We start from the raw sequence: 57,027 nt of genomic DNA, 5'->3' as shown, positions 1-57,027 counted from the left end.
TTCCGATCGTAAAGATTCTTTCCGTTCAGATCGAATACGGCGGATGGTCGCGTCGACCGCACCCGCCCACCAGACAACGCTTCCCGGTCGATTCGATATTGGCACGGGCTTTGCAGTACTGGAGCGTAACGAACCGGAGGAGGCGCCCGATGCCAGCGGTACGTACGTCGATCCCGAAAGTGATCGGGATACCCGAGCCGGGCGAGCGTCGCTCCAGCGACGCAGCGGCATGCGGTCCCGACGTGCTGTCGATGTCCGCATTGATGGGCCTCATGGAAGCCGCTTGCGTCGACGCGATGTGCCAGCGAATGCGGCGCGACGAATGGTCGATCGGCCGCATGACGCATGTCACGCATCTGGCGTCGACGCCATTGGATGTCCCGGTTGTCGTCACCGCGACGTTCCGGGCGTTCGATGGCGAACGGTACTGGTTCGATGTCGTGGCGACCGATGCGGCCAGTTCGGTGGCGAGCGCGAGTCACGCGCGCTCGATCGTGGAGCGTTCCGCACTCGCGTTTCAGTGCGCAAGCCGTCGCGGCCGTGTCGGCGATATGGGTTCGTCATGCTAAAGGAAACGGGAACATGAAAGTGGAGTCGTCAGTCAACGCAGGCAACGCGCTTTTCGACGAAGCATTCGAAACCCTGCCTCCCGGGCAGGTGCACCGGCATCAAGACGCGCTATGGCCGTCGCAGTGGGACTACATCCGTTCGATGTCGACGTTCTATCGCGGGAAGCTGTCGCGCTGGATCGACCGAGAAGTGACGCTGGATGCGCTACAGGAGCTGCCTTTTACCGAGAAGGACGAACTCCGGATCAGCCAGGAGGCGGCCTCTCCATTCGGCGATTACGTGGCGTGCGGCGAGGCGGGCGTGTCCCGGCTGCATCGCACCTCCGGGACGACCGGACGCCCGCTGATTCTTGCGAACAGCGCGGCCGATGCGTACCGGGTCGCACGGGGCGGCGCGCGGTCGATGTGGGCCGCTGGATTGCGGCCGACGGATCGCGTGGTGCACTGCCTGAACTACTGCATGTGGACCGGCGGCTTTACCGATCACACGATTCTGGAGGCGACCGGCGCGACGGTCGTACCGTTCGGCGTGGGCAATACGCGTCTGCTGATCGATTCGATCGTCAATCTCGGCATCAACGCGATTTCGTGCACGCCTTCGTATCCGGGGCTCATCGAACAGATCCTGCGCGAATCGACCGACCTTCGTCCTCGCGACCTGAAGCTGACGCTGGACCTGTTCGGCGGCGAGGCCGGGCTCGACAATCTGGATCTGCGCAGCGCGATGGAAGAGAAGTGGGGCTTCCGGATCCGTAACGCCAACTTCGGTTTGTCGGAAGTGCTGAGCATTCTCGGCGGGCAAACCGACTGGACCAACGACTTGCTGTATCACGCGAGCGACGTGGTCTTTGCCGAAATCGTCGATCCCGCCACGCTGCAACGCTTGCCGATCGAGACGGGGACCGTCGGCGAACTCGTCTGCACGCACTTGCAGAAGGAGTGCCAGCCGCTCGTTCGCTACCGCACGCGAGACGTCGTCACCGTGACCGGCGTCGATCGCGGGCCGGACGGCCGCACGGCATGGCGATTCCGCGTCACCGGCCGCACCGACGACATGTTCAACGTGCGCGGCATCAACGTGTTCCCGAGCGCGGTTCGCGTGGCCGTCGAATCGTTGCCGCAATGGGCGTCGGGAATCTTCCGGATCGTGCTGAAGGGGGACGGACCGTACGACCGGATCACGATGACGGTCGAAGCCGCGCAGGGGCTCACGGGTAAGCTCGGAGCGACCGCACGCGGCCGAGGCGGGGCCCCGGCATGGCTCCGCCTCGGCTCAATCGGCCGGCACTCGGCGGCATCATTCGATATCGTCGAGCTTTACCCCGGTGTTGTTCTTCCAGGTCACGACGGCACAACTCGCGATGATTGCCACCACGATCAGATAGACGTTGAATAGCTGTCCCTTTTGAATCGAATACAGCCACGCGTTCAGATAGGATGCCGTGCCACCGAAGAGCGCCACCGCGAGCGAAATGAAGAAGCCGAACAGACGAGTGCGGTAACGCGTCGGTACTTGTTCCGAAATGGCGGCAGGCTTGCTGCCGGTAATGAACGCAACGAGAACGAGCCCGATTGATTGCGTGGCCAGCAAAGTCCATGGCTCGCTGGAAATCAGGCTCCATAGCGGAAAGATGGTGATCGAGATGCCGAGCAACGAAATGAGCGTGGTCACCTTGCGCCCGGTGTAATCGGAAAGGCGCCCAATGAGCGGAAGCACGATCAGATAGATCACCTGCGCGATGCAGCTCATGGTGAACGCACGGTGCGGATCCATGTGCTTGACCGTGATTGCATAGATGGCGGCGGACGTTACCCACGTATAGTAGGTCAGCGTCGATCCGGCTTCGTACACGAACAGCTTGAGGCCTTCGCGGATGACCTTGGCCCGGGGCCACGGCGCATGACGTGTGTTGGCCGATGTATCGATGTCGATGCTTTCCACCATGTTGCGGCGCAGCCAGAGGGCGAATATCGCGAGGAAGCCGCCCGTCGCGAACGGCACTCGCCATCCCCACGCCTGCATGGCATCCGGTGAAAGGAACGCCGTCAACGACGCGAGAAAAAACGTGGCAATCAACGAGCCGGCGCCGACCGAAATGAATACGGCACTCGACCACAAGCCTCGCTGGGACGCGGGGGCGATCTCGGCAACATACGCATAGGACGCCGTCGTCTCGCCGCCGTGTGCCGCGCCCTGCACGAGTCGCGCGAGCAACAAGGCAGCCGAAGCCCAGCTGCCGATCGCGTCGTATGACGGGATGATGGCGATCAGGAGGCTGGCAAACGCCATGAGCAGCATCGTGCTCAAGAGTACCGAACGGCGCCCGACCCGGTTCGCTATCGCGCCGAACACCATGCCGCCCAACGGGCGAGCGAAGAAGCCCGCGGCGAACGCGGCCAGTGTACCGAGCAGCGACGATGTCTTGTCCGTGTTGTCGAACAGCGCGCCGGCGATATAGACGGATGCCACCGTATAGATCGTCCAGTCGAACCATTCAAGCAAATTGCCTAGACTAGATGCGATCAGCGATCGCCGATGAGAGGACGATCGTAACGCCGCGGGTCGCGACGTAGAAAGATGGGAAAGGTAAGTCATGACGTCTCCAGTTGTTTTTGATGCGGGGTTGGATGCGCGCCCGATTCGCGCAATGCCGAGGCTCAGGCGGTTGCGTGGTCGATTGCATCCATCGCCGCGACGAGGTCCTCGACGCGGAGCGGACGCTCGAAATTCGCCGAATGAGGCGCCTGTAACGTGAATCTGGCGACGGTCTCGTAGTGGTCCCGCGTAACGGCCCCGGGGCCCAGGTCGCTCAGCCGGACAGGCAGGCCGATGCGTTCATACAAGCCGGTCAGATCGCGCATGAAGTCCGGTGCTCGACCTTCGAGCTGTAGCTGTACGAGCAGCGCATATGCGACCTGCAACCCGTGTGGCGCTGCGGCCGCCGTTTCGATTCGGGAGAGGCCGCGCGTCATTGAATGTGCGATCGAGAGCCCCGCGCTCTCGAAGCCCAGGCCACTCATCAGAATGACCGCTTCGACGAGTCGGTCGAACCCATGGCCGGTGCGGCCGTGCGCGAGTTCGTCCAGCACCGTTTCGGCGTCGGAGCGGATCAGCGAGAAGCATTCACGCGCGAGAATGTACGCGGAGTACGACGACCTGGCGCCGAACATGTTTTTTCCGCCACTGCGCAAGCACTGCTCTGCCTCGAAGTATTTGCTGATCGCATCGCCAATTCCGGCCAGCAGAAAATGTGTCGGCGCCTTCGCGATCACCGCGGTATCGACCAGCACGTACGCGGCGCTGCGCGGCAGGTGCCTGACCGATGCGAGTTGATGGTTGTCGTCGTAAAGCACATAGTTCTTGGAAGTCGGCGAGTCGTTCGATGCCACGGTAGGCACCGTGATCAAAGCGCAACCAGCAGTGTCGACGAGGGCCTTTCCGGCGTCCAGCGTCTTGCCACCACCGATTGCGACCACGACGCCATAGTCGAACGATTGCGTGGCACGCTCCAGTTCGCGCACTTTGCGATCCGTGAGTTCACCGTCGAACGCCAGCCAGAGGACGTCGATTCCGTGTGCGTCACATGATGCCGCGATGCGCGCGCCGAACTGCCTTTTCACGAAAATGTCGCAAAGAACCAATGCACGCTCCGAGCAATCGCGGATGTATTGACCGATCTCGTCGAGGACGCCATCTCCCTGAATGTATCGCCCTGGAGATCCAAAAATGAGTGCAGTCATGATTTCGAGTAACAGAGAAGATGGATCGATGCGGGGTCTAAACCGGATGCAATCAAACTGACGCGCCGATGACCACCGATGTAATACGCATTCCAGAATGGCCGGGCGGCTCGGCCCCATGAAGCACGGCTTGGATGGCGTATTTGCCAACACGCCCGGCAGCATGGATGCATCAATCCGTGCGGCCTGCGGCCGGAAGCAAGAATTGGACAAACTGGTCAAGTTGCGATGTAACCATGTGCTCGCCGCGGTGAATGCGAGCGCCCCGCGCTTCGGCTTCCATCAGAAACCGCGTGACGGCAGGTTGCATGACGACCTCCGCGACGACCATGCCCGCCGTGAGCCGCGAGGTGTCGCACGGCAGGGCGTCGTCAGGCTTGAGCCCGAGTGACGTCGCGTTGATCACGATGTCGTGGCGGTCGGGTTCGCCGCTGTCTGCGGTTACCGCGCAGTCCGGCACCGCCTTTCCGACGAGTGCGGCCAGATCGTTCGCCTTTTCCCGATTCCGGTTCGCAATGGTCAACCGCGCAATCCCTTCGCGCGCCAATGCCAGCGCAAGGGCGGTTGCCGCCCCGCCGGCACCCAGTAGAAGCACGCGCTTGCCCGCAAGCGCAATACCCTCCCGCCGCATGCCGGTGACGAATCCGGAGCCGTCGTACATGCGTCCCGTGTAGCTGCCATCAGCGTTGCGGCGCAGCACATTGACGACGCTCAGCAGCGATGCGTCCCCCTCGAGCTCGTTGCACAGTTCGGCCGCAGCCTGCTTGTGCGGAATCGTGAGGACGATGCCGGCCAGATTGGCGATGTGCCGCAAACCGTCGCATGCCTGCACGAGATGTTCGGGACGCACGGCCCACGGGACCATGATGGCGTTGACGTTCCGGCTGGCGCAGAGCGTATTGAACAGCGTCGGCGTGCGGACATGAGTGGCAGGCCATGCCATCAGGACGATGAGCTGTGTTTCGCCATTGACGATCGGCGAGGAGGGTGGGGTGGTGAGCATACGCGTCTCCGTGTTCTTGATGATATATGATGCATCATTATTCGAGTGCCCCGCAACTGCTATTTGCCCGCTGATGGCTTCGTCGTTGCATTCGACAAATATATGATGCATCATGCATCAATGCGGCGGGCAAAAATGGCGTGCTTGCCTCGTTCTTTTCAGGTTCCAACAGGAGACTCTATGTCGACAGCATTGCAGGAGAGCGATCATGCGCTTTCCACGGAGACGCTCGCGCGGTTGCGCGTAAAGGCCCAATTCGTCCGCCTCGAGACGATCCGTCTGATCGAAATCGCGAAGACGGGTCATTACACATCGGTGTTTTCAGCAGCCGAAATCTTTGCGGCGTTGTACTACGACGTCATGTCGGTGCGAGCCGGTGAGCCGCGCTGGAAGGACCGCGACAGGTTCACCATGGGCAAGGGACACGCTGCCGTCGGCCTCTTTCCCATTCTCGCCGAGTACGGGTTCATCGAGCGCGAGACCCTCGATGGCTACACGCGGCTCGGCAACCCGCTTGGCGACCACCCGGACATGACGAAGGTCCCCGGTGTCGATTTCAGCTCGGGGTCGATCGGCCATGCGCTGTCGAATGGGGCCGGCATGGCGAAGGCGGCGCAGCTGGCAGGCAGTCCCTTCAAGGTTTTCACGTTACTGGGTGATGGCGAAATGCAGGAAGGGCAGGTATGGGAAGCCGCGTTGTTCGCGGCGCACCACCGCCTTTCGAACCTCATCGCGATTGTCGATCGCAATGGTTATCAACTCGACGGCAAGGTCGACGACGTCATCGGCATCGAATCACTCGCAGATAAATGGCGCGCGTTCGGCTGGGAGACGCATGAAGTCGACGGCCACGACTTGGCGGCCCTCGTGCCGTTGTTGCGTCGGGTCAAGGCGGACACGGCACGCAGCAAGCCGGCCTGCATCATTGCGAAGACGATCAAGGGCAAGGGCGTGTCGTACATGGAAACCGAGCCGGGCTGGCATCTCGGCTATCTGGCACCCGACGACGCGCAACGTGCGATCGAAGAAATCAAGAGCAAGGTGATCTAAGCATGTCTACTCCGCAAAATCCCGATTCGTGGCAATACCGGGCGCTCAACGCGCGCAATCCTGGGCTCGAATATTTGTCCGATGCGCTGATCGACCTCGTGCGCGAAGGCCATCCCGTCGTCGCCGGCTCCGCCGATCTCCAGTATTCGAATGGCTTGAACAAGTTTGCCAGCGAGTTTCCGGAGCGCTACGTGCAATTCGGCATCTCCGAGCAGAACATGGTTTCCGCGGCCGCCGGCATGGCGACCACCGGCCTGATGCCCTTCGTCGCGACTTTCGCATCGTTTCTCGGCCTGTTGTGCTGCGAGCAGATCCGCATGGATGTCGCGTACTGCAAGCTACCGGTGCGGCTGGTCGGTCACCATACCGGCATCTCGCTCGGCTTCTACGGTACCTCGCATCATGCGACGGAAGACATCTCGACGATGCGCGCGATCGCTAACCTGACCGTCATCTCGCCGGCTGACGGTGCGCAACTGGCCGCGGCGATTCGCGCGTCAGCCACGTGGCCGGACCCGATCTACTTCCGCATCGGACGCGGGCGCGATCCGAAAGTCTACGAAGACGGTGTCGAGTTCACGATCGGCAAGGCGATCGTTCACTCGGTCGGGCACGACGTCACGATCATCGGCTGCGGCTTGCCCGTCGCAGGTGCGCTCGAGGCCGCGACCAAGCTCGGAGCGGAAGGCATTTCTGCCGGTGTGATCGACATGCCGACCATCAAGCCGCTCGACCGCGACGCCATTATCGCGGCGGCCAGGCAGTCGAGCGTGCTCGTCACGGTGGAGGAGCACAACGTGATTGGCGGCCTCGGTGCGGCAGTGGCGGAGGTCCTGGCCGACGAGGGGCTCGGCGTGCGGCTCGTGCGGCATGGCATCTACGACGAGTACAGCCTGATCGCGCCGCCGACGCATCTGTATGCGCACTACGAACTCGACGGTCCTGGCATCGCGCGCGTCGCACGCGCCGCGCTTGCGAAGGCAACCTGATCGATCGGCCGCCCGCTAAATGAACATCCATATCGCGGGCGGTGCAGGCGTGTCGATGTTAATGGTTCGCGAAGGGTGCATCGGGTCTCGTTCGTCCATCCGTCCCGGATATCGAGACCCGGGCGCCACCATTTCGCGCCGGTTTTGACAAAAGTGGGAATAGCGATGTTGAATGACGAAAGCTGGCGTGGCGCCGAGCTGCGCGATACGGACCTTCTGAAAGATGTATGCCTGATCGGCGGTGAATGGACTGCGGCAGACGACGGGGCTACGATCGACGTATTCAACCCTGCGACTGGCGCAGTGCTCGGTAGCGTACCTCGGGCGGGTGCCGCCGAAACGCGACGCGCGATCGACGCGGCGTCCCGGGCCCTGCCGCTCTGGCGGGCCAAAACCGCGAAGGAGCGCGCGGCGCTGCTGCGACGGTGGCACGATCTGATGCTCGCGCATCGCGAAGATCTGGCGAAAATCATGACGCTCGAGCAAGGAAAGCCGCTGAACGAGAGCCGCGGCGAAATCAACTATGCCGCGTCGTTCGTCGAGTGGTTCGCCGAGGAGGGCAAGCGCGCGTACGGCGACACGATTCCGTCGACTGCGGCCGACAAGCGGATCGTCGTGCTGAAGCAGCCCATCGGAGTATGCGCGGCCATCACGCCATGGAATTTCCCGGCGGCGATGCTCACGCGCAAGCTTGCGCCAGCGTTGGCAGCCGGTTGTACGATGGTGCTCAAACCGGCGAGTCAAACTCCGTTCAGCGCATTGGCACTCTGTGTGCTGGCCGTTCGTGCAGGCATTCCCGACGGCGTGATTTCGTGCGTGACGGGCAACGCGAGCCAGATTGGCGCCGAGCTCACGTCGAATCCGGCCGTGCGCAAGCTTTCATTCACCGGCTCGACCGAAATCGGCAAACAACTGCTTGCCCAATGTGCGGCGACGGTCAAGAAGACGTCAATGGAACTGGGCGGCAACGCACCGTTCATCGTATTCGACGATGCCGATGTCGACGCTGCCGTGCGCGGCGCGATCGCGTCAAAATATCGCAACGCCGGGCAGACCTGCGTATGTGCGAACCGCCTGCTCGTGCAGGATGGAATCTACGATCACTTCGTCACGCGACTCGAGAAGGCAGTCGCCGAGCTCGTGGTTGGAAACGGTCTTGATGAACGCGTCACAATCGGCCCGCTGATTGACGGCAGCGCCGTTTCGAAAGTCGAAGAGCATGTGCAGGATGCGCTCGCGAAGGGCGCGCGCATCGTGACGGGCGGCCAGCGCGCAGCACTCGGCGGAAACTTCTTCGAACCGACTATCCTGGCCGATGCGACACGAGACATGCGAATCTTCGACGAAGAGACGTTCGGACCCGTTGCGCCGGTTTTCCGGTTCAACACGGAATCCGAAGCTGTCGCACTGGCGAACGATACACCGTTTGGCCTGGCTTCGTATTTCTACGGGCGCGATATCGCGCGCGTCTGGCGGGTCGCGGAGGCGCTCGAATACGGCATGGTCGGCATCAACGACGGGATCGTATCGACGGAAGTCGCGCCGTTTGGCGGCGTGAAGGAAAGCGGCCTCGGCAGGGAAGGATCCCGCCATGGTCTCGACGACTATCTAGAAATAAAGTACTTGTGCTTCGGCGGCATCGTCTGAACGCCGTCCGATCGAGGTCCGATTGAAAGATGAAATGGCCGGCACCCGCGGCCATTTCATCAAATCGACTTCGAACCGGGTCCCAAATCGGCTTAAAAGCCTGATACATAACCACCATCGACGGGCAGCGTCACGCCAGTCACGAATGCGGCCGCAGGGGAGGCAAGAAACACCGCGGCACCCGCCAGGTCGTCTGCCTCGCCCCAGCGTCCGAGCGCAGACCGCGCCACGATCTTGTTCGACAACGCTTCCGACTCCCAGAATATCCGGGTCATCTCGGTTCGGTGATAACCCGGCGCGATGGCGTTGACGCGCACGCCGCTGCGCCCATATTCGTGTGCCAGCGAGCGAGTCAGGCCGACGACTCCGGTTTTGCTTGCGCAGTAGGCCGGTACGTCGGCGTCGGCGAGGTAGCTCAGCATCGAGGCAATGTTGACGATCGAGCCCCGGTACTGTTCGAGCAGCGGGCGCGCGGCTTGCGAAACGCGCATCACGCTACGCAGGTTGACATCGAGCACATCGGTGAAGACGTCGTCCGTGTATTCGTCGCGCGGACGAGCCACGCCGGCCGCATTGATCAGCACATCGACGCGCGCGAGGCTGCCGAAGAATGCATTTATTTCTCGTTGGTCGCGCACGTTCAGCGCGGCGAAACGCAGCCCCGACAGGGATGCGTCGTCGCGAAGCGCGTCGAGCTTCTTCATCGACGATCCCGTGGCGGTGGTATGCGCGCCGAGTCGGTGAAACGTGCGCGCGATGGCCAGCCCGATGCCACTTGTGCCGCCGGAAACGACCACGTGTTTTCCCGCGAAAAGATCGGCGCAAAATGTGCCATTGTCAAAGCTCATGAAGTGAAACTCCTTTAACGCGGCGCGGCGGAAACAATGAGTGTATGCGCGCCGTTGCATTGGAAAGGGGCAGTTGAAACGACTCAGTCGCTCTTGCCTTGCCCGCGGATTTCCGGAATCGACCGGACGGGCGGGATCGTGTACTTGTAGAACAGGTTGGCCGGGTTCGGGTCGATCTTCTGATCAACGTTGCCTTGCGTGATGATTGCGGGCGGGAAGCCGGAACCTAGCGGCAGGTTGTTGGCATCGACGCGCCGCGTGAATGCGTTGTGGATGAATTCAATGGCCGCGACGCCCGTCTGCTCGCCGGAATTCTCGCCGGACACGAGGATGTTGCCCTTCTTGATCTGATCGAGTTCGCCGCGATAGCCGCCGGCTGCATCGGCAATGCGGATCTTCCCCTGCTTGCCCATGTTGCGTACGGCACGTAATGCGCCGAGCCCCATGAAGTCATTTTCCGAGAGGATGAAATTCAGTTTGCTCCCGTGCGCGGACAAAATGTCTTCGGTTGCCGCGAGACTGCCTTCCTCGGTCCACTTGCCAACGCCAAGCGCGAGCACATTGAACTTGATGTCCGGTGCGCTCAACTTCCCGGTCTTCTTCAGCGTCTGGAACAGTTCGAAGCCGCGCAGCATGGCGTCATCGCGGCTCGCCCCGGGGGCCTGGTCGCGCATGCGCTGATAGACGATGCCCGTGATCAGACCGTTGATTCGGCTTTCCGACGTCGAGTTTCCGAGCACGCCGATGATGACGGCTGCGTCGATCGGCGTGTCCTTGCCGGCTGTTTTCGCCACATATTGGCCGACCTCGAAGCCGCTTGCATACGGATTGCCGAGCAGCGTGGTAAGGACGCGGGCGCTTGCGTCCGGCGTCGTGCCGACGGTGACGACTGGAATGCCGGCATCGACGGCGCGATTGACGCACGCGGATACGCCCAGTGTATCGGTCGGATCGACCACGATGACATCCAGCTTGCGCGTGACGAAATTGTCGATCTGCGCACATTGGCGTTGGAGATCACCGTCGGCGACCTGCACGTCGATCGAATAGCCGTACTTTGCGGCGCTCGCCCGCGCGCCCTTGATAAGCTCCACGAACCATGGATTACCGAGCGTGATCTCTGTCCAGCCGATTCTGATCTCCTTTGGATTGGCAGGCTGTTTCGGCCACGCCTTGCGAATCGCAGTCCGATCCGGCAGCGAGGGATCGACTACGCCCGACAGGGCGGTGTTGGGTAGCAGCGTGTAGATCCTGGCCTTGGCCTCGCTATGGATCGGGGCGGTGATGCCGAACGCCAGCATGCCGGCTGCGGCGAGTGCCTTGCGAGCAACGCGCATTTGAGTCTCCTGAACGATATTGTTTGACGAAGTAAGGCGTGGAGCGGAAGGCCGCGCGGCGGCCTCTTGCACGGACGCGCTGTTCAGCGTTGGCCGATGCGCTGAACCAGAACGGCGAGAATGATGATGGCGCCCTTGATGATCTGCTGCGGATACACCGGTACGCTCAGCAGATTCATCACGTTGCCGATGAGCCCCAGCACGAGCACCCCAATCACGGTGTTGAGAACTGAGCCCCTTCCGCCGGAGAGTAGTGCACCACCGATCACGCACGTGGCGATCCCGTCGAGCTCCAGGCCGACGCCAGTGATCGGTGTGCCGACACCCGTTCGGGCCGTGTAAATGATGCCGGCGACGGCGCTCAGTGCGCCGGAAATCACGTAGACGCAGAACTTGTAGCGGCGCTCGGAAATACCTGCAAGCCGCACCGCCATTTCGTTGCTGCCGGTGGCGACGACCATGCGTCCGAATGTGGTGTAGTTCATCAAGAAGTAGAACAGGAGCGCGACGCCCGCGGCGAGTACGACGGGCCAAGGTACGTTGAGCCACGGTACGCTGCCGCTGCCGAATTCGTTGAGCAACTCCGCTGCGGGCAGATCGAGTGGCAGCATCGTCGGCTGGCCGTTCGACATCATGTACGTGACGCCGCGCGCGATGGTCATCATGGCGAGCGTGACGATGAATGGCGCGAGGCCGAAGGCGGTCACCAATATTCCGTTGAATGCGCCGAAAAGCGCGCCAAGCGTGACGGACAGCACGACTGCGAGGAGGAGCCCCGGCGTGGCGCCGAACGGCATCACCGGCACCAGCATGGCTGCCAGCAGGCCGCCCGCGGCCGCGATCGACCCCACCGACAGGTCGATGCCGCCGGTATTGATCACGAGCAGCATGCCCAGGCTGACGAGCAACAGCGGTGTCAACTGCCGCAGCAGGTTATAGAGGTTTTCCTCGCTCAGAAACGCCGGTGACATGATGCTCGATACGGCGAATAGCACGATGAGCATGATCAGCGCGTTGTAGCGCGCCACGCTGCGAAGCAGCGGTACGTCGGCGCGCTGCGTTTGCATGATTCCTTCCATTACTTCACTCCCATGGCCAGCGATATCAGCGACTTTTCATTGATGGCGGGGCCGCTGAGTTCGCCCGCGATACGGCCTGCGCGCATGACGACCACACGGTCGCACAAGCCGATGATCTCCGGCATGTCGGAGGAAACCACGATGATGGCGGCGCCGGTGCGCGCGAGTTCGTTGATTACCTGATAGATCTCGATCTTGGCGCCGATATCGACGCCCCGGGTCGGCTCGTCAAGAATCAATACGCGGCATCCGTTCGAGAGCCACTTCATCAGCGCGACTTTCTGCTGGTTGCCGCCGGAGAGCGTCGACACGTCGACCTCGGTGTCGCGCGCCTTCACCCGGAGCTGCTTGATCAATTCGCGTGTGCGCACGCGCTCGGCACGATGATCGAGAATGCAGCGCAGGCGCGCGAGCCCGTTGCGCGGCGTCATCATCGCGTTGACGCGGATTGGCATGTCGAGCAGCACGCCTTGCTGCTTGCGATCCTCGGGCAGCATGCCGATGCCGCTTTCGATGCCGTGACGGGGACGTTTGAGTTTTGGAATTGGCCGGCCATCGACGAGGATTTGGCCGCTGCTCTTGCGGTCTGCGCCGAAGATCGCGCGCATCGTTTCCGTGCGCCCGGCGCCGACGAGACCGCTGAATCCCAACACTTCGCCCGCGCGCACATGGAACGACACATCGCGCACGTTTTCGCCCGCGCACAGCTCGCGGACTTCGAGCCGTTTGTCGCCGATGCACGTGTCGCGTCTGGGGAACAGATCCTGGAGCTCGCGGCCCACCATCAGTTGAACGAGACGGCTCTCGTCGATGTCGGCAATGCGCACCGTGCTGACGAAGGTGCCGTCCTTGAGCACGGTGGCGCTGTCGCACAGTCCGAAGATTTCTTCGAGTCGATGCGAGATGTAAATGATGCAGACGCCGTCGCGCTTCAACCGTTCCAGCAGGGCGAACAGACGCTCGGTTTCGCGCGCGGTCAGCACCGCGGTCGGCTCGTCGAATACGAGAACGCGCGACGTCCGGGAAAGCGCCTTGCAGATCTCGACGATCTGCTGTTCGGCGACCGACAACGTCGATACGGGGCGCGATACGTCCAGTTCGCCGAAGCCGAGCGCGGCAAGCTGTTCGCGGGCGCGCGCATAAAGTTTCGACCAACGAATGATCGACGTTCCCGCGCCGATGTCGTGCAGGAAGATGTTCTCCGCGATGGAAAGATGCTTTGCGAGCGAAAACTCCTGGTGAATGACCGAGATCCCGTGTGCCCGCGCAGTGTGGGGACTGTCGATCGCAAGCTGGCGACCATCCAGAAGGATCTCGCCTTCGTCGGGCGTGTGGGCGCCCGCCAGTATTTTCATGAGCGTCGATTTACCCGCGCCGTTTTCGCCCATCAGCGCGTGCACCTGGCCGCCGTATGCATCGAGGCTGACGTTACGCAGCGCGTGTACGCCGCCGAAGTGCTTGCTGATGTTGCGCATGACCAGATGGTTGCTCATCGTCTCCTCTGTGATCGTGTTTTGCATTCTGCGAACTTCATCGCGGGTGCCTGAGCGAACCTGCGGTGCCATGTGGCTGATGCGACATGCATGATGCATCATATATCCGCATGGCTTCGTGTTAGATGGGTATTTGCCCTAACAAGTTGGCTCTACCGGAGCGCCGGCCATTGCTCTATGATGATGCATCATATATCTATCGTGACGGGAAGCGGCGCCGAGGCCCTCGCGAGGCTGTCCCGTTGAATTGACACCAGAACCGGACACAGGAGACATCATTGAAATACGACTACATCGTGATTGGGGGCGGTTCGGCGGGCAGTGCCGTCACCGGTCGGCTGATCGAGGCCGGCGCGAACGTCTTGTTGCTGGAGGCGGGGCCGCGTGACAGGAATCCGCTGGCGCACATTCCGGCGGGTTTCACGAGGCTGCTGTCCACGGACCTGCTGTATCACTACGAAACCGAACCGCAAACGGGACTCGATGCCCGTCCGCGCATCGTGCCGCAAGGGCGCGTGCTGGGCGGCGGCAGTTCCGTGAACGCGCTCATCTATATCCGCGGCCAACGCGAGGACTACGACGAATGGGATCGTCTAGGCAATTCCGGATGGTCTTACGACGAGGTGTTGCCGTACTTCAAGCGCGCCGAGGACAACGAGCGACTCAACGATCGCTATCACGGCGTAGGCGGGCCGCTTGGTGTATCCGATCTCACGCAGCGCTGTGAATTGTCGACAGCATTCGTGCGTGCCGCGCAGCAGGCTGGCATTCCTTTTACCCACGACTTCAACGGTGCCACGCAGAACGGCGTCGGTTTCAATCAGATCACGACACGCAACAAGCGTCGTTGCAGCGCCGCCGTGGCCTATCTGCGCAAGGCCGAGGCGAGCGGCCGCTTGACGATCCGCACCGATGTCCGCGTGGACCGGATCCTGATCGACGCAGGCCGGGCCGTCGGGGTGGAATACGTCAGCAATGGCGAGGTCGTCCAGGAGAAGGGCTGCAAGGAGGTGATCGTGTCGGCCGGAGCCGTGCAGTCGCCCCGCTTGCTGTTGCTTTCGGGAATCGGCGCGGCCGCCGAACTCGCCCGGCACGGTATTGAGACGGTGTACGATCTGCCGGGCGTCGGCGCGAACCTGCAGGACCATATCGAGTTTCCCGCGGTTTCGTATTGCACCGGAAACTACGGCTACTACGGTCAGGACAGCTTCGCCAATACGCTGAAAAACGGACTGCAGTACTTGCTGTTCAAGAGCGGTCCTGTCACGTCGAACGTGACCGAAGCCTGCGCGTTCGTCAACGTCGACGCGCCGCAAGAGCGGCCCAACATCCAGATGCACTTCGTGCCTATCGTGTTTCTGGACCTCGACCAGGACCACGTGAAGTCGGCAGGCGCGACGATCAATCCGTGCGTGCTACGCCCTCAAAGCCGTGGCGAGATTCGCCTGCGCAGCGCGGACCCGGCCGCTGCGCTGTGGATCGATCCGAAGTACTTCCAGCATGCCGAAGATCGGCGCGTCGCCGTTGCCGGCCTGAAAAAAGCGCGCGAAATTCTCGCGCAGCCCGCTCTGCGCGCCTATACGGGGGAAGAAGCGCTGCCGGGTGCTGGCGTCGCGACCGACGCCGGGCTGATGGACTACATTCGCAAGCGCGCCAAGACCGTCTATCACCCGGTCGGCACGTGCAGGATGGGCGTGGACGAGCGCGCAGTGGTCGATCCGGAATTGCGCGTGCGCGGCATCGACGGATTGCGGGTGATCGATGCATCCATCATGCCGAATCTCGTGTCGGGCAATACGAACGCCGCATCGATCATGATAGGCGAGAAGGGGGCGGACTACGTGCTCGGCAAATCGCTGCTGAACAGCGCAGCGCTCGACGCGGTGGTGTAGCGATGGTGGAACACGACGTGACGATGGACATGAACAGCACGGTGGAGACGATGGGCGCGTGGACCTGGCAGATCGCCGGCGCCCCTTCCGCGCTCGTGTGGCAGCGGGTTCCGAGGCCGGCGCCGGGGCCCGGGGAGGTGCTCGTACGCAACCGCGCCGCAGGGCTCAATCCGGTCGACTGGAAGTTCATCGATTGGGGTGCGCCCGACTGGCGGCCGGGTCACGTGCCCGGTGTCGACGGCGCGGGAGAGGTCGTTTCCGTCGGCGCGGGGATACAACGGGAATGGCTGGGTGTGCGCGTGGCCTACCATCAGTCGCTCGCGCGCGACGGTAGTTTCGCGCAGTACACCGTGGTGCCGGCCCGCGCAGTGTTGCGCTTGCCACCGGGCCTGGGCTTTGCCGAGGCCGCGACATTGCCGTGCCCCATGCTGACCGCGTGGCAAGCGATGCAAAAAGTGCCGCACCATCCTGGCGCCGAGGCGCTCGTGAGCGGGGCCGGTGGCGCGGTCGGCACGCTGTTGGTCCAACTTGCCGTACGTGCGCGCTGGCGCGTCTCCGTCATGTGCAACGCCCGTCATTTCGAGCGGATGGCGCGTCTTGGCGCTTCGACCTGCCTGTCGCCCGATATCGGAAGCAGTGCCTTTTCATCGCGTCGGCCGTTCGATGCAGTGTTCGACACGGTGAGCGGTCAGCATGCCGTCCGGCTGGCCGCTTCCGTGGGCGCGAACGGCCATCTCGTCTGTATCCAGGATCGTCTGGACACGTCGCCGGTCGCGCCGTTCACGACTGCAATCTCGCTGCACGAGGTGGCCCTCAATGCACTGCACGTACACGGGTCGGCCGCGCAGTGGCGCACGCTGGTCGACGCGGGCGAGCGTCTGCTCACGGATGTGCTGCATCGTGCGCTGGCGCCGCTGCCGATCGAGCCGACGTCGGTATCGCGCTTGCCCGAGGCGCTGGAATCGCTGAAGGCTCATACCGGGCAAGGCCGGCCCGTCGCCGTATTCGACTGACCGCGCACGGTTGCCGCGGCGTGCCGATGAGGTCGCCGCCTGTTGCAGCGAGGAAGCGTGATGTATCATGCATGACAACATTCTTTTTCGTCCCGTTATCAGAATGAAGCCCCTCGCCCGTGTGGAAAAGAGCAATCTCTCGTCACGCATCTATGAAGAGATTCGCTCCCGACTCATGAATGGTCAGTACGCGCCTGGCGACCGACTCCGCATCAACGATCTCGCCGAAAAACTGGGCACGAGCATCACGCCCGTGCGCGAAGCGATTTTCCGTCTGGTCAGTGAACAGGCACTCGAGATGACTGCGGCCACGTCGATCATGGTGCCGGCGCTGGATGCCGATACCGTTGGAGAGATCCAATTGATGCGACGCCTTCTGGAGGGCGCGGCGGCCAAGCAGGCCGCGCAGCGCATTACCCCGAAGGAAATCCGCCATCTGAGCCTGACGCACGACGAGTTCATCGAGGCAGTTGCCGTGAGTCCGTCGGAGGCAGCGGAGCGCAACCGCGATTTCCATTTCGAATTGATGGCAGCCGCCGGAATGCCCACGCTCAGCGCGACCGTGGAAACCATGTGGGTCAGGATGGGGCCGCTGTTGCACACGTTCCATTCACATCTGCCGCCCCGCGAGATATCGAACCGATCGCATCCTCACTATCGCGTGCTTGCCGCGCTGCGCAAGGGCGATGCGGAAGGCGCATCCCAGGCGATCCAGGAAGACATCGAATGGGGCCAGCGCGTGCTGCTCGAATGGATGGCCGAGCGTGAGCGTGACGAAGTGGCGGCGACGTAAGCAGCCGCACGCTCCGATTGCGTTACCGCATGCGTTGGTGGTAATGGCGCACGGCGGCCTCGCGCCGCCGTGAATACTCATTGCGTCATCACGCGATGCTGAAGCCGCCGTCGATCGGCAGGACCACCCCCGTGATGTAATCTGCATCGGCCGAGCAAAGGAATCTCACGCCTCTGGCGACATCCGAAGGGTGCCCCCAGCGCCCAAGCGGCACACGCGCGCGAATGGAACCACTGCGTTCCGGGTCGTTGAGCGCTCCGGCCGACAGCCGCGTTTCGATCCAGCCCGGCGCTACCGCGTTGACGCGCACTCCGCGATCTGCGAAAGCTGCGGCGTGCGCGCGCGTCAGGCCCACCACGCCGGCCTTGCTTGCCGTATAGGCAGGATTCCGGGCCGAGCCAAAAAAGCTCCACATCGACGCGATATTGACGATGCAGCCGCGCACCGCGGACAGGTTCTCGAGCGCGACTTCGGTCGTGAGCTGGCAGGCGTTCAGGTTGACATCGACCACTTTCCGAAATCCCGCCGAATCGAATTCGGCGCGATCGTGAAGGATGATTCCGGCAGCATTGACGAGCACGTCAATCCGCGCCAGATCGCCGAATGCGTCACGCACGGCAGCAGCCGATGTCACGTCGACCCGCCGGAACTCGATGGCGGGATCGAGATCCTCGTCCGCATCCTTGCCGACTGACACGGGGTACAGACCGGCGCGCCGGAACTCTTCCGCGATAGCGCGCCCGATACCGGTGCCTCCGCCCGTTACTACTGCAACTTTCGTCATGGACTTTCCTCCTGTGGAAATTGAATATATGATGCATCATATTCTTTGATCGTGACGCGCACAAGCGTACGGCTCGATCGTGGCAACGGAGGCGGAGAGTCACGAGCCTTTCCGAAGGCCATGCAGATGGTGCGATGACGATGACGGCAAGAGCGAACCACGTTCTCAATTCAACAACTGGAGACTCGAATGACCCATGCGAAGCGGTTCTACATTGCGGGCGAATGGCAAGCGCCCGATTCAAGCGCTCACATCGAAGTGGAAAATCCGGCGGACGAAGCGGTCATCGAGACGATTGCCGCCGCCTCCGCGTCCGACGTCGATCGTGCGGTGGCGGCCGCGAAAGCGGCGTTCGGCGAATTTTCGCGGACCACCGTCGAACAGCGGGAGCGCTGGCTCGTCAAGCTGCTGTCGATCTACAACCGTCGCTATGACGAGATGGCACGCGTCATCTCGCTTGAAATGGGCGCGCCGATCGATTTCGCAGTCGCGGCGCAGGCGCGCACCGGACAGGGACACATCGAAGCCGGCATCAACGCCCTGCGGACGTTCCGCTTCCGGCATTCGGTCACTGGCGGGACCGTGGTTCGGGAGCCTATCGGCGTATGTGCATTGATTACGCCGTGGAACTGGCCGATCAACCAGATCGCGTGCAAGGTGGTGCCCGCCCTCGCAACCGGATGCACGATGGTGCTCAAGCCGAGCGAAGTCACGCCGTTGAGCGCGCTGTTATGGGCCGAAATGATCGACGAGCTGGATTTGCCGCCGGGCGTGTTCAACCTGATCAACGGCGACGGGGCGGCCGCGGGCGCGACGCTCGTGGCGCATCCGGACATCGATATGATTTCGTTTACGGGTTCAACGCGCGCCGGCAGCACGATTGGCGCGGTGGGCGCGCAAATGATCAAACGCGTCACGCAGGAGCTGGGCGGAAAATCGCCGAACATCATTCTCGAGGGTGCCGACCTGCACGCGGCAGTGGAGAGAGGTGTGCGTCATTGCATGGCGAACAGCGGACAGTCATGCAATGCGCCGACGCGCATGCTCGTACCCCAGAACGAATACGCTGCCGCGGTCGAAATCGCCCGTGACGCGGCCAACGAAATTCGCGTCGGTCGACCTGATCATCGCGGCAACCATATCGGCCCCGTGGCGTCGCGCGTTCAGTTCGAAAAAGTCCGCGCGCTCATCCGGGCCGGCATCGACGAAGGCGCGACGCTCGTCGCTGGCGGGCCGGATGCGCCGGCTGGTCTCGAGCGCGGCTACTATGTGAAACCGACGGTGTTCGCCGATGTGCATAACGAGATGCGTATCGCGCGCGAGGAGATTTTCGGCCCCGTGTTGACGATGATCCCGTATCGCAGTCTCGATGAGGCGATCGCCATTGCAAATGACACGCCGTACGGGCTTGCTGCATATTTGCAGGGAGATGCGGAGTTGGCGCAATCCGTGGCCGGGGAGCTACGTGCCGGTATGGTAAGCCTCAACGGCGCCGATCAGTCTTTCGAAGCGCCGTTCGGCGGCTATAAGCAATCCGGCAATGGACGCGAATGGGGCGCGTTTGGTTTTGAGGACTACCTGGAAACGAAGGTCATTAACGTGGCGGCGTGAGGACTGGCGCGGGATCGCTGTTGGTGAAGCCGTGAATGCGGGGGGGCGGCAACTCGTTGCAGTGTCGCTGCCGGAAATCCCCACTACATCGATGTTCGCGAACATTCGGAGCAAGCCGATCGGATTGCTTGGCCGTGTCGAGCGTGAGCGTTCCGTTACCCATGAGCCTTCGGCCTGCGGTCGAAGGCTGTATTGCCGAACCATTCGCGCCACCTTGGTTCCTCTAGTGTGATGATGGCGTTGAGCCGGCCGCGTGCGCGGCGCGCGGATCATGGCGTACCGGATGTTCGACGTGCTGCAAGCGGCGTTTGCGCAGGTCGTGCCCGACGCGATTCCGGCGCTCGGCGCGGGCGGGAACTGGCTGATCATCGACGGTATTCTCGGCAGTTGGGGCGGCGGCGGTCGCAATGACGGCACGAAGGCATTGCGAATCCGCCCGGCAATCTGTCGAACCAGCCGGTCGAGTTGATCGAGGCGCGTCTGCCGCTGAACATCTCCGACTATGGCTTCGTCACCGATTCGGGAGATGCGGTGTGTCACATCGCGGCAGGCGGTGCTGGTTACGGCCATCCGTGGGAGCGCGATGCGCAAGCCGTGCTCGACGAGATCGACGTTAAGGACTATCCGAACCACGTACGAAAACGATCCGCCGGTGCGCGAATCAAGGCCGCTACGGCCTGCCCGGGCAGAGACCAATCGTGGCGCGATGCATGCCCGCGCGTCGCAACGATCGGCAGCGCGCTCAGCGATTCACGACCGAGTACACGAGCGTGCCGGAGAACATCAACAGCACGAGCGAGGCGCCGCGCAGCAGCGTCGACGTGCGGGCGGCCCATGCGCGTTGCGAAGTGACGAGGCCGCCGAGGGACGACCAGCCCACGCCGATCGGCGCGAGCACGAGCAGAAATACGACGAGCGTCCATGCGAAATAGTGCGCCGACCGGAACGCCTCCAGCGGAAACAGCGTGCTCGAGAACAGCAGCGCCTTCGGATTCATCATCGTCGCGACGAACACGTCGCGAAAGCTCACCGGCGTGCTCGATACGTCCTGCAGCACGCGGCTGTGCGTCCACATCTTGAGCGCGAGGAAAAGAATGTAGACGGAACTCGCGAGCTTGACCACGTCATAAAGCCAGGGCCGGCCGGCAGCGAACGCGGCGAGGAAGAATCCCCATACGGAAATCGCGATCGCGTAGCCGAGCGCTTCGGCGATCACGAGCGGCCAGGTGCCGCGCAGGCCGACCTTCAACCCGGACGACAGCAGCAGCGTATTGGTCGGCCCCGGCACGATCAGCACCAGCGATACGTACATCGACATCTTCAGCAACGCTTCCTGGATGGGCATGCGGCCTCCTCGATTCGTCAGTGTCGCGGTTTGCGTCCGGTCCAGGCGGGGTGCACCGTTGGACTGGAGATGGCCCGGTACGCGCAACCGTTCGATCTGCTTACTCGGCGCTTCTTGTCCGATGCGTCTGGCGAGCATCGCTCATGTTCGCCCGGACACATCATGACGAATTTCTCCGCAGGCGCGTTGAATTATTTTTGGGGTCGAGATCGAAGCTGCCGAAATGAGAAAAGATCGTCATCTTTGTTTTGGTAATGGCGAAGGTTTTATTTCTTTCCCTTGAATTCGGTTGGCCATTTATCGTTTTTTTTGTAAAACAAGGACATTTGATGATGGACATTGAATGAAAAAGTGAATTTATTAGTTCGATAAAATTAAATCGGTTGATGCGGGATATTTCGTCGAAATTCCTCGGGATTTAGAATTTCTCTGAACAACCCGGGATTGATATGAAATTTTTCGAGATAGACCATCGTGAACGCTGCTATGGTGTGTCCCGGAGGTCAAGTGCACGGTGTGACAATCCTGACTGCAATTAGGCAAACTGAATAAATCCATGCACTAATGGCGATCGACGCGTCGGCAAGCCAATTTGTCGACGTGGAATCCGTTGCGCGGTGTGCCGCCGCGCGAAATGGGGCTTCGCATTGTTGCCTGACTTCGCTGCGATTCACGCGCCTTTTCGACGCCATTCGTCATGATGGACGAAACACGTCATGACGTATTGACGAACGATTTTCCGGTTCAACTCGACGAGGCGGCACTATCCATTCAGGTTTCAAATCCCATGGGAAGCGTGTCATGAGCAATCCGATCAGGAATATTGTCATCGTGGGCGGCGGCACGGCGGGCTGGATGTCCGCGTCGTACCTCGTCCGCGCGCTCCAGCAGCAGGCGAACATCACGCTCGTCGAGTCCGCGGCGATTCCGCGGATCGGCGTGGGCGAGGCGACCATCCCGAGTTTGCAGAAGGTGTTCTTCGACTTCCTCGGGATACCGGAGCGGGAATGGATGCCGCAGGTGAACGGCGCGTTCAAGGCTGCCATCCGGTTCGTGAACTGGAGGAAGTCGCCCGACGGTTCGCGCAGCGACCACTTCTACCATTTGTTCGGCAACGTGCCGAACTGCGACGGCGTGCCGCTGACCCACTACTGGCTGCGCAAGCGCGAACAGGGCTTCCAGCAACCGATGGAGTACGCGTGCTACCCGCAGACGGAGGCGCTCGACGGCAAGCTCGCGCCGTGCCTGGCCGACGGCACCCGCCAGATGTCCCACGCGTGGCACTTCGACGCGCATCTCGTGGCCGACTTCCTGAAGCGCTGGGCCACCGAACGCGGGGTGAAGCGCGTGGTGGACGAGGTCGAGCAGGTTCACCTGGACGACCGCGGCTACATCTCCCGCCTGTCCACGAAGGAAGGGCGCACGCTCGAAGCCGACCTGTTCATCGACTGCTCGGGCATGCGCGGGCTCCTGATCAACCAGGCGCTGAAGGAGCCCTTCATCGACATGTCCGATCACCTGCTGTGCGACAGCGCGGTCGCCAGCGCCGTGCCCGCCGACGACGCGCGCGACGGGATCGAACCGTACACGTCGGCGATCGCGATGAACTCGGGGTGGACCTGGAAGATCCCGATGCTGGGCCGGTTCGGCAGCGGCTATGTATTCTCGAGCAAGTTCACGTCGCGCGACCAGGCCACCGCCGATTTCCTCGACCTCTGGGGGCTTTCGGACAAGCAGCCGCTCAACCAGATCAAGTTCCGGGTCGGGCGCAACCGGCGCGCGTGGGTCAACAACTGCGTTTCTGTCGGACTGTCGTCGTGCTTTCTGGAGCCGCTGGAATCGACCGGCATCTACTTCATCTACGCGGCGCTGTACCAGCTCGTGAAGCACTTCCCCGACACGTCGTTCGATCCGCGCTTGATCGACGCGTTCAACGCCGAAATCGTCTACATGTTCGACGACTGCCGGGATTTCGTGCAGGCGCACTATTTCACCACGTCGCGCGACGACACGCCGTTCTGGCGCGCGAACCGGCACGACCTGCGGCTGTCTGACGCGATCAGGGAGAAGGTCGAACGCTACAAGGCGGGGCTGCCGTTGACCACCACGTCGTTCGACGATTCCACGTACTACGACACCTTCGACTACGAATTCAAGAACTTCTGGTTGAACGGAAACTACTACTGCATTTTTGCCGGCCTGGGGCTGCTGCCCGACCGGTCGCTGCCGCTCTTGCGGCACCGGCCCGAGTCGATCGACAAGGCCGAGGCGATGTTCGCGCGGATCCGGCGCGAGGCCGAGCGTCTGCGCACGACGCTGCCGACGAACCATGATTACCTGCGCTCGCTGCGCGAGGGCGATGCGGCGCTGTCTCGCAGCCAGCCCGGGCCGACGCTCGCGACGCCGGAGATCCTGTAGTGGACCGCGCCCCGGACCGCGTACGGACGATCGCGGCCACGCACGCCGCGGTGGCGGCCTGCGATCCGCTGCAGGCGCGCGCTCGTCCTGCGGCTACCAGGCCTGAACCGTCAACGGGACGTGCCCGGCATCGTCGGCCTGTTGCGCGCGTTCCTGCCGGCACGCGGCGTGCCTTCGGGCTGGGGCTTCGTCGAAGCCGCCGCTGCGATGCGGGACATCGGATTCTTCCTCGGGTCGCTCAAGCGGCACGGACACGAGCCCGTGGACGTGGTGCCCGGGCTCGAGCCGGTGCTGCTCGACCTGGCGCGCGCGACCGGCCTGCCGCCGCGCGAGACGCTGCTGCACGTGACGGTCTGGAACCCCGCGGCGGCCGACGCGCAGCGCAGCTACACCGGGCTGCGCGACGAGGCGCACCTGCTCGAGAGCGTGCGCATCTCGATGGCGGCTCTCGAGGCGGCCATCGCGTTGACCGTCGAGCTGACCGACGTGCCGCTGAGGTCGCCCGCGTTCGCGCAAGGGTGCGACGCGCTCGCGGTCCATCTGCAGAAAATGGTCGACTCGATCGTCTACGCGTACCGGTTCATCTCGTTGCAGGTGTTCTACGACGAGCTTCGTCCGTTCTACGAACCGATTCGAGTCGGCGGCCAGCACTACCTGGGCCCCGGTGCGGTCGAAATGCCCCTCTTCGTGCTGGAGCACGTGCTGTGGGGTTCGCAGTCGGACCACGCCGCTTACCGGGAATTCAAGGAGACATACCTGCCTTACGTGCTTCCCGCGTTCAGGGCGATCTACGCGCGGTTCGCCGGGCGTCCGGCGCTCATCGACCGCGTGCTCGGCGAAGCGCAGGCGGCACGCGCGCGGGGCGAGCCCATCGAGGCCGGACTGGCGGCCCTCGACCGGGTATTCGAGATTCTGCTGCGCTTTCGCGCGCCTCACGTCAAATTGGCGGAGCGCGCGTACGAAGTCGGGCGAAGCGGCCCCACGATCGGCAGCGGCGGGTACGCGCCCAGCATGCTCGGCGATCTGCTCGCGCTCACGCGTGCGGTACGGTCGCGCGTTCGCGCCGCGCTCGACGAATCCTGACGCGCGACGCGCGCGGCCATGTGTTCCATCTCAACAGGAGAGTGTGCCCTCATGACTCAACAGAGCCCCGCGGACGGGCGCGACAGCAACCACTTCGATGTGATCATCCTCGGTTCGGGCATGTCGGGCACCCAGATGGGAGCCATCCTGGCCAAGCAGCGGTTTCGCGTGCTGATCATCGAGGAATCGTCGCACCCGCGCTTCACGATCGGCGAATCGTCGATCCCCGAGACGTCGCTGATGAATCGCATCATCGCCGATCGCTACGGCATTCCGGAGCTTGATCACATCACGTCGTTCTATGCGACGCAGCGTTACGTCGCGTCGAGCACCGGCATCAAGCGCAACTTCGGCTTCGTGTTCCACAGGCCCGGCGAGGAACACGACCCGAAGGAGTTCACGCAGTGCGTGATTCCCGAGTTGCCGTGGGGGCCGGAGAGCCACTATTACCGGCAGGACGTCGACGCGTACCTGTTGCAAGCCGCCATCAAGTACGGCTGCACGGTTCGCCAGAAGACGAGCGTGACCGAATACCACGCCGACAAGGATGGCGTCGCGGTCGCGACCGCCCAGGGCGAACGGTTCACCGGCCGCTACATGATCGATTGCGGCGGGCCCCGCGCGCCGCTCGCGACCAAGTTCAATCTCCGCGAAGAGCCGTGCCGCTTCAAGACGCACTCGCGCAGCCTCTATACGCACATGCTCGGCGTCAAGCCGTTCGACGACATCTTCAAGGTCAAGGGGCAGCGCTGGCGTTGGCACGAGGGCACCTTGCACCACATGTTCGAGGGCGGCTGGCTCTGGGTGATTCCGTTCAACAATCATCCGCGTTCGACCAACAACCTGGTGAGCGTCGGCCTGCAGCTCGACCCGCGTATCCATCCGAAAACGGACATCTCCGCGCAGCAGGAATTCGACGCATTCCTCGCGCGGTTCCCGAGCATCGCGGCGCAGTTCCGGGACGCCGTGCCGGTGCGCGACTGGGTCAGGACCGATCGCCTGCAGTTCTCGTCGAGCGCCTGCGTCGGCGACCGCTACTGCCTGATGCTGCACGCGAACGGGTTCATCGATCCGCTTTTTTCCCGCGGGCTCGAGAACACCGCGGTGACCATCCACGCGCTCGCGGCGCGCCTGATCAAGGCGCTGCGCGACGACGATTTCTCCCCCGAGCGCTTCGAGTACATCGAGCGTCTGCAGCAGAAGCTTCTGGACCACAACGACGACTTCGTCAGTTGCTGCTACACGGCGTTCTCGGACTTCCGCCTGTGGGACGCGTTCCACAGGCTGTGGGCGGTCGGCACGATCCTCGGGCAGTTCCGGCTGGTGCAGGCGCACGCGCGGTTCCGTGCGTCGCGCGACGAGCGCGACCTCGATCACCTCGACGACAACCCCCCGTACCTCGGGTACCTGTGCGCGGACATGGAGGGGTACTACCAGTTGTTCAACGACGCCAAAGCCGAGGTCGAAGCCGTGAGCGCCGGGCGCAAGCCGGCCGAGGAGGCCGCGGCGCGCATTCACGCCCTCATCGACGAACGGGAGTTCGCGAAGCCGATGTTCGGTTTCGGGTACTGCATCACGGGTGCCAAACCGCAGCTCAACAACTCGAAGTACAGCCTGCTGCCGGCGATGAAGCTGCTGCACTGGACGCAGACCAGCGCGCCGGCGGAGGTGAAAAGGTATTTCGACTACAACCCGATGTTCGCGCTGCTCAGGGCGTACATCACGACCCGCATCGGCCTGGCGCTGAAGTAGTCGGCCGACCTCCGGAATGAAAATGATCGAAGACATTCAATTGAACGAGGCGGGGGCCAGGGAGCGTCCCGCGGGAGCGTACGACGCGACCACGCGCGTGGCCGCGAGCTGGTACGTCGCGATGCGCTCGGCCGACCTCAAGGACAAACCGACGGCGCTGACGCTCTTCGGCCGGCCGTGCGTCGCGTGGCGCGGCGCGTCGGGACGGGCCGTGGTGATGGACCGCCACTGCGCGCACCTTGGCGCGAACCTGGCCGACGGGCAAATCAGGGACGGGTGCATCCAGTGCCCGTTTCACCATTGGCGATACGACGAGCGCGGCCAGTGCGTGCACATTCCCGGCCATAGCCCGGCGGTGCACCGGCTGGAGCCCGTTCCGCGCGGCGCGCGCCAGCCGACGTGGGTCACCGCCGAGCGGTATGGCTACGTGTGGGTCTGGTACGGTTCCGCGCAGCCGCTGCACCCGCTGCCCGACATCGCCGCGGCCGACGTCGACAACGACGATTTCATGCATCTGCACTTCGCGTTCGAGACGACGACGGCGGTCTTGCGGATCGTCGAGAACTTCTACGACGCGCAGCACGCGACGCCCGTCCACGCGCTCCCGGTCTCGGCCTTCGAGCTCAAGCTGTTCGACGATTGGCGCGAATGGCCGGAGGTCGAGCCGATGGCGCGGGCGGGCGCGTGGTTCGGCGCCGGGATCGACTTCACGGTGGACCGGTACTTCGGGCCGCTCGGCATGCTGTCGCGCGCGCTGGGCCTGAACATGTCGCAGATGAACCTGCACTTCGACGGCTATCCCGGCGGGTGCGTGATGACCGTCGCGCTGGACGGAGACGCCAAATACAAGCTGCTGCAGTGCGTGACGCCGATAAGCGACGGCAAGAACGTCATGCACATGCTGATCTCGATCAGGAAGGTGGGCGGCCTCCTGCGCCGCGCGACCGACTACGTGCTGTTCGGGCTCCAGACCCGGCAGGCCGCGGGGTACGACGTCAAGATCTGGAACGGGATGAAGCCGGACGGCGGCGGCGCGTACAGCAAGTACGACAAGCTCGTGCTCAAGTACCGCGCGTTCTACCGGGGGTGGGTCGACCGCGTCGGCTCGAGCGAACCGTGACGCGTGAGTCGACAGCGCCGGCCGGCCCTCGTTGCCGGTTCCCGTTTTCCCGGTGACGAGAACGTCCCGCGTTTTCATCGCGGCCGGCGCACCATTTTTCGCGGCAACCGATAAAAAGATAATTCGCCGTTGATCGTTTGCGAGGACGGATAGTCACCCTCTGCGGCTGCATGTCGGGGCAAGCCGACCGACATGGCCGGCCATCTTGCGAAATGTCTCTTCAGGCGGGGATGCGCACATTACAGTAAGTTTGCTTGCGTGCCGACATCAAGAACAACAACACACGCGGGGAAGAAAGCATGGGCTCCATGACGGTCGGCAGGAAGCTGGGCGTAGCATTCGGTATCGTCGTACTTATTTCGTTGATCGGCAGCGCGATCTCGATCGTCAATTTTCTGAAGCTGAACCAGGCGAACGGCTGGAACGTTCATAGCTACCAGGTCCTGCGAGCGAACGACGACATGCTGACGAGCATGATCAACATGGAGGCGGGCGTGCGCGGCTACGTGGCCGCGGGGGATGACCGGTTTCTGGAGCCCTACAAGGCGGGCCTCAAGCAGTTCGCCACGTCATTCGATGTCGTGCGCAGCCTCACTTCGGACAATGCAGCGCAACAGCGCCGTCTCGAGACGCTGCGCGACATGCATCGGAAGGTGGCGGAGGTCGACGACAAGCTGATCGCGATGCGGCGTGACGTCAATGCCGGTACGCAGCCTGCCAATGTGCTGATCGACTACTTCAAGCAGGGCGACGACAAGCAGTTCATGGACCGCTATCGAGCCGTGGCCGGCGAGCTGAACGACGCCGAGCAGTCGCTGCTCGATCAGCGTTCAGGAGACGTGGCCAGCTTGACGGCGCTGACCAAGTTGACGCTCGCGGCTGCAGGCATCGTCACCGTCATCCTCGCAATCGTGCTGGGGACAGTCATCACGCGCGGAATCATGCGGTCGCTGGGCGGCGAGCCCGCCGCCGCCGCGGTCGTGGCCGGGCGTATTGCCGAAGGCAACCTCGAAGCACCCGTGCCGGTCGCGCCGAACGATCGCGGCAGCCTGATGGCGTCGCTCGAATCGATGCGACGGCAACTGAGCGGCATCGTGTCGGAAATCCAGTCGACCGCGGAATCGATCACGACTTCGGCCGGCGAAATCGCGCAGGGTAACCTGGATCTCTCGCAGCGAACGGAAGAGCAGGCGGCTTCGCTCGAGGAAACGGCGGCCAGCATGGAGCAGTTGACCGCGACGGTTCGTCAGAATACGGAAAACGCCAGGCAGGCGAATGCGCTTGCGGGCAGCGCGTGCGAGGTCGCGATGCGCGGCGGCGAAGTGGTGAACCAGGTGGTCGATTCCATGCGTGCGATTTCGAGCAGTTCGGGCAAGGTGGCCGAAATCATTGCCGTGATCGAGGGGATCGCGTTCCAGACGAACATCCTCGCGCTGAACGCGGCAGTCGAGGCCGCGCGTGCGGGCGAGCAGGGGCGCGGCTTCGCGGTCGTGGCCGGCGAAGTGCGCACGTTGGCGCAACGCAGCGCGAACGCGGCCAAGGAAATCAAGGATCTCATCACGGGTTCGGTGGAGAGCGTGGCGCAGGGGTCGCAGCACGTCGAACGCGCGGGCACGACGATGTCGGATATCGTGCAGTCCGTGCGGCGGGTGACCGACATCATGAGTGAAATTGCGTCGGCTTCGGACGAACAGGGAACGGGTATCGAGCAGGTCAACGTCGCCGTGGGGCAGATGGACTCGGTCACGCAGCAGAATGCGGCGCTCGTGGAGCAGGCATCGGCTGCCGCCCAGGCGATGGCGCAGCAGGCAACCACGCTGCGCGACGTGGTCGGGGTATTCAGGATCGGTCGCGCGCTCGCGCACTGACGGGCGCGGCCCCGGTGCTCCGCGGGAAGTCGACGCGAGCCGGAGCCGAGCCGCTTCGCGGCTTTCCATGTGATTGTCGTCGGCGAGTTCCGGCGTAAGCCGCAAACGGCTGCCTTGCCCAGCCGCTATATGGCGATCTGCGTCGAGGAAAAAACCTGTTTGAGCACCATGAAAGTCCGAATCTGACGCACGCCGGGCAGATAAAGCAGTTGTTCGGCATGGAGTCGGTTGAAGCTTTCGCTATCGCGGGTGCGCAGCATCATGAAGTAGTCGAACTCGCCGGTCACCACGTGGCATTCCATGCAGCCGGATACGTTCTGCGCCGCTTTTTCAAACGCGGCAAAGGATTCGGGAGTCGATCGATCCAGTACGACGCCGATGATGACGACCATGCCCGCATCGAGGGCAGGCGCGTTGAGCAACGCGACGATTCCTCGGATCAAACCCAGGCTCTTGAGCCGTTCGACGCGGCGCAAACACGCCGGCGCGCTCAAATTCACCTTCGCCGCCAGGGCGACGTTCGAGATCGATGCGTCTTTCTGAAGGGCTCGCAGGATCGCTTTGTCCGTACGGTCAAGTTCGACGTGGCTCGCGTCGTCGGGGCGCGATTTGCCAGGAAATTTTGTTGTCGATTTCATTGATTCTAAAAAATATACATTCGTGGGGATGGGGGGAATTGTATTTCAAATCGTGGCGATCGGCGGATGTTTGCAACCATGTTTCGTGGGTATTTAACTAGAATTTCTTCGTGCCCGGTCGCTCTGACGACATCGGGCGTCGGAATCCACCGCCCACCTTTCGGAGAACCTCCGTGAACCTCGCTCGCTTTCCTCGCCACAAGCTGACCTTCGGACCCACCCCCATCCACGAGTTGCCCCGCCTCGGCAAGGCGCTGGGTGGAAAAGTTCATCTCTATGCAAAACGCGAAGACTGCAACAGCGGCCTGGCGTTCGGCGGGAACAAGACCCGGAAGCTCGAGTACATCGTGCCGGACGTTCTGGCGAGCGGCGCGGACACGCTGGTATCGATCGGCGGCATCCAGTCGAACCAGACGCGTCAGGTCGCGGCAGTCGCGGCTCATCTTGGCCTGAAATGCGTGCTGGTTCAAGAAAACTGGGTCAACTACTCGGACGCCGTGTATGACCGCGTCGGGAACATTCAGATGTCCCGCATGATGGGCGCCGACGTTCGGCTGGTCAGCGATGGCTTCGACATCGGCATTCGTCCGAGCTGGGAACAGGCGATGGAGAGCGTTCGCAACGCGGGAGGGAAGCCGTATCCGATCCCTGCCGGTTGTTCAGAGCATCGGCTTGGCGGCCTGGGGTTCGTCGGTTTCGCGGAGGAAGTGCGCGCCCAGGAAGCTGAACTCGGATTCAAGTTCGACTACATCGTCGTGTGTTCGGTGACGGGAAGCACGCAGGCCGGCATGGTCGTCGGCTTCGCGGCAGACGGGCGCGCGGATCGCGTGATCGGTATCGATGCGTCGGCCAAACCCGAGCAGACGCGCGAGCAGATTCTTCGCATCGCACGCCACACCGCCGATCTCGTGGAACTCGATCGGCCGATCGGGGACGCGGACGTGGTGCTGGATACGCGCTACGGGGGCCCTGAATACGGCCTTCCGTCGGAAGGTACGCTCGAAGCGATTCGACTGTGCGCGAAGACCGAGGGGATGTTGACCGACCCGGTTTATGAAGGCAAGTCGATGCATGGCATGATCGACAGGGTGCGCCGCGGCGAGTTTCCGGAAGGGTCCCGTGTCTTGTATGCGCACCTCGGCGGCGTCCCCGCATTGAACGCATACAGCTTCCTGTTCAAGAACGGTTGAGGCTTGGCCGCGTTCCGACTGCAAGTGGAGTCGGAACGCGGCGTGTATATCGTCAATTCGGGGTGCAAAGTATGGACATGCAGAATCGACTTCCGACCACGACGACCGATCCCGACCCGGAGGAGCTCCGGGAATGGTGCGACGCGCTCGATGGCGTGTTGCATGCGTGGGGCGGCGATCAAGGCAAGGAACGTGCACGCCATCTTCTCGACTCGTTGTTGGCGCATGCACACGCCCGTCGCGTCGCGTGGAGGCCGCCTCTGATCACGCCGTACGTCAATACCGTGGCGCCCGACGAGCAGCCTGCCTATCCGGGCGATCTGCAAATCGAGCGGCGGATCGCGGCGTTGATACGGTGGAACGCGCTCGCGATGGTGGTCCGCGCCAACCGGGCGCAGGGCGAACTGGGCGGACACATCGCGAGCTATGCTTCGGCCGCGGACCTGTTCGAGGTCGGTTTCCAGCATTTTTTCCGCGGCCCGGATGCGGTGCACGGCGGCGATCTGGTGTTTTTCCAGGCGCACTCGGCGCCGGGTGTCTACGCGCGGGCATTTCTCGAGGGGCGACTGTCGGAAGAATCGCTGTCCCATTATCGCCAGGAGATCGTGGCGGAGGCCGGCGGCATCCGGGGATTGAGCTCATATCCTCATCCCTTTTTGATGCCGGACTTCTGGCAGTTTCCAACCGGATCGATGGGGCTGGGGCCGCTCAACGCCATTTATCAGGCGCGGTTCATGCGGTACATGGAAAATCGTGGCTTGAAGGCGCATGGCGATCGTCGCGTGTGGGGTTTTTTCGGCGATGGAGAAATGGACGAGCCCGAGTCGATCGCCGCGTTGACACTCGCGGCTCGCGAGCGGCTCGACAACTGCATATTCGTCATCAACTGCAATCTCCAGCGACTGGATGGCCCCGTTCGCGGCAACGGCCGGGTCATCGACGAACTCGAGGCATTGTTCGCCGGCGCCGGATGGAACATCGTCAAATGCATCTGGGGCTCCGAGTGGGATGCGTTGCTCGGCCGCGATCATGGCGGTGTGCTCGAACGCGCTTTCGCGAACACCGTCGATGGTGATTTCCAGACGTTGTCGGCCAATGACGGCGCGTTCAATCGCGAGACGTTCTTCAGCCGGACGCCGGAACTGCGAGCGCTGGTGGATTCGTTGTCCGACGACGACATCGCGATGCTTCGGCGCGGCGGACACGATCCCGTGAAAATCCATGCCGCCTTTGCCGCGGCGACGGTCAGGAATGGTCGGCCGTCGGTTGTGCTTGCCAAGACCATGAAGGGCTATGGCATGGGCACGATCGCGCAAGGGCGCATGACGACGCATCAGCAGAAAAAGCTGGAGCGGGACGACCTGCTTGCCTTTCGGGATCGATTCGCGCTCCCGCTTTCCGACGAAGAGGCATCGGAAGCGCGGTTCTATCGGCCGCCGCACGATAGCGATGAACTGCGGTACTTGCGCAAGCGTCGCGAGACGCTTGGCGGCTATCTCCCTCAGCGACGTGCGGCATCCGAGCGACTGGCGGTGCCCGAACTGGCGAGCGTCGCGGGCTTCTCGCTGAATGCGGACGGCAAGGTCATGAGTTCGACGACCGCCTTCGTCAGGCAACTTGGTGCGCTGCTCAAGGACGCCAGCCTCGGCCCGCGATTGGTTCCGATCGTGGCGGACGAGGCCAGAACGTTCGGCATGGCGAATCTTTTTCGTCAGGTCGGAATCTACGCGCCGTTCGGTCAGTTGTACGATCCGGAAGACAATTCATCGATGCTCTCGTATCGTGAAGCGTCCGATGGTCAAATTCTCGAGGAAGGCATCACGGAGGCGGGGGCCATCTCGTCGTGGACGGCCGCCGCGACGAGTTACGCCGTGCACGGTATTCCGATGATGCCGTTCTATATCTACTACAGCATGTTCGGCTTTCAGCGTATCGGCGACTTGATCTGGGCGGCTGCCGATCAGCGAGCCCGAGGCTTTCTCGTCGGCGCCACGTCAGGCCGCACGACGCTGGGAGGTGAAGGATTGCAGCATCAGGATGGCTCGAGCCATCTTCTCGCGTCGACGATACCGACGTGTCGGGCGTACGATCCGTCCTTTGCCGGTGAACTGGCGGTCCTGGTCGATTACGGGTTGCGGCGCATGCTGAGTGACGCGCACGACGAGTTCTTTTACGTCACCGTGACCAATGAAAACGTCGCGCAACCAAGTATTGCCGATGCGTCGCATGAAGGTATCGTGAAGGGCATGTATCTGTTTCGACGGGGCGGCCGCTTTCAGAGGCGGGTTCAGTTATTCGGCAGCGGCGCGATCATGGGGGAGGTTCTCAAGGCGGCGGACGAATTCGAGCGGTTGCATGAGGTGTCCGCGGACGTCTGGAGTATTACCAGCTATGTCGAGCTGGGGCGGGATGGCGCGCGATGCGAGCGGGAATGGCGGCTCGGTTCCGGAGACATCGGGGAATCGTGGATTTCCACCCAGCTGCGCGCGACCGTTGGGCCGATCGTCGCCGCGTCGGACTATGTGAAAGCGCTTCCGGAAATGGTTCGTGCATATATTCCTGAAGGACGGCGATATGTCACGCTTGGGACCGACGGGTTCGGTCGAAGCGATTCGCGCGCGCAGTTGCGGCGGTATTTTGAGGTGGATGCTCAGGCCATCGTGCAGGCCGGGTTGAAGGCCCTCGAGGGGCCGGTGGTGGGGAATGAGGCCCGCCAACTGTCGGGGGCGTCTGATGTCGTCGGGGTGGTGGCGTACTAACGTGTGCTTTCTGTCGAATATGTGCGTGGGTCGTTGTTTTAAGTGGTTCTCCGCGCCTTTGTCGTTGAACCTGTCTTGCTATCGGTCTATCAGCGTCGCCCCTGCGCGGGGCGGCGGTCACTTTTCTTTGTCTTCCAAAGAAAAGTAACCAAAAGAAAGGCGCGTCCTTGGGCGGACGGCAAAGGTGGTTCTGCTCAGGTTCGTGGTTTATTTGACCACCGTAGTTCGCGGGATGTCGGGGCTCGGTGGGGACACGGGTACGGGTCGTCACGTATCTAGTCGGCCGTATGCAGTTGCTTCACCAGTTCGCCAATGAAGTCGATCAGTACAGTCGACAACTCGCGGCCCGACAAGGTCTGGATCTGGATCGCACGCAACGACATGCCCGGATGGTCGATCGGTATCGCCACCAGGCCGTCCGTCGCCAGACGCGCCCGTACCGTCAGGCGGCTGGTCAGCGACACGACCCCAGACATTTGAGTGAATGCATACAGCGTGCCGGAGTTGTTGCAGGTCAGGACAGGCTCGAAAAGAAGATTCTCGAGGCTCGCCGTCGTATCGAAAAGCTGACGGATCGTCGTGCCACGGTCAAGCAACGCAATCGGGAAATTCCGCAACTCGGCCATCGATACCGTCGCGCGACCAGCCAGCACGTGAGAACGCGGCATGACGGCACAAATGGGCGCGCTCTGCGTGTACTCGACGTTGATCTCCGGCGCTCGTACAACACCGAAAGTCAGGCCGATATCCGCTTCGCCGCTCCGTACGTGTGCCGTCACCTCCTTGGGCGCCGTCACCGCCACCTCGAAACGGGTACCGGGCGACTTCTCCAGAAATTGCGTGATGGCCCGAGGGAGAACATCCCGGGCAAACGCTTCCGACGTCGAGACGCGGATCGTGCTCCGATCGAACGAGTTCAGCGCCTTGATCTCCTCGATCACCTGCTGACCTTCGAGCAGGGTTCTACGAACATGTGCAGCCAGCAGTTCCCCGGCCTTGTTGGGGACCATGCCGCGCGCCTGACGCTCGAACAACGGGCAGCCAACTTCCTCCTCCAGCTTCGTGATCTGACGGCTGATCGCCGAGATCGAAACGTGCAGCTTCTCGGACGCCTCGCTCAGCGAACCTGTATTGGCAACGGCAAGGAAGTATCGGAGTGCAGCGTTGTGCATGACGGGCCGCCAAGTTTGCGTTATTCGAAAGCAGGGCACGCAAAAAAGTCAATTGTGGTGCGCGTTTTGGCTCCGTACGCTTGATCCATCAAGGTCGAACAAGCCGCTCTTCCACGATACACGCGAGGATCACCATGACGCGCCATCAAGCAATCGACTCTGCCACAACATATTTCGATTCGGGGGGCTTTCTGAAAGATCTCGCGCGACGCGTCTCCATGACGACGGAAAGTCAGGATTCCGGACGGGACGGCGAGCTTCGAGCATACCTCGTCGACGAGATCGTCCCATCGATCGACCGTATCGGCTTTGAGTCTCGTATCGTCGAGAACCCGGTGGCGGGGAGCGCGCCGTTTTTGATCGCGACGCGTATCGAGGACCCCTCGCTTCCGACGATCCTGATGTACGGGCACGGTGACGTCGTCCGTGGCCATGACGGACAGTGGAAGGACCAGATGTCGCCATGGAACGTCACGGTTGAAGGGGACCGATGGTTCGGGCGGGGCACCGCCGACAACAAAGGGCAACACACGATCAACCTGGCCGCGCTGGAGCAAGTCATCGAGGCCAGGAATCGACGCCTGGGCTTCAATGCGACGCTGCTGCTCGAGATGGGGGAAGAAACCGGATCGCCCGGGCTGCGCGCGGTCTGCGAGCAGAACAAGGACCTTCTCGCCGCCGACGTTCTGATCGCTTCGGATGGCCCTCGGGCCAGGTCGAACGTCCCCTGCGTTTTTCTCGGGTCGCGTGGATTCGTGAACTTCACGCTTTCCGTCCGGCTCCGGTCGGGCGCCCATCATTCCGGAAATTGGGGTGGAGCGCTCGGCAATGCCGGAACCGTGCTCGCGAACGCGATTTCGTCGCTCGTCGACGGGCGCGGGCGGATCCTCGTCGACGCGCTGTTGCCGACGCATATTCCGGCTTCGGTACGCACGGCGCTGAAGCATATTGCCGTCGGTGGCGGGCCCGACGATCCTCACGTCGATGGCAATTGGGGCGAGCCCGATTTGACGGCCCAGGAGCGCGTCTATGCATGGAACGCGCTCGAAGTACTGGCCTTTACCACCGGTAACCCGACCAGCCCGATCGGCGCGATTCCGCCCGTCGCGCACGCGCATTGCCAACTCAGGTACGTCGTCGGTACGGATTGCGAGCGTATCGAAGAAGTTCTACGGCATCGCCTCGACGAATGCGGGTTCGACAGGGTCGAGGTTTCGATCGGCGAGCGAATGGGCGCTACGCGTCTGCCGCCGGAAGATCCGTGGGTCGCATGGGCGCTCGATTCGATCGAGCGGACGACCGGAAAGCAGCCGGATTTGCTTCCCAATCTTGGCGGGTCGCTGCCCAACGACGTCTTTTCCGAGGTTCTGGGCCTTCCGACGATCTGGATTCCGCACTCATACGGAGCCTGCTCCCAGCACGCACCGAACGAACACCTGCTTGGAAGTGTCGCGCGTGAGGCGCTGCAGATCATGGCCGGCATATTTTGGGATCTCGGGGAGTCGGCATCCGCCGTCCGGGATCGGCGCAAGGAAGGAGCGCTTGTCGTCCACGCATAAGACGCCAATTTTTTAATGCACTTGTCATCGTAAGTGAACGGAGAATGAGATGCGTACTATGGAAATGGTGGATGCCGCGCCGACGAGAGAACAAGCTCCAAACGTGTTGCGGCTGGTGTTCGCCGCAACCGTCGGCAATGCCTTGGAATGGTTCGACATACTGATTTACGGATTCTTCGCAATCTCGATTTCAAAGGCTTTCTTTCCAGCGTCGAGCAGCGGGGTATCCCTTCTTCTGACGTTCGGGACGTTCGCGATCTCGTATTTGGCCAGGCCGATCGGAGCGCTGGTGCTGGGTTCGTATGCGGATCGTCGCGGCCGCAAGGCGTCGATGATGGTGTCGATCGTGACGATGATGATCGGCACGACGACGATCGCACTGATGCCGAGTTACGCGTCGATCGGCGTGATCGCACCGATTCTGGTCATCTGCGCTCGGCTGCTTCAGGGATTTTCCGCGGGCGGCGAGTTCGGCAGCACGACCGCGTTTCTGGTGGAGCAGTGTCCCGAGCGCAAGGGATTGTTCGCCAGCTTCCAGTTCGCGAGTCAAGGATTGAGCTATATGCTCGCGGCCGGTTTCGGCGTTCTCCTCACGTTGATCCTCGATGGAGACGCCATCGACGCATGGGGTTGGCGCATACCGTTTCTCTTTGGTGTGCTGATCGGCCCGGTCGGCCTGTACTTGCGAAAGCACGTGCATGAGGCCGACGGCGCAAGGCGTGAAAGGCCCGCATCGTTCCCGGTGAGGGAAGTGTTCGTCAATCAGAAGGCCAGAATGTTGCTGGCGATCGGTACGCTCGTTCTTTCTACCGGCGCCAGTTACGTCATTCTTTATATTCCGACCTACGCGGTACGTGAACTTCATCTGCCTGCCAGTTTCGGTTTCATTGCAACGACGTTGACCGGCGCCATCCTGACGTTCGTTACGCCGTTCGTCGGTCATCTCTCGGACAGGATCGGCCGCATCAGGCTGATGATCTGGGCCGGGATAGCCTTCATTCTGACCATTTATCCGGTTTTCAAATTGCTTGGCGCGCATCCCGATCTGGGAAGACTCATTGCGATGATGGCCTGGATGGGGACGCTGAAGGCGGTCTATTTTGGCGCGCTGCCAGCGCTGATGGCGGAAGTATTTCCGACCGAAACGCGAGCGACGGGCATGGCGATCAGCTACAACATCGGCGTCACGCTGTTTGGCGGTTTCGCGCCGCTGATCGTCGCGTCGCTGATCCATCAGACGGGCAATCTGGCATCGCCGGCGTTTTATCTGATGCTGCTCGGCGTGCTGAGTCTGATTGCATTGCGCGGCTGTCGATCGATGTTGAATCTCCGATAAGGCAGCGCATCGAGAGAACGCCGCACGGCCGGGCGATGGCTTCGCCGGGTGCGGCGCGAGACTTGTTTCGACGACATGCGAGGTGATCGGCATGAGTGCAAGGAAACTGGACGCCGTATCGTCGGGGGCTTCGACGTGGAACTGGCTGTTACCGCCTTCGGAGCGGGCTCGCGTATGTGTCGTCATGGATCCGAGCCCCGGCGCGGCCGCGGTTTCAGCGGCCGTAGCCCGCTTCGCGGCGATGCCGGAAGTCGCGCTTCTCCAGATTGACGATCCCGTCGATGCGCATCGTGCATGGAGCGAGTCGCTCATGCCGGGTAACGTTCCCGATGCGGCGAAGACGAGGCCGGAATGCCGATTGAGTCGATTGCCGCGAGGCGTGCCGTTGCTGGTGTGGTCGACACGCCCGCAACACCTCGACTGGCTCGGCGGCATCGAAGGCAACAGGGTGCGTGCCCTCGTTACTTTCGACGGCGACGAGGTCGAAATGCAGGTATCTCGTCTGCTCGCGCTTGTGCTGAAGGAGTTGAAGCACGCGATCGCCGAGAACATGTTGATCCATTGAGGCGATGAAAATCGCTTTGCCCGGCCGTTGCAGACCGAGCGGCTGGTCAGTGACTGGTCCCGGCAAATCGGTGTCGCGGTCACGTCGTGGAAACCATGAAGGGCATCAACGACAGCTCCCGCCAAATCTCGGACATCACGGGTGTCATCGACAGCATTGCCTTTCAGACGAACATTCTGGCCTTGAATGCGGCGGTCGAGGCCGCGCGCGCCGACGAGCAGGGCAGGGGCTTCGCGGTGGTCGCCAGCGAAGTGCGCAGCCTGGCCGGACGTTTTGCCGATGCGGCCAGAGAGATCAAGAAGCTCATCGGCTCGAGCGTGGGGCGCGTTGCTCAAGGTTCGACCGAAGTCGAGCGCGCATGGGTGGCGATGACCGAAGTCGTGAACTCCATTCGTCGCGTCACCGACACGATGCGTGAAATCAGTGCCGCGAGCGCCGAACAATCGCTCGGCGTGACCCAGATCGGCGAAGCCGTCGGCCAGATGGAGCGCGCCACGCAGCAAAACGCCGCGTTGGTCGAGCAAACGGCGGCGGCGGCGATCAGTCTGCGCTAGCAGTCACGGAAACTAGTGGAGGCCGTCTCGGTTTTTCGGCTTGGACGCGGTGAAGCGCCGTAGAGCCGGCGTGTTTAGGCATACGCGCCGCGATCGCGCTGGACCGACGGGACGGGAATCCGCCGCCTGGCGCCGCGACCGCACGCCAGGCTGACGGGCCGATTACCGTTTTGTCATCTACGCCGCTCGGGCCTGCACGGAGCGCGGCCGTGTCGCCGTTTCCGGGTAACATCGCCGTATGTCCCCACGAATGCGACGGAGCCGGCCATGCGCATCCTGATAGTCGAAGACGAACCGAAAACGGGCGCGTACCTGAAGAAAGGGCTCGAGGAATCGGGCTTCAGCGTCGATCTCGCGAAGGACGGCGCCGAAGGGCTGATGCTCGCGCAGGAAGAGCGTTACGACGTGATCGTGCTCGACGTGATGCTGCCCGTGCTCGACGGCTGGGGTGTGCTCAAGCGGCTGCGCGAGACGCATACGACGCCCGTGCTGTTCCTGACCGCGCGCGACGACGTGCACGACCGCGTGCACGGCCTCGAACTCGGCGCCGACGATTACCTCGTGAAGCCGTTCGCGTTCGTCGAGCTGCTGGCCCGCATCCGCACGCTCGCGCGTCGCGGGCCGCCGCGCGAGACCGAGCACCTGGCGGTCGGCGATCTGGAAATCGACGTGGTGCGCCGCCGCGTGAAGCGCGGCGCCACGCGAATCGACCTGACGCCGCGCGAATTCTCGCTGCTGCAACTGCTCGCGCGCCGGCAGGGCGAGGTGCTGAGCCGCACGCAGATCGCATCGTACGTGTGGGACATGAATTTCGACAGCGACACCAATGTCGTCGAGGTCGCGATCCGGCGCCTGCGCGCGAAGATCGACGACGCGTTTCCGGTCAAGCTGATCCATACCGTGCGCGGCGTCGGCTACGTGCTCGAGCCGAAGGACGGCGCATGACGCGCCCGCGCTCGCTCGCGGCGACACTCGCGCTCGCTTTCGCCGCGACCACGCTGGCCGCATTCGCGCTCGTCGGCGCGTATGTGTATGCGGGCCTCGAGCGGCAGGTGAACACGCAGGACGATCTCGACATCGTGCTGGCCGCGCGCCACACGCGCCGGCTCGCGGGCGAGCTCGAGTCGCTCGATGCGGTTCGCGCGCACGCGGAGCGGCTGACGAGCCAGGTGCTGGGCAACGAGGCGCTGTCGATGGTCGTCGTCGATGCGCAGGGCGACGTGCTCGCGCGCCACAACGTCCGGCTCGCCGCGCTCGACGATGCACCCGCGGCCGCATCGGTTCCGCTGGCCGACGCGCAACTGTTCGCGCCGCACGCGGCGCCGGTTCCCGCGAACGACCGGATCACGGCCGACCGGCTCGTCACATGGACCGCCGCCGGCGGCACGCCGATGCGCGGCGTCGCGATCGAGGCCGCGCTCGGCGACCGCACGCCTATCCGCATCGCGATCGCGCGCAACATGCGCGACCGGGCCGAACTGCTCGACGGCTACCGCAACCGGCTCATGCTTGCCGGCGGCGTCGGCGCGCTGTTCGCGCTGCTGCTCGGCTACTGGCTGATCCGCAAGGCGCTCGCGCCGCTGCGCGAGATCGTCGACGACACCGGCCGGATCACGGTCGACAAGCTCGACACGCGGCTCGACGCGTCGCGCGCGCCGCCGGAGCTGCGCGCGCTCGTCGATGCGCAGAATGCGATGCTCGGCCGCCTGCAGCAGGCGTTCGCGCATCTGTCGCAATTCAGCGCCGATCTCGCGCACGACTTGCGCACGCCGCTGAACAACATGCGCGGCGCCACCGAAGTCGCGCTCGCGCGGCCGCGTTCGGCCGACGAGTACCAGACGCTGCTCGAATCGAATCTCGAGGAATACGATCGCCTCGCACGGATGATCGAGAACGTGCTGTTTCTCGCGCGCGCCGAGCATCCGAGCTTCGTCACGCGGCAGCGCGCATTCGACGTGCGCGACGAACTCGAGCGCATCGCCGAGTATTTCGAGGGGCTCGCCGACGAGGCGGGCTCGGCGCTGCGCGTCGACGGGCACGGGCAGTTGACCGCCGACGTCGAGCTGTTCCGCCGCGCGGTCGGCAACCTGCTCGCGAACGCGCTGCGTTACACGCCCGCCGGCGGCGTCATCACACTGAGTGTCGATGAAACCGCCGACGCGGTGCGCGTCGTCGTCGCGAATCCGGGCGAGCCGATCGATCCCGCGCTGTTGCCGCGGATCTTCGACCGCTTCGTGCGCGGCGACCCCGCGCGCAGCGGCGGCGCACCGGGCGGCACGGCAGGGCTCGGCCTCGCGATCGTGCGCTCGGTGATGGAACTGCACGGCGGCACCGCGCAGGTCGAAAGCGACGCGCGCGGCACGCGCTTCGTGCTCACGTTCAACCGGCCGCCGGCTGCGTGACGGCGGGTTCGGGCCGCACGGTCGCCGCGTGGTCCTTCGTGCCGGCGTTCGAAACAGGGCAGCCGTTTGCAGGGTCTTCAAACGAACCGAATGTAGAATCAATGTAGATACAAACGGCTTGCCATTTCTGCGGCGCGTGTCTACAATGGATAAACATTCGGAGCGTGATATGGAACTCAAAATTCAGAAGTGGGGCAACAGTGCGGCCGTACGGCTTCCTGCTGTGTTGTTGGAGCAGATCGGCGCGTCGGCTGGCAGTTCTCTGCACGCCGATGTACGGCCGGATGGCGTGTTGCTTTCGCCCGCGCGGCGCAAATATTCGCTGGATGAACTCGTTGCGCAATGCGATCCGAAGGCTCCGCAACCGGCAGACCTCGTCGCGTGGGGTGAAGTCAAGCCCGTGGGACGTGAGGCATGGTGAGGCGCGTCAAGTTCGACCGTGGCGATATCGTGCGGGTTAGCCTGAATCCGACAGTGGGCAAAGAACAGCAAGGGGATTTCCGTCCCGCGCTGGTTCTGTCACCCGCCGCGTTCAACACGCTTGGCGTGGCGCTCGTCGTGCCAATTACGCAGGGCGGCGAATTCGCGCGATACGCGGGATTCGCTGTGCCGCTCTCGGGTTCGGGGACGGAGACGCAGGGCGTGGCGCTGGTGAACATGGTCCGCACGCTCGACCTCGAGGCGCGCGGCGCACGCAAAGTCGAGCGTGCGCCCATTGAAGTTGTCGAAGATGCGCTCGCTCGCCTGCAAACCATTTTGGAATGACGGGAAACGCCGGCCTCGCCGGTAAGTGACATCGCCAATCGACAGTGCGATCAACGCGTCGGTTCGCTGCCTCAAATGCGGCGCGCACGGCGTTGGCGCGTGCAACCGTGGGCGGCTGTTCGATGCGGAGCGTCTCGGCGACGTCATTGCCGGCGAATTGGTCGAAGCCCTGCTCGCAGATGGACAATTACGCGAGCACGCCCCAGCATTATTGGAGCTTGATCCAGAACGAGGCCGGGGACCATTCGCTTGCCAGCGGCAGGTCAACCGGACGTACGAGACCGGAGAGTGGCACCCAACTACCGCGAGGCAATCGACCCGGGCGCAAGTGATGGGGAAGACATGGTTCGCATGACTGACGGTGATATGTCGCAGTGTGACGTCAACGAGCCGTATTACCGACGTGCAACCTTTCGTCCGCCGATCGAAGAGTTGAAATGGTGCTACGGCTGCGCGCCTCTCACGTTCAACCGGCCGCCGGCTGCGTGACGGTGGGTTCGGGCCGCACGGCCGCCGCGTGCTCCTTCGCGCCGGTGTTCGATTCCGCGCCTGATTCCGCGCCCGCGCCCGCCTGCCAGCCGCCCCCCAACGCCTTCAGCAGGCCGACCGCCGCCTCCATCCGGCGCGCGTCGATCTGATCGGCGGTGCGCCGGTTCGTCAGCGCGATCGTCTGCGCGGTCACCACATCGAGATAGCTGACGGCGCCGGCGTTGAAACGATTCGTCGTCAGCCGCAGCGACAGATCGGCCGCGTCGGTCGCGCGTTGCTGGCTGCCGGCTTCGGAAGCGAGTGCATCGAGCGCGGACAACTGATCCTCGACCTGCTGGAACGCGACGAGCACGGTTTGCCGGTAATCGGCGACCGCGCCGTCGTATTGCGCATGCGCGCCGCGCAGCGATGCGCTGCGGCGGCCGCCGTCGAACAGCGTGCCGGCGAGCTGCGGGCCGAGCGACCAGAACAGGCTCGGCGCGGTGAGCCACGGCGCGAAGAACGAACTCTCGAGCCCCGCGCTCGCCGACAGCACCAGATCGGGAAAGAACGCGGCACGTGCCTCTCCGATCTGCGCGTTCGCGGCCGCGACGCGACGCTCGGCCGCCGCGATGTCGGGCCGCCGCTCCAGCAGTTGCGACGGCACCCCGGCCGGAATGGCCGGCACGTGGAACGCCTGCACGCGGGGCGGCAGCGCGAACGTCGACGCGCTTTCGCCGACGAGCGTCGCGATCGCGTGCTGCAACTGCGCACGCGACGCGTCGATGTCGGTGTCCTGCGTGCGCGTCGATTCGAGTTGCGTCTGAGCTTGGGCGACGGCCGACGCGTCGATCGCACCGGCCGCGAGTTGCTGCCTGAGCAGCGTCAGCGCGTCCGCGTACGCGCGGACCGTGTCGTCGAGCAGTTGCTTCTGCGTGTCGAGCGAGCGCAGCGCGAAATAATCGGTCGCGAGTTCGGCCGTGACCGACAGCTTCACGGCCTGCAGGTCGGCCGCGCTCGCGGCCGCGTTCGCCTGCGCGCCCGTCACCGCATCGCGCACGCGGCCGAACACGTCCGGCTCCCAGCTCGCGGCCACGCCGGCCTGATAGTCGGGCGTCGTCTTGCCGGCGAGCGACGAGCCGAGCCGGTTCTGCGACACGCGCGCGCGGCTTTGCGCGACGCCCGCGGTGATCGTCGGCAGGAATCCGGCGTGCTGATAGTCGACCATCGCGCGTGCCTGCTGCAGATCGGCGACGGCTTTCTTCACCGTCTGGTTCGACACGTCGACGCGTGCTTCGAGCGCGTTCAGGTCGGCGTCGCCGAACACGGTCCACCACGCGCCGCGCGCGGCGGCGTCGGCCGGCATCGCGACGTGCCAGCCGGCCTGCGCGGCAGGTGCGGCCGGCGCGCCCGCGTAGTGCGCGGGCACCGCGACGGCGGGTGGCGAATAGGGCGGCAGCGTCGAGCAGGCGGTCAGTGCGGCGGTGGCGGCGAGCGCGACGATGCGACGTGCGAACGGAAGCGGATGACGGAGGCGCATGGCAGATATCTCGTGATTCGTCGTCGATGGGTCAGCCGCGGGTGGGCGCGGCAGCGGGCGTTGACGTAGCCGGTGCGGCGCCGGCCGCGCGCGGCGGCGGCACGTTGCGTGCATCGGCCGCAGACGCCGGTTGCGCGGCCTGCGCGGCCTGCACGGCGGAAGCGGCCGAAGCGCCCGAAGCGCCCGAAGCGGCCGAAGCCGGCGAAGCAGCGACCGGCGCCGCATCGTGCGCGGTCGACACGATCTTCACGGTCTCCCCTGCCGTGATCGCATCGCCCGGGTTGTCGATCACGCGATCGGTTGCCGCGAGCCCCGCGACGATCTCCACCCGCGTGCCGAAATCGCGCCCGATCTGCACGGTCTTCAGCGCGGTGCGCCCGTTCGCGCCGACGGTGGCCACCGTCACGCCGTTCGGGCGGAACAGCAGCGCGCTGACCGGCAGCTCGAGCGCCGGCGCCGCGCTCGGCACGACGAGATGCGCCTGCGCATACGCGCCGGGCATCAGCGCGCCGTCGCGATTGTCGACGTCGATCTCGACGCGCAGCGTGCGCGTGACGGGATCGATCGCGCCCGCGCTGCGCGCGACGCGCGCGGCGATGCGCCGCCCCGGATACTGCGGCGTCGTCAGGTAGACCGGTGTGCCGGTCGACACGCCCGTCGCGCTGTCCTGCGGCACGTCGACGAACACGCGCAGCGTGTCCGTCTGTTCGAGATGGAACAGTTCGCCGGACAGGCCCGGGCTGCCCGGCGTGCCGCCCGCGGTGACGAGCGTGCCGACGTCGACGTTGCGTGCGGTGATCACGCCGTCGAACGGCGCGGTGACGGATTCGTACGACACGAGTTCGGCAAGATGCGCGACGTTCGCCTGCGCGGCGGCGAGCATCGCGCGCTTCGCGTTCATGTCCGCGACCTTCGTGTCGGTGTCCTGCTGTGACACCGATTGCGTCTTCAGCATGTCCTGCCAGCGCTGCGCGGTCGATTTCGCATAGTCGTAGTTCGCCTGCGCGCTCGCTTCGTCCGCGCGCGCCTGGCGCAACTGCGCGTCGAGATCGGGTGCCGAGATCTGCGCGAGCGTCTGGCCGGCCTTCACGTGCGTGCCGAGATCGGCGCTCCAGTGCGCGATATAGCCGCTCGTGCGCGCATAGATCGATGCGTCCGCATACGGCGTCACCGCGCCGGGCAAGGTCAGCGTCTGGTCGGCCGGCGCCGTGCCGGGCACGACGACCGACACTGGCAGCGCCTGCTGCACGGCCACCTGCGCACGCTGCGCGGCGCGCGCGTCGATACGCGGCACGATGCCGAGCGCGAGCAGCGCGGCGGCGAGCGCGGCGGCCGCGAGCGGCACGGTCAGCTTGCGGCCGCGGCGAGCCGGCGGGGTGTCGGAGGCGGCGCCGCGCGCGGCGGGCGGCACGGCTGCGGCAGCGGGGGCCGCGGTGGCCGTTTCGGCGGCCGGCGGCGGGGCGACGGGTTCGATCGAGTCGTTCATGATGGGTCCGGGGTCGGGCGAATCGAAGGATGGGAAGGGGCGGCCGTGCGCGCTCAACGCAGTGCCGGCGTATCGGGCGCGGGCTGCGCGCGCCGGGCGGCCGCGGCGTCGCGGCGCCGCGCGAGCCACGCGTGGACGAAGCCGAACACCACCGGCACGAACAGCAGCGTCGACACCGTGCCGAACGCGAGGCCGCCAATCACCGCGCGGCCGAGCGGCGCATTCTGTTCGCCGCCGTCGCCGAGGCCGAGCGCCATCGGCAGCATGCCGATCAGCATCGCGAGCGCGGTCATCACGACGGGGCGGAAGCGGTTGAAGCCGGCATCGAGCGCCGCTTGCCACGGCGACGCGCCGCCCGCGAGCAGCTCGCGCGCCGCGTTCACGACGAGAATGCTGTTCGCGGTCGCGATGCCGATGCACAGGATCGTGCCGGTCAGCGCGGGCACCGACAGCGTGGTGCGCGTGACGAACAGCATCCATGCGATGCCGGCGAGCGACGCCGGCAGCCCGCCGACGATCACGAGCGGATCGAGCCACGACTGGAAGTTCACGACCATCAGCAGGTAGACGAGCGCGATCGCGAGCGCGAGGCCGCCGAGCAGGCCCGTGAACGATTCGTGCATCGCCTGCACCTGGCCGCGCAGCACGATCGACGAGCCGGGCGGCAGTTGCGCGCGTGCGGCGTCGACGAGCTTCGTCACGTCGGCCGTGACGCCGCCGAGGTCGCGCCCCTGCACCGACGCGAAGATGTCGAGCACCGGCTGCACGTTGTAGTGCGACACCACGGCCTGCTGCGTCGAGCGCGAGAACGTGCCGAGCGAGCCGAGCAGGTTCTGCGCGGGCGTGCCCGCGGCCGGGCCGCCGGCCGGCGTCTGCGGCGAGCGCGCGGTGCCGGCGGGCAGCGGCACGTTCGCGAGCGACTGCAGCGAATTCACCGTGTATTGCGGCGTCTGCACGAGCACCGGGTAGCTGACGCCGTTGCGTGGATCGAGCCAGAAGTTCGGCGTGGTCTGCGAACTGCCGGACAGCGCGATCAGCAGGTTCTGCGCGACGTCGCGCTGTTCGAGGCCGGCCTGGATCGCCTTCGTGCGGTCGACGTTCACGTTGATCGCCGGTTCGTCGCCGGGCTGCTGGATGCGCGCGTCGACGAGCCCGCGCACGCCGCGCAGTTTCGCGAGCAGCGCATTCGCGACCGCGCGGTTCTGGTCGAGCTTGTTGCCGACGATCTGGATGTCGATCGGCGCGGGCAGCCCGAAGTTCAGGATCTGGCTGACGATGTCGGCCGGCAGGAACGCGAACGTCACGCCGGGGAACGACTGCGCGAGCACGTTGCGCAGCTTCGCGACGTATGCGGCCGTCGACGCATGATTCGGTTTCAGCGTGACGAGCACGTCGGCGTCCTCGGTGCCGATCGGGTCGGACGAGTCGTACGTGAGGTTGATCCCGCTCACCGGCACGCCGATGTTGTCGAGCACGCCGGCGAGTTCGTTGGCCGGGATCACGCCGCGGATCTTGGCTTCGACTTCGTCGGTCAGCCGCGCGGTTTCCTCGATTCGCGTGCCGGTCGGCGCGCGCAGGTGCAGGCGGATTTCGCCGGTGTCGACCGACGGGAAGAAGTCTTGACCGGCGAACGCGTAGAGGCCCGTCGACGCGACGCACGCGAGCAGGAACGCGGCCGCGAAGCGGCGGCGCCGCGCGATCGCCGCCGAGAGCACCGCGCGATAGCGCAGCCGCACGGCCTCGAAGCGATGCTCGAACGCGGCCTGGAAACGCGCGACGCGCGCGAATACGCCGCGCGGCGGCCGGCCTTGCCCCTTCGCGCGCATCAGCGCCATCGCGAGCGTCGGCACCAGCGTGCGCGAGAAGAAGTACGACGCGATCATCGCGAAGATCACGGCCTCGGCCAGCGGCACGAACAGATAGCGCGCGACGCCCGTGAGCAGGAACATCGGCACGAACACGATGCAGATCGACAGCGTCGACACGAAGGTCGGCACCGCGATTTCGCCCGCGCCGGTCAGAATGGCTTCCTCTAGCGGCGCGCCGAGCTCCAGATGATGCGTGATGTTCTCGATCGCGACGGTCGCGTCGTCGACGAGGATCCCGACCGCGAGCGCGAGCCCGCCGAGCGTCATGATGTTGATGGTCTGGCCGAGCACGGACAGCGCGAGCAGCGACGTGAGCACCGCGAGCGGAATCGATACCGCGATGATCAGCGTCGCGCGCCAGCTGCCGAGAAACAGCAGGATCATCAGCGCTGTCAGGCACGCGGCGATCAGCGCCTCGCGCACGACGCCCTGGACCGCCGCCTTCACGAACACGGACTGATCGTCGAGCGGCGAAATGTGCAGCGCCTTCGGCAGGCCGGCCGCGATCTTCGGCAGCATCGCCTTCACCTGGTCGATGATCGTCAGCGTCGACGCGCTGCCGGTCTTCTCGACCGTCAGCAGCGCCGCGCGCTTGCCGTCCACGCGCACGATGTTGGTCTGCGGCGCGTAGCCGTCGCGAACGTGCGCGACGTCGCGCACGTACACGACATTGCCGCCGATCGTCTTCACCGGCAGGTCGTTCAGCGCGGCGACCGTCTGCGTGCTGCCGTTCATCTGCACGTTGTATTCGTGCGTGCCGATCTTCGCGGTGCCGCCCGGCAGGATCAGGTTCTGCGCGTTGATCGCGTTCACGACGTCGATCGGCGCGAGCCCCTTCTCCTGCAGCGCGCGCGTATCGAGATCGACGACGATCTGGCGGATCTTGCCGCCGAACGGCAGCGGCACGGCCGCGCCCTGGACGGTCGCGAGCTGCGTGCGGATGAAGCTGTTGCCGAGGTCGTACAGCTGCTGCTCGGCGAGCGTGCCGCTCGACAGCCCGAGCTGCAGGATCGGCACCGTCGACGCGTTGTACGTGATGATGTTCGGCGGCAGCGTGCCGGGCGGCAGGATGCGCAGGATCGACGCGGCGTTGCTCGCGGCTTCCGCGATCGCGCGATTGATGTCGGCGCCCGGATGGAAGAAGATTTTCACGACGGACACACCGTTGAGCGACTGCGACTCGATGTGCTCGATGTCGTCGACGTCGGACGTGAGCGCGCGCTCGTAGTTCGACGTGATCCGCTTGGCCATGTCCTCCGCGGAGAAGCCGTTGTACGACCAGACGATGCTGACGACCGGAATGTCGATGCTCGGAAAAATGTCGGTCGGCGTGCGCAGCAGGGCAAGCGGCCCCGCGATGAAGATCAGCAGCGCGAGTACGACGAACGTGTAGGGCCTGCGTAACGCCAGCCGGACGATCCACATGATGGTGCTCCTCGAAGCAGGGCTCGGATGCGCATTCGATGCGACGAGCATGCAGTCTGCCGGCGCGGCGTTGACCCGACCCTGACCCGAAGATTACGAAGTCGTTATCTGTGCGGATGCGGCGGCGCCGGCCGCGCCGCTTCGTCCCTATAATGTCCGGCCGTGAACCTTCACGCGTTCCCGTATCCCGCCGCTTTCAGGAGCCTGACCGATGTCGTTGCGCACCGATGCAGATTTCTTCCTCCTTCTCGCCGATTCCTACCGCCGGCTGTTGCACCGCCCGCTCGTTCCCGACGGGATGAGCGCGTCCGACGGCGCCGCGTGGCTGTACGAGACGGCGCCGTTCGGCGTGCTGGCGCACGACACGTCGGCCGATCCGGTGTTCGTGTACGGCAACCGGCGCGCGCAGGCGATTTTCGAATACGACTGGGACGAACTGACGGCGTTGCCGTCGCGCCTGTCGGCGGAGCCGATGGAGCGGCGCGAGCGGCAGATATTCCTCGACAAGGTGATGCGGGACGGCTTCGTGTCCGGATACCGCGGCGTGCGGGTCACGAAATCCGGCAAGCGGTTCTGGATCGAGCGCGCGACCGTGTGGCAGCTCACGGACGCAGACGGAATCGTGCGCGGCCAGGCCGCGATGATTCCGGAAGTGCGGCCGCTCGACGCGTCCGCATGAGCGCGACGGTCGTCCGACGTGCGCGCCTGCGCGGTGCCCGGCGAGCCGGGCGCCCCTGCACGACGGGCGCCCGCGCCCGGATAACAAAACCGTAATCGAAGCCTCACCTTCAGGAAAGCGCGCGAATCGCAGAATGATCCCAACTCTTCATCACATCGATGGGGAGCGGATGTCCGGCCTGATCTGCGGACGCGAACACGCCATCTTTGAGAGGTGAACATCATGAACAACCTGATTCGTGCAGTCCTGCTTTCCTGTGCGCTGAGCGCACCGATCGTCGCATTTGCGCAAACCGCCGACCATGCGCTCACACGGGCCGACGTGCGCGCCGATCTCGTCCGTGTCGAGAAGGCCGGTTATCGGCCGGTCGGCAGCGATCCTTACTATCCCGAGGACATCCAGGCAGCGGAGGCGAAGGTCGCCGCCCAGCATCCGCAGTCGGTCGCTGCACGGCCGGATGCCGCCGCCGCGACGGGCGTGCCTTCGCTCGCATCGCTCGACACGCAGCAATTGTTCGAGCACCACTGAACGCGGTTTTTTCAGCCGCCGTCCGCCGCCGGCGTCGGGTCATTCGACGCCGGCAACGCACCCGTCACGCAACGAATCGCTTTCGCTCGCGCGGTCGTGCCGGCGGCGCGTCCCCATCGAATCGTTCTCGGGAGTGTCATCATGAACCGCAAGCTTCTCGCCGCCGCATTGCTCGCTCTTTGCGTCGGCACGGCCGCCGCCACGCCGGCCTTCGCGCGCGGCCAGCCGCAACTGCCGGATGACGACGGCGGGCGCGCGAGCGTGCTGCACGCGCTCGACCCGGAGTCCGATGCGCCGCGCCGGGCGCATGACACGCGGCCCGCGAACGCTCAGGCCGCGCCCATCAAACGTGCGCCGAGCGCGATTCCGCGCGCGGCGATCGATGCGCTGGCGGCGCGCTGACGGGCGTCCCAGCCGGCCAGCCCGGCGTCGAACCTGCTGCCTGGCGCGACGTCGCGCAACGCCTGCGCGAGACCGACCGCATCGTCGGCCGCTTTCGCGACGCCCGCCGCCGTGTGCGGGCGCACCATGCAGGCGGCGTCGCCGAGCAGCACCGCGCGCCCGAACGCCATCCGCTCGACCGCGAGATCGAGGATCGCCTGCGCGAATGGCGCGGGTGTCGCGTCGACGAGCGCGGCGAGCGTCGGCGCGAGCATCCGGTCGGCGGCGTCGACGAGTTCCGCGCGGTTGTCGTCGCGCATCGCGCCGGGCGGCAGCGACCCGTCGCGCTGCGTGCCGTCGCGTGCAAGGAACAGCGATGCCAGCCGGTCGGACGCGAGACGCCGGTACCACACCCAGTTCACGCGCCGCCCGCCCGGTTCGAGTGCGCCGTCGGCGCCGGGCACCAGATAGGTGAGGAACAGGTGCCGGTCGCCTTGCTGGAACGTGAAGCGTTCGCGCAGCAGAACCAGCACCTGCTCGGGCAGCGCGCGTTCGTCGACGAGCCCGCGCCACGCGACATAGCCCGCATACGTCGGCCGCACGTCCGGCAGCAACTGCGCGCGCACGGTGGAGCGGCCGCCGTCCGCGCCGATCAGCAGGTCGGCCGTCTCGGCATGGCCGCTCGCGAAGTGCGCGACGATGCGCTCGCCGTCCTGCTCGAACCGCTCGAACGCGTCGCCGGCGTGGAGGATGCCGGCCGGCAGCGCACGCTTGAGCGCCGTGTAGATCACGTTCCACGCGGTCTGCGTCTGCGGCATCGCGAAGCGTTGCACGATCCGGTCCTGTGCGTCGACGTAGATCCGGTCGATCGAATCGACGCTGGCCGCGCGCGGCAGCGGCACGCCGCCGAACGCGAACGCGCGCTCGATCGGCGGCTGCAGCACGATGCCGCCGCCGCGGCTGTCGAGTTCGTGCGGCGATTGCTCGAATACGCGGACGTCCCAGCCGGCCGCGCGCAACGCGGTCGCCGCGAACAGCCCGCCGACCGATCCGCCGGCGATGACGGCCTTGCGGCCCGATCCGTGTCCCATCCGATGGTCCTCCGATGATGCCGCGTGCAGCGGCGTTGCGTCAGCCGGCCCAGCCGCGCAGGAAATCGAGCAGCAGCATGTTCACGCGCTCGGGCTGCTCCTCGTGCGGCAGGTGCCCGCACTGCGCGATCGGCTCGGCCCGCAGGTTCGCCGCCATGCCTTCCCATACGGCCTTCATGTCGAACATCTTGCCGACCGCGTAGAAATCCTCGCCCCAGATCGCCATGGTCGGGCACCCGATCCTGACATCCGCATCGACGAGATCCTGCTGCACGTCTTCCGCGTTCGCGCGATAGTCGGCCAGCGCGCCGCGCACGGGCCCCCGGGCGCCGATACGCGCGGACGTACGTGTCGAATGCATCGCCCGAGATCGCATGCGGGTTGTAGCACCAGTCGGCGAAGAAATAGCTGAGCCATTCGGCTTCCTTGCCCGCGATCAGCGCCTCCGGCAGGTCGGGCACCTGGTGGAACAGGAAGAACCAGTACGCGCGCGCCGTTTGCGCGGTCATGTTCTGCGCGACGATGCGCGTCGGCACGTTGTCCATCACGACGAGCCGCTCGACGCGCGCGGGGAAGTCCTTCGCGAAACGCGTCGCGACGCGTGCGCCGCGATCGTGGCCGACGAGCGCGATGCGGTCGATGCCGAGCGCATCGAGCAGCGCGGCGAGATCGCGCGCCATGTTGCGCTTGTCGTAGCCGGCCGCGGGCTTGTCGGTTTCGCCGTAGCCGCGCAGGTCGGGCGCGATCACGCGGTAGTGCCGCGCGAGCACCGGGATCTGGTGGCGCCACGCGAAGCTGGTTTCGGGAAAGCCATGCAGCAGCACGACGACGGGCCCGGCGCCGGCATCGATGACGTGCTGGCGGATGCCGTTCGCGGTAATGGTGTGATGGGTGAGTGCGAGCGTGTCGGTCGTCATGTGGGAGCCCCGGTTCGATGTGGAAGGTGCGCGGTACGGCACGCGTCCAATGCTGTCCGAGCATAGGGCAAGCAGCGACCGTCGCGGCTGAATCGTTCTGAATCGGCCCGGGCGCGGTGCAACGCCACGCCGCGCCGCGGCATCACGAGCGGCGGGCGCGCTTCGCGGCTGCGTCGGACGCGACACGCTTCAGCGCGGCCGGCGTGCCGTTCAGGAACGCGTCGATCTGCCGTTCGATTTCCGCGTCGAGATCGTCGGGTACCGGCAGCCCGTATACCCACTTGCGCACGCCGAGATAGAAGATGCTCGCGTGCAGGCTCCACACCAGTTCGATTTCCGCATTGCGCTGCGCTTCCGACGCCGGCGTCGCGATGTCGTACGCATGCCGCAGCTCGCGCAGCACCGGCAGGAACACGCGTTCGCGCAGCCGCGACAGATAGCGCGTGTTGAAGCCCTCGCGGCTGAGCCCCGCGAAGATGAACGTGCGAATCCATTCGCGCCGCAGGATCGTCTGCGCATACGACCGGTAGAACGCGACGAGCCGCTGCTGCAGCGGAACCGAGCGGTCGGCGATCAGTTTTTCCCACTCGGGATCCCACGTGTAGACCTCGTCGTATACGCGATCGATCAGCGCTTCCTTGCTCGGGAAATACCGGTAGAGCAGCGGCTGGGTCACGCCGATCTGCCGCGCGAGCTCACGCGTGCTGCCGGAAAAACCGTGGGTCGCGAAGTGTTCGACCGCCTTTTCGACGATCTGCCGCTCGCGCGCTTCCGGCGTGAGGCGGCGGCCCGATGTGGCGGCGGTGTCGTCGGCGGTCGCCCCGCGCGTGCGGGGCGCTGCCTTGCGCTTGGTGTCGGTCATGCGTCGGCTCCTGAATGCGGCCATTCTGCACTTATCGATCGAAAAATAGCAAGGCGCGCCACCGCGAAGCCGGCCACGCGGCGCGGGCGTCGCCGCCCCGCGCGTTCAGAACGATTCAGTTCGCCGCCATGACTTTCAGGCCCGCATTCCGTAGTCTTGCTCCCGAGCCGCCGCACGCGGCCGAATCCCTTCGGCCGGCCCGGCCGGCGGCGTAACCGGAACGGACCATGCCTTACCTGATCTCGCCGGGAGCCGGCATCGCAGCCGGCCTCCCGCACCCCCTCGTGCGCGTGCAATCGCCCGCGCCGCCGCCGATCGCCCTGGCGGGCCGGCTCGGCCTCGTCTTGCGCGAGCATGCGGTCGCGCTCGCGCGGGCGCAATGGCGCGCGCGCGCCGCGCAGGTCCGCGATGCGGGCACCGTCGACCCAACCGCGGAAGCCACGACATGCAGCCCGCGCAAGTAACGGCAGCGGGCGCGGCGGCCCCCGATCGCCTGCGCGGCGAGGATGTGTTTCTCGCATCGATCGCCGGCTACGTCGACACGCTCGGCTTCGTCGCGCTGTTCGGGCTCTTCACCGCGCACGTTACCGGCAACTTCATCCTGATCGGCTCGGGCCTCGCCGGTGTCGGCCAGGGCCTGATGATCAAGTGGCTCGCGTTTCCGGCATTCATCGCGGGCATCGTGGCCGCCCGCCTGCTCGATCACCGGATGCGCGTGCGCGGGCATGGCCCGCGGGCGCGCTCGCTGTACGCGCTGCAGACGATCCTGCTGGCCGGCTTCATGCTCGCGGGCGTCGCGGCGTCGCCGATCGGCAGCGCCGATGCGCCCGCGACGATCGTCTGCGGGCTGCTGGGTGCGGCGGCAATGGGCGTGCAGAACGCGCACGGCCGGCTGACCGCGCGCACCGTCGTCGCGAACACCGTGATGACCGGCAACGTCACGCAGGCGGTCATCGATGCATTCGACTGGCTCGTGCCGATCGCCGCGCCGGCCGAACGGGAAGCCGCGCGCGCGCGGCTGCGACGCACGCTGCCGCCGGTCGCCGGGTTCGCGCTCGGTGCGGGCGCCGGCGCGAGCGCCTACCTGTACGCCGCGTTCTGGGCGCTGGCGCTGCCGCTCGCGATGCTCGCTTTCCTCACCTGGCGCGCCGGCCGGACCGGCGAGACGTCCGCGGCGCGCTGAGCGCCGATACCGCGCGCGGCGTCGGCTGTGCGCGGCATCGGGGGCGGCGAAGCCGCTCCCGTTTCTTCATTCCGTCAACGCTGGCTTCGAGAATGGCTTGATTCAGGTCGGCAAGCGCCAGACGCCTCGACCGTTCACGGCTGATCTCCCGGAAACCGACACTCGGGGCGGCGGATGCGCAAATCACGCACAACGCGCGACTTCGCGCGCTGCGCCTTCCGTTCAAGCTGTTCGGCAGCATCAAGAAGATGGTGGCCTTCGTCGACGACGACGCGGCCCATGCGCGTGAGCTTCGCTCGACGTGTGCCTGTCACGTCGGTGTCGATTCGCGGCGCTTCACGGAAGCGTCGGAGGTGTGAGCGCCAGGTAACGGGCCGAACATGTGCTGGCTGCACTTCGCGTCGCGCCACGCGGTTCCCGGTCGGATGCCGTCGAGCATTCGTCGCACCACGGGAAGAATCTGTTCGCCGGCCAGAATGCCAAGCAGGCCGGCGAGGGCGACGGCGGGCGGCGCCGGCGATTGCACGCCGATCAGCGCGTAGACGACGCCGGCGAGGATGCCGGCGAAAAGCGAAGCAGTGTACGGTTTCATCGTTCTGGAATGAAATGACAGCCGTTAAAAATACGGACACCTACCGGTCTGGTGTCGATCCGAAAGTCTTGGGCCAGCCTATCAGGTCCGCGCGCTCGTCGTTAGCGCATTCAATGAAATTCAGAACTTTTCAGTCTGAATGTCGAGCGTGGCGAGAATCAGAACAATTAACTGGTGCGGCTGCACATTCGCGTATTGAATGACGCAGGCCGGCCGCCGACGCTTCCGACACCGCGCATTGGACGCCTCGCGGATTCGTCGGCCAGGCGAGTCTCATTTTTCTCCGCGTCAAAGGACATCATCACCATGAGCAACCCCAAGCTTGAAGTACTTACCCCGCACAACAGCCAGCTGATCTTCATCGACCAGCAGCCGCAGATGGCCTTCGGCGTGCAGTCGATCGATCGGCAGACGCTGAAGAACAACGTCGTCGGGCTCGCGAAGGCCGCGAAGGTCTTCAACATTCCCACCACGATCACGACGGTCGAAAGCGAGAGCTTCTCCGGCCACACCTATCCCGAGCTGCTCGACGTGTTCCCGAACCAGAAGACGCTCGAACGCACGTCGATGAACTCGTGGGACGACCAGAAGGTGCGCGACGCGCTCGCCGCGAACGGCCGCAAGAAGGTGGTCGTGTCGGGGCTGTGGACCGAAGTCTGCAATACGACGTTCGCGCTGTGCGCGATGCTCGAAGGCGACTACGAGATCTACATGGTCGCCGACGCTTCGGGCGGCACGACCCAGGCCGCGCACGACATCGCGATGCAGCGCATGGTGCAGGCCGGCGTGGTGCCGGTCACGTGGCAGCAGGTGCTGCTCGAATGGCAGCGCGACTGGGCGCACCGCGAGACGTACGACGCGGTGATGGCGATCGCGAAGGAGCATTCGGGCGCATACGGGATGGGCGTGGACTACGCGTACACGATGCTCCACAAGGCGCCGCAGCGTACCGCGACGCCGCACGAGTCGATTGCGCCCGTTCCGGCGAAGTAAGCGCGGACGGCCTGCAACGGCGGATGCCGGTGCGACGGGTTCGATGCGAACGCGCCGCATCGGCTCCATTGCCGCGGGCGGCGGACGTGACCGAAAACACGAATGCCGCCCGCGGCATGCTGTTCGGCACGCCGCGCCTGCATTTGAAATTGTCCGGGAGATTGATCGCATGAAACCTTATCTGGTTTCCCTTGGTGCGGGCCTGCTGATCGGTGTGATTTACAGCGCCATCAAGGTTCGCTCTCCCGCACCGCCGCTGATTGCGCTGGTCGGGTTGCTCGGCATGCTGATCGGCGTGCAAGCGTTACCCACCGTGAAACAGCTGTTTGGCTTCTGATCAACAAGAGGTGATGCACATGACCGCAACCGTGACCCAACCGGATCTGATCCTGCATAACGGACGATTCACGACGCTCGACCGCGCGAACCCCGTCGCGACGGCCGTCGCGATTGCCGCCGGCCGCTTCGTCGCCGTCGGCAGCGACGCGGACGTCATGCCGCTCGCGGGCCGTGCGACGAAAGTGGTCGATCTCGGCGGCCGCGGCGTGCTGCCGGGCCTGATCGACAACCACTGCCACGTGATTCGTGGCGGCCTGAACTACAACATGGAACTGCGCTGGGACGGCGTGCCGTCGCTCG

49 protein-coding genes and 3 pseudogenes (1 of these 52 only partly in view) are annotated in these 57,027 nt (G+C 64.5%); 33 read left to right on the top strand and 19 right to left on the bottom strand.

The window, feature by feature from the left end:
• Both LGN10_RS29245 and LGN10_RS29240 read left to right on the top strand, forming a co-directional pair.
• Positions 1–569 carry the 3' portion of a thioesterase family protein gene (locus LGN10_RS29245; RefSeq protein WP_226225859.1) on the top strand. 292 nt of this gene lie to the left of the window's left edge, so 569 of the gene's 861 nt are visible here — the last part of the coding sequence; the start codon falls outside the window, past its left edge; the stop codon is at positions 567–569.
• A gap of 142 nt (positions 570–711) precedes the next feature.
• On the top strand, positions 712–1,965 hold the full coding sequence (locus tag LGN10_RS29240; RefSeq protein WP_226225857.1) for a phenylacetate--CoA ligase family protein: 1,254 nt from the start codon (positions 712–714) through the stop codon (positions 1,963–1,965).
• Here LGN10_RS29240 and LGN10_RS29235 read toward each other — a convergent pair.
• The 3 genes from LGN10_RS29235 to LGN10_RS29225 form a co-directional block, all read right to left on the bottom strand.
• The gene (locus LGN10_RS29235) at positions 1,867–3,165 is read right to left on the bottom strand and encodes an MFS transporter (protein ID WP_226225856.1); all 1,299 of its coding nucleotides are present in this window, start codon (positions 3,163–3,165) and stop codon (positions 1,867–1,869) included. The genes LGN10_RS29240 and LGN10_RS29235 overlap by 99 nt on opposite strands.
• 62 nt (positions 3,166–3,227) lie before the next feature.
• Complete coding sequence (locus LGN10_RS29230) at positions 3,228–4,310, bottom strand: glycerol dehydrogenase (RefSeq protein ID WP_059578994.1); 1,083 nt, start codon at positions 4,308–4,310, stop codon at positions 3,228–3,230.
• Between the two features lie 172 nt (positions 4,311–4,482).
• Positions 4,483–5,313 (bottom strand): shikimate dehydrogenase family protein, encoded by an 831-nt coding sequence (locus tag LGN10_RS29225; RefSeq protein WP_059579109.1) that lies wholly within the window; start codon positions 5,311–5,313, stop codon positions 4,483–4,485.
• 180 nt (positions 5,314–5,493) lie between these two features.
• Here LGN10_RS29225 and LGN10_RS29220 point away from each other — a divergent pair, with 180 nt between their 5' ends.
• From LGN10_RS29220 to gabD, 3 genes are all read left to right on the top strand, one after another.
• The gene (locus LGN10_RS29220) at positions 5,494–6,363 is read left to right on the top strand and encodes a transketolase (protein WP_226225855.1); all 870 of its coding nucleotides are present in this window, start codon (positions 5,494–5,496) and stop codon (positions 6,361–6,363) included.
• Positions 6,364–6,365: 2 nt separating this feature from the next.
• On the top strand, positions 6,366–7,352 hold the full coding sequence (locus LGN10_RS29215) for a transketolase family protein (RefSeq protein WP_226225854.1): 987 nt from the start codon (positions 6,366–6,368) through the stop codon (positions 7,350–7,352).
• A 165-nt stretch (positions 7,353–7,517) separates the two neighbouring features.
• Positions 7,518–8,999 (top strand): NADP-dependent succinate-semialdehyde dehydrogenase, encoded by a 1,482-nt coding sequence (gene gabD, locus LGN10_RS29210; protein WP_226225853.1) that lies wholly within the window; start codon positions 7,518–7,520, stop codon positions 8,997–8,999.
• 92 nt (positions 9,000–9,091) lie between these two features.
• Here gabD and LGN10_RS29205 read toward each other — a convergent pair whose 3' ends face one another.
• The 4 genes from LGN10_RS29205 to LGN10_RS29190 all read right to left on the bottom strand — a co-directional run bounded on the left by LGN10_RS29205 (position 9,092) and on the right by LGN10_RS29190 (position 13,756).
• Positions 9,092–9,847, bottom strand: coding sequence for an SDR family NAD(P)-dependent oxidoreductase (locus LGN10_RS29205; protein ID WP_059579005.1), 756 nt, complete (start codon positions 9,845–9,847; stop codon positions 9,092–9,094).
• Positions 9,848–9,930: 83 nt separating this feature from the next.
• The gene (locus LGN10_RS29200; RefSeq protein WP_059579007.1) at positions 9,931–11,184 is read right to left on the bottom strand and encodes a sugar ABC transporter substrate-binding protein; all 1,254 of its coding nucleotides are present in this window, start codon (positions 11,182–11,184) and stop codon (positions 9,931–9,933) included.
• 83 nt (positions 11,185–11,267) lie between these two features.
• Entirely contained in the window at positions 11,268–12,263 is a 996-nt protein-coding gene (locus tag LGN10_RS29195) for an ABC transporter permease (protein ID WP_081066621.1), read from the bottom strand.
• Positions 12,263–13,756 carry a sugar ABC transporter ATP-binding protein gene (locus LGN10_RS29190; RefSeq protein WP_226225852.1) on the bottom strand — a complete coding sequence of 498 codons (1,494 nt, stop codon included), beginning with the start codon at positions 13,754–13,756 and terminating at the stop codon, positions 12,263–12,265. The genes LGN10_RS29195 and LGN10_RS29190 overlap by 1 nt, the downstream gene beginning before the upstream one ends.
• Positions 13,757–14,034: 278 nt before the next feature.
• On the opposite strand from LGN10_RS29190, the gene LGN10_RS29185 reads away from it, so the two are divergent.
• The 3 genes from LGN10_RS29185 (at position 14,035) to LGN10_RS29175 (ending at position 17,454) form a co-directional block, all read left to right on the top strand.
• Positions 14,035–15,648: a GMC family oxidoreductase gene (locus LGN10_RS29185; protein WP_226225851.1), complete on the top strand. Its 1,614-nt coding sequence runs from the start codon at positions 14,035–14,037 to the stop codon at positions 15,646–15,648.
• Positions 15,649–15,650: 2 nt separating this feature from the next.
• Complete coding sequence (locus LGN10_RS29180; protein WP_089466059.1) at positions 15,651–16,661, top strand: zinc-binding dehydrogenase; 1,011 nt, start codon at positions 15,651–15,653, stop codon at positions 16,659–16,661.
• A gap of 67 nt (positions 16,662–16,728) precedes the next feature.
• Entirely contained in the window at positions 16,729–17,454 is a 726-nt protein-coding gene (locus tag LGN10_RS29175; protein ID WP_081066620.1) for a GntR family transcriptional regulator, read from the top strand.
• A gap of 88 nt (positions 17,455–17,542) precedes the next feature.
• On the opposite strand, the gene LGN10_RS29170 is transcribed toward LGN10_RS29175, so the two are convergent.
• Entirely contained in the window at positions 17,543–18,238 is a 696-nt protein-coding gene (locus LGN10_RS29170; protein WP_226225850.1) for an SDR family NAD(P)-dependent oxidoreductase, read from the bottom strand.
• A 189-nt stretch (positions 18,239–18,427) separates the two neighbouring features.
• Between LGN10_RS29170 and LGN10_RS29165 the strand changes: the two genes are divergently transcribed.
• Together LGN10_RS29165 and LGN10_RS29160 are read left to right on the top strand one after the other, a co-directional pair.
• Positions 18,428–19,849, top strand: coding sequence for an aldehyde dehydrogenase family protein (locus LGN10_RS29165; RefSeq protein WP_059579018.1), 1,422 nt, complete (start codon positions 18,428–18,430; stop codon positions 19,847–19,849).
• 283 nt (positions 19,850–20,132) lie between these two features.
• A complete protein-coding gene (locus LGN10_RS29160) occupies positions 20,133–20,318 on the top strand; it encodes a hypothetical protein (RefSeq protein ID WP_226093956.1) in 186 nt (61 codons plus the stop codon).
• 273 nt (positions 20,319–20,591) lie between these two features.
• Here the strand turns inward: LGN10_RS29160 and LGN10_RS29155 are convergent, their stop codons facing one another.
• A complete protein-coding gene (locus tag LGN10_RS29155; protein ID WP_059579025.1) occupies positions 20,592–21,194 on the bottom strand; it encodes a LysE family translocator in 603 nt (200 codons plus the stop codon).
• A gap of 801 nt (positions 21,195–21,995) precedes the next feature.
• Here LGN10_RS29155 and LGN10_RS29150 point away from each other — a divergent pair.
• The 5 genes and pseudogenes from LGN10_RS29150 (at position 21,996) to LGN10_RS29130 (ending at position 29,435) form a co-directional block, all read left to right on the top strand.
• Positions 21,996–23,612, top strand: a complete 1,617-nt coding sequence (locus tag LGN10_RS29150; RefSeq protein ID WP_226225849.1) for a tryptophan halogenase family protein — start codon at positions 21,996–21,998, stop codon at positions 23,610–23,612.
• A gap of 50 nt (positions 23,613–23,662) precedes the next feature.
• Positions 23,663–24,695, top strand: a pseudogene (locus LGN10_RS29145) (monodechloroaminopyrrolnitrin synthase PrnB family protein).
• 51 nt (positions 24,696–24,746) lie between these two features.
• Entirely contained in the window at positions 24,747–26,447 is a 1,701-nt protein-coding gene (locus LGN10_RS29140) for an NAD(P)/FAD-dependent oxidoreductase (protein ID WP_226093958.1), read from the top strand.
• Between the two features lie 25 nt (positions 26,448–26,472).
• On the top strand, positions 26,473–27,567 hold the full coding sequence (locus LGN10_RS29135) for a Rieske 2Fe-2S domain-containing protein (RefSeq protein WP_099318589.1): 1,095 nt from the start codon (positions 26,473–26,475) through the stop codon (positions 27,565–27,567).
• 299 nt (positions 27,568–27,866) lie between these two features.
• Complete coding sequence (locus LGN10_RS29130) at positions 27,867–29,435, top strand: methyl-accepting chemotaxis protein (RefSeq protein WP_226225848.1); 1,569 nt, start codon at positions 27,867–27,869, stop codon at positions 29,433–29,435.
• Positions 29,436–29,560: 125 nt separating this feature from the next.
• Here the strand turns inward: LGN10_RS29130 and LGN10_RS29125 are convergent, their stop codons facing one another.
• Entirely contained in the window at positions 29,561–30,073 is a 513-nt protein-coding gene (locus LGN10_RS29125; RefSeq protein ID WP_059579037.1) for an Lrp/AsnC family transcriptional regulator, read from the bottom strand.
• A gap of 173 nt (positions 30,074–30,246) precedes the next feature.
• Between LGN10_RS29125 and LGN10_RS29120 the strand changes: the two genes are divergently transcribed.
• Together LGN10_RS29120 and mdeB are read left to right on the top strand one after the other, a co-directional pair.
• Complete coding sequence (locus LGN10_RS29120; protein ID WP_226225846.1) at positions 30,247–31,263, top strand: 1-aminocyclopropane-1-carboxylate deaminase; 1,017 nt, start codon at positions 30,247–30,249, stop codon at positions 31,261–31,263.
• Between the two features lie 71 nt (positions 31,264–31,334).
• Positions 31,335–34,022 (top strand): alpha-ketoglutarate dehydrogenase, encoded by a 2,688-nt coding sequence (gene mdeB, locus LGN10_RS29115; RefSeq protein WP_226225845.1) that lies wholly within the window; start codon positions 31,335–31,337, stop codon positions 34,020–34,022.
• Positions 34,023–34,297: 275 nt separating this feature from the next.
• Here mdeB and LGN10_RS29110 read toward each other — a convergent pair whose 3' ends face one another.
• Positions 34,298–35,194 carry a LysR family transcriptional regulator gene (locus LGN10_RS29110; protein ID WP_226225844.1) on the bottom strand — a complete coding sequence of 299 codons (897 nt, stop codon included), beginning with the start codon at positions 35,192–35,194 and terminating at the stop codon, positions 34,298–34,300.
• A gap of 134 nt (positions 35,195–35,328) precedes the next feature.
• Here LGN10_RS29110 and LGN10_RS29105 point away from each other — a divergent pair, with 134 nt between their 5' ends.
• From LGN10_RS29105 to LGN10_RS29070, 8 genes and pseudogenes are all read left to right on the top strand, one after another.
• Complete coding sequence (locus LGN10_RS29105; RefSeq protein ID WP_089466066.1) at positions 35,329–36,753, top strand: M20 family metallopeptidase; 1,425 nt, start codon at positions 35,329–35,331, stop codon at positions 36,751–36,753.
• Positions 36,754–36,802: 49 nt separating this feature from the next.
• A complete protein-coding gene (locus LGN10_RS29100; protein ID WP_226225843.1) occupies positions 36,803–38,089 on the top strand; it encodes an MFS transporter in 1,287 nt (428 codons plus the stop codon).
• 184 nt (positions 38,090–38,273) lie between these two features.
• On the top strand, positions 38,274–38,654 hold the full coding sequence (locus LGN10_RS29095; protein ID WP_226225842.1) for a hypothetical protein: 381 nt from the start codon (positions 38,274–38,276) through the stop codon (positions 38,652–38,654).
• 83 nt (positions 38,655–38,737) lie between these two features.
• Positions 38,738–39,205, top strand: a pseudogene (locus LGN10_RS29090) (methyl-accepting chemotaxis protein); the annotation flags it as partial.
• Positions 39,206–39,475: 270 nt separating this feature from the next.
• Positions 39,476–40,153, top strand: coding sequence for a heavy metal response regulator transcription factor (locus LGN10_RS29085; protein WP_060314447.1), 678 nt, complete (start codon positions 39,476–39,478; stop codon positions 40,151–40,153).
• Positions 40,150–41,610, top strand: coding sequence for a heavy metal sensor histidine kinase (locus tag LGN10_RS29080; protein WP_226225841.1), 1,461 nt, complete (start codon positions 40,150–40,152; stop codon positions 41,608–41,610). Before LGN10_RS29085 ends, LGN10_RS29080 begins: the two co-directional genes overlap by 4 nt.
• A 169-nt stretch (positions 41,611–41,779) precedes the next feature.
• Positions 41,780–42,031 carry an AbrB/MazE/SpoVT family DNA-binding domain-containing protein gene (locus LGN10_RS29075; RefSeq protein ID WP_081059215.1) on the top strand — a complete coding sequence of 84 codons (252 nt, stop codon included), beginning with the start codon at positions 41,780–41,782 and terminating at the stop codon, positions 42,029–42,031.
• On the top strand, positions 42,025–42,375 hold the full coding sequence (locus LGN10_RS29070; protein WP_226225840.1) for a type II toxin-antitoxin system ChpB family toxin: 351 nt from the start codon (positions 42,025–42,027) through the stop codon (positions 42,373–42,375). Before LGN10_RS29075 ends, LGN10_RS29070 begins: the two co-directional genes overlap by 7 nt.
• A 466-nt stretch (positions 42,376–42,841) precedes the next feature.
• On the opposite strand, the gene LGN10_RS29065 is transcribed toward LGN10_RS29070, so the two are convergent.
• The 3 genes from LGN10_RS29065 to LGN10_RS29055 are packed head-to-tail and all read right to left on the bottom strand — an operon-like array spanning position 42,842 to position 49,162.
• Positions 42,842–44,383 carry an efflux transporter outer membrane subunit gene (locus tag LGN10_RS29065; RefSeq protein WP_226225839.1) on the bottom strand — a complete coding sequence of 514 codons (1,542 nt, stop codon included), beginning with the start codon at positions 44,381–44,383 and terminating at the stop codon, positions 42,842–42,844.
• A 31-nt stretch (positions 44,384–44,414) separates the two neighbouring features.
• Positions 44,415–45,869 (bottom strand): efflux RND transporter periplasmic adaptor subunit, encoded by a 1,455-nt coding sequence (locus LGN10_RS29060; protein WP_226225838.1) that lies wholly within the window; start codon positions 45,867–45,869, stop codon positions 44,415–44,417.
• Positions 45,870–45,922: 53 nt separating this feature from the next.
• The gene (locus LGN10_RS29055; RefSeq protein WP_226225836.1) at positions 45,923–49,162 is read right to left on the bottom strand and encodes an efflux RND transporter permease subunit; all 3,240 of its coding nucleotides are present in this window, start codon (positions 49,160–49,162) and stop codon (positions 45,923–45,925) included.
• A gap of 211 nt (positions 49,163–49,373) precedes the next feature.
• Between LGN10_RS29055 and LGN10_RS29050 the strand changes: the two genes are divergently transcribed.
• The 3 genes from LGN10_RS29050 (at position 49,374) to LGN10_RS29040 (ending at position 50,771) form a co-directional block, all read left to right on the top strand.
• A complete protein-coding gene (locus tag LGN10_RS29050; protein ID WP_059579075.1) occupies positions 49,374–49,841 on the top strand; it encodes an MEKHLA domain-containing protein in 468 nt (155 codons plus the stop codon).
• A 222-nt stretch (positions 49,842–50,063) separates the two neighbouring features.
• A complete protein-coding gene (locus LGN10_RS29045; protein ID WP_060314497.1) occupies positions 50,064–50,369 on the top strand; it encodes a DUF4148 domain-containing protein in 306 nt (101 codons plus the stop codon).
• A 141-nt stretch (positions 50,370–50,510) separates the two neighbouring features.
• The gene (locus LGN10_RS29040) at positions 50,511–50,771 is read left to right on the top strand and encodes a hypothetical protein (protein ID WP_060314466.1); all 261 of its coding nucleotides are present in this window, start codon (positions 50,511–50,513) and stop codon (positions 50,769–50,771) included.
• On the opposite strand, the gene LGN10_RS29035 is transcribed toward LGN10_RS29040, so the two are convergent.
• The 3 genes and pseudogenes from LGN10_RS29035 to LGN10_RS29020 form a co-directional block, all read right to left on the bottom strand.
• Positions 50,699–51,841, bottom strand: a complete 1,143-nt coding sequence (locus tag LGN10_RS29035) for an FAD binding domain-containing protein (protein ID WP_226225834.1) — start codon at positions 51,839–51,841, stop codon at positions 50,699–50,701. The two genes, LGN10_RS29040 and LGN10_RS29035, sit on opposite strands and share 73 nt — an antisense overlap.
• Before the next feature lie 40 nt (positions 51,842–51,881).
• A pseudogene (locus tag LGN10_RS33765) lies at positions 51,882–52,758 on the bottom strand (alpha/beta fold hydrolase).
• 142 nt (positions 52,759–52,900) lie between these two features.
• The gene (locus tag LGN10_RS29020) at positions 52,901–53,620 is read right to left on the bottom strand and encodes a TetR/AcrR family transcriptional regulator (protein WP_060314486.1); all 720 of its coding nucleotides are present in this window, start codon (positions 53,618–53,620) and stop codon (positions 52,901–52,903) included.
• Between the two features lie 227 nt (positions 53,621–53,847).
• Between LGN10_RS29020 and LGN10_RS29015 the strand changes: the two genes are divergently transcribed.
• Both LGN10_RS29015 and LGN10_RS29010 read left to right on the top strand, forming a co-directional pair.
• Positions 53,848–54,084, top strand: coding sequence for a DUF1427 family protein (locus LGN10_RS29015; RefSeq protein ID WP_226225833.1), 237 nt, complete (start codon positions 53,848–53,850; stop codon positions 54,082–54,084).
• A complete protein-coding gene (locus tag LGN10_RS29010; protein WP_089466076.1) occupies positions 54,066–54,803 on the top strand; it encodes a YoaK family protein in 738 nt (245 codons plus the stop codon). The genes LGN10_RS29015 and LGN10_RS29010 overlap by 19 nt, the downstream gene beginning before the upstream one ends.
• Positions 54,804–54,937: 134 nt before the next feature.
• Here LGN10_RS29010 and LGN10_RS33860 read toward each other — a convergent pair whose 3' ends face one another.
• Complete coding sequence (locus LGN10_RS33860) at positions 54,938–55,084, bottom strand: hypothetical protein (RefSeq protein WP_407641368.1); 147 nt, start codon at positions 55,082–55,084, stop codon at positions 54,938–54,940.
• Positions 55,085–55,113: 29 nt separating this feature from the next.
• Positions 55,114–55,395 (bottom strand): XapX domain-containing protein, encoded by a 282-nt coding sequence (locus LGN10_RS29000; RefSeq protein ID WP_081059213.1) that lies wholly within the window; start codon positions 55,393–55,395, stop codon positions 55,114–55,116.
• 306 nt (positions 55,396–55,701) lie between these two features.
• On the opposite strand from LGN10_RS29000, the gene LGN10_RS28995 reads away from it, so the two are divergent.
• The 3 genes from LGN10_RS28995 to LGN10_RS28985 form a co-directional block, all read left to right on the top strand.
• Positions 55,702–56,388: a hydrolase gene (locus LGN10_RS28995; RefSeq protein WP_059579098.1), complete on the top strand. Its 687-nt coding sequence runs from the start codon at positions 55,702–55,704 to the stop codon at positions 56,386–56,388.
• Positions 56,389–56,557: 169 nt separating this feature from the next.
• Positions 56,558–56,725, top strand: coding sequence for a DUF1427 family protein (locus tag LGN10_RS28990; protein ID WP_059579100.1), 168 nt, complete (start codon positions 56,558–56,560; stop codon positions 56,723–56,725).
• A gap of 19 nt (positions 56,726–56,744) precedes the next feature.
• Positions 56,745–57,027, top strand: a 283-nt coding sequence (locus LGN10_RS28985; RefSeq protein ID WP_226225831.1) for an amidohydrolase family protein, incomplete at its 3' end; no start/stop codon positions are given.

This window comes from Burkholderia sp. AU32262, from assembly GCF_020419985.1.
In the GTDB taxonomy this organism is placed as follows: Bacteria; Pseudomonadota; Gammaproteobacteria; order Burkholderiales; family Burkholderiaceae; genus Burkholderia; species Burkholderia semiarida.
Note: the sequence above shows the minus strand (reverse complement) of the source record. Positions and strands in the feature narration are given on the sequence as shown.

Excerpts from the sequence above, each read along its gene's own strand:
- LGN10_RS29040 (WP_060314466.1), top strand. The coding sequence starts at position 50,511 with ATGAACCGCAAGCTTCTCGCCGCCGCATTGCTCGCTCTTTGCGTCGGC.
- LGN10_RS29190 (WP_226225852.1), bottom strand. The coding sequence starts at position 13,756 with ATGAGCAACCATCTGGTCATGCGCAACATCAGCAAGCACTTCGGCGGC.
- LGN10_RS29125 (WP_059579037.1), bottom strand. The coding sequence starts at position 30,073 with ATGAAATCGACAACAAAATTTCCTGGCAAATCGCGCCCCGACGACGCG.
- LGN10_RS29010 (WP_089466076.1), top strand. The coding sequence starts at position 54,066 with ATGCAGCCCGCGCAAGTAACGGCAGCGGGCGCGGCGGCCCCCGATCGC.
- LGN10_RS29195 (WP_081066621.1), bottom strand. The coding sequence starts at position 12,263 with ATGGAAGGAATCATGCAAACGCAGCGCGCCGACGTACCGCTGCTTCGC.
- LGN10_RS29015 (WP_226225833.1), top strand. The coding sequence starts at position 53,848 with ATGCCTTACCTGATCTCGCCGGGAGCCGGCATCGCAGCCGGCCTCCCG.
- LGN10_RS29230 (WP_059578994.1), bottom strand. The coding sequence starts at position 4,310 with ATGACTGCACTCATTTTTGGATCTCCAGGGCGATACATTCAGGGAGAT.
- LGN10_RS29045 (WP_060314497.1), top strand. The coding sequence starts at position 50,064 with ATGAACAACCTGATTCGTGCAGTCCTGCTTTCCTGTGCGCTGAGCGCA.
- LGN10_RS29085 (WP_060314447.1), top strand. The coding sequence starts at position 39,476 with ATGCGCATCCTGATAGTCGAAGACGAACCGAAAACGGGCGCGTACCTG.
- LGN10_RS29215 (WP_226225854.1), top strand. The coding sequence starts at position 6,366 with ATGTCTACTCCGCAAAATCCCGATTCGTGGCAATACCGGGCGCTCAAC.
- LGN10_RS29225 (WP_059579109.1), bottom strand. The coding sequence starts at position 5,313 with ATGCTCACCACCCCACCCTCCTCGCCGATCGTCAATGGCGAAACACAG.
- LGN10_RS29175 (WP_081066620.1), top strand. The coding sequence starts at position 16,729 with ATGCATGACAACATTCTTTTTCGTCCCGTTATCAGAATGAAGCCCCTC.
- LGN10_RS29155 (WP_059579025.1), bottom strand. The coding sequence starts at position 21,194 with ATGCCCATCCAGGAAGCGTTGCTGAAGATGTCGATGTACGTATCGCTG.
- LGN10_RS29055 (WP_226225836.1), bottom strand. The coding sequence starts at position 49,162 with ATGTGGATCGTCCGGCTGGCGTTACGCAGGCCCTACACGTTCGTCGTA.
- LGN10_RS29140 (WP_226093958.1), top strand. The coding sequence starts at position 24,747 with ATGACTCAACAGAGCCCCGCGGACGGGCGCGACAGCAACCACTTCGAT.
- LGN10_RS29150 (WP_226225849.1), top strand. The coding sequence starts at position 21,996 with ATGAGCAATCCGATCAGGAATATTGTCATCGTGGGCGGCGGCACGGCG.
- LGN10_RS29130 (WP_226225848.1), top strand. The coding sequence starts at position 27,867 with ATGGGCTCCATGACGGTCGGCAGGAAGCTGGGCGTAGCATTCGGTATC.
- LGN10_RS29095 (WP_226225842.1), top strand. The coding sequence starts at position 38,274 with ATGGATCCGAGCCCCGGCGCGGCCGCGGTTTCAGCGGCCGTAGCCCGC.
- LGN10_RS29050 (WP_059579075.1), top strand. The coding sequence starts at position 49,374 with ATGTCGTTGCGCACCGATGCAGATTTCTTCCTCCTTCTCGCCGATTCC.
- LGN10_RS29105 (WP_089466066.1), top strand. The coding sequence starts at position 35,329 with ATGACGCGCCATCAAGCAATCGACTCTGCCACAACATATTTCGATTCG.
- LGN10_RS29240 (WP_226225857.1), top strand. The coding sequence starts at position 712 with ATGTCGACGTTCTATCGCGGGAAGCTGTCGCGCTGGATCGACCGAGAA.
- LGN10_RS29100 (WP_226225843.1), top strand. The coding sequence starts at position 36,803 with ATGCGTACTATGGAAATGGTGGATGCCGCGCCGACGAGAGAACAAGCT.
- LGN10_RS29000 (WP_081059213.1), bottom strand. The coding sequence starts at position 55,395 with ATGAAACCGTACACTGCTTCGCTTTTCGCCGGCATCCTCGCCGGCGTC.
- LGN10_RS29070 (WP_226225840.1), top strand. The coding sequence starts at position 42,025 with ATGGTGAGGCGCGTCAAGTTCGACCGTGGCGATATCGTGCGGGTTAGC.
- LGN10_RS29160 (WP_226093956.1), top strand. The coding sequence starts at position 20,133 with ATGTTCGACGTGCTGCAAGCGGCGTTTGCGCAGGTCGTGCCCGACGCG.
- LGN10_RS29020 (WP_060314486.1), bottom strand. The coding sequence starts at position 53,620 with ATGACCGACACCAAGCGCAAGGCAGCGCCCCGCACGCGCGGGGCGACC.
- LGN10_RS29065 (WP_226225839.1), bottom strand. The coding sequence starts at position 44,383 with ATGCGCCTCCGTCATCCGCTTCCGTTCGCACGTCGCATCGTCGCGCTC.
- LGN10_RS29235 (WP_226225856.1), bottom strand. The coding sequence starts at position 3,165 with ATGACTTACCTTTCCCATCTTTCTACGTCGCGACCCGCGGCGTTACGA.
- LGN10_RS29205 (WP_059579005.1), bottom strand. The coding sequence starts at position 9,847 with ATGAGCTTTGACAATGGCACATTTTGCGCCGATCTTTTCGCGGGAAAA.
- gabD (WP_226225853.1), top strand. The coding sequence starts at position 7,518 with ATGTTGAATGACGAAAGCTGGCGTGGCGCCGAGCTGCGCGATACGGAC.
- LGN10_RS29110 (WP_226225844.1), bottom strand. The coding sequence starts at position 35,194 with ATGCACAACGCTGCACTCCGATACTTCCTTGCCGTTGCCAATACAGGT.
- LGN10_RS33860 (WP_407641368.1), bottom strand. The coding sequence starts at position 55,084 with ATGGGCCGCGTCGTCGTCGACGAAGGCCACCATCTTCTTGATGCTGCC.
- LGN10_RS29035 (WP_226225834.1), bottom strand. The coding sequence starts at position 51,841 with ATGGGACACGGATCGGGCCGCAAGGCCGTCATCGCCGGCGGATCGGTC.
- LGN10_RS29200 (WP_059579007.1), bottom strand. The coding sequence starts at position 11,184 with ATGCGCGTTGCTCGCAAGGCACTCGCCGCAGCCGGCATGCTGGCGTTC.
- LGN10_RS29080 (WP_226225841.1), top strand. The coding sequence starts at position 40,150 with ATGACGCGCCCGCGCTCGCTCGCGGCGACACTCGCGCTCGCTTTCGCC.
- LGN10_RS29180 (WP_089466059.1), top strand. The coding sequence starts at position 15,651 with ATGGTGGAACACGACGTGACGATGGACATGAACAGCACGGTGGAGACG.
- LGN10_RS29060 (WP_226225838.1), bottom strand. The coding sequence starts at position 45,869 with ATGAACGACTCGATCGAACCCGTCGCCCCGCCGCCGGCCGCCGAAACG.
- mdeB (WP_226225845.1), top strand. The coding sequence starts at position 31,335 with ATGGACATGCAGAATCGACTTCCGACCACGACGACCGATCCCGACCCG.
- LGN10_RS28990 (WP_059579100.1), top strand. The coding sequence starts at position 56,558 with ATGAAACCTTATCTGGTTTCCCTTGGTGCGGGCCTGCTGATCGGTGTG.
- LGN10_RS29075 (WP_081059215.1), top strand. The coding sequence starts at position 41,780 with ATGGAACTCAAAATTCAGAAGTGGGGCAACAGTGCGGCCGTACGGCTT.
- LGN10_RS29220 (WP_226225855.1), top strand. The coding sequence starts at position 5,494 with ATGTCGACAGCATTGCAGGAGAGCGATCATGCGCTTTCCACGGAGACG.
- LGN10_RS29170 (WP_226225850.1), bottom strand. The coding sequence starts at position 18,238 with ATGACGAAAGTTGCAGTAGTAACGGGCGGAGGCACCGGTATCGGGCGC.
- LGN10_RS29165 (WP_059579018.1), top strand. The coding sequence starts at position 18,428 with ATGACCCATGCGAAGCGGTTCTACATTGCGGGCGAATGGCAAGCGCCC.
- LGN10_RS28995 (WP_059579098.1), top strand. The coding sequence starts at position 55,702 with ATGAGCAACCCCAAGCTTGAAGTACTTACCCCGCACAACAGCCAGCTG.